The organism is Streptomyces sp. NPDC047130 (genome assembly GCF_040643475.1).
Classification (GTDB): Bacteria; Actinomycetota; Actinomycetes; order Streptomycetales; family Streptomycetaceae; genus Streptomyces.
Window position 1 is genome coordinate 55,596 of record NZ_JBEYUK010000010.1, and the last position, 57,671, is coordinate 113,266.

Annotated in this window: 44 protein-coding genes and 3 pseudogenes (2 of these 47 cut by a window edge); 21 read left to right on the top strand and 26 right to left on the bottom strand. The window is 74.0% G+C overall.

Annotated features, from left to right (window positions below):
- The 9 genes from ABZ836_RS14915 to pssA form a co-directional block, all read left to right on the top strand.
- Positions 1–410: the final stretch of a 3-hydroxybutyryl-CoA dehydrogenase gene (locus tag ABZ836_RS14915; protein WP_361142179.1), read on the top strand. The gene continues 1,405 nt to the left of window position 1, outside the view; only the last 410 of its 1,815 coding nucleotides appear in the window; its start codon lies off the left edge, out of view; it ends in the stop codon at positions 408–410.
- Positions 411–612: 202 nt separating this feature from the next.
- The gene (locus ABZ836_RS14920) at positions 613–1,431 is read left to right on the top strand and encodes a TetR family transcriptional regulator (RefSeq protein ID WP_356135148.1); all 819 of its coding nucleotides are present in this window, start codon (positions 613–615) and stop codon (positions 1,429–1,431) included.
- A 1,021-nt stretch (positions 1,432–2,452) separates the two neighbouring features.
- Positions 2,453–3,790, top strand: a complete 1,338-nt coding sequence (gene ccrA / locus ABZ836_RS14925; RefSeq protein ID WP_356135338.1) for a crotonyl-CoA carboxylase/reductase — start codon at positions 2,453–2,455, stop codon at positions 3,788–3,790.
- A gap of 8 nt (positions 3,791–3,798) precedes the next feature.
- Positions 3,799–5,826 (top strand): protein meaA, encoded by a 2,028-nt coding sequence (locus ABZ836_RS14930; protein WP_356135146.1) that lies wholly within the window; start codon positions 3,799–3,801, stop codon positions 5,824–5,826.
- A complete protein-coding gene (locus ABZ836_RS14935; RefSeq protein WP_356135144.1) occupies positions 5,823–6,794 on the top strand; it encodes a CoA ester lyase in 972 nt (323 codons plus the stop codon). Before ABZ836_RS14930 ends, ABZ836_RS14935 begins: the two co-directional genes overlap by 4 nt.
- A 4-nt stretch (positions 6,795–6,798) precedes the next feature.
- On the top strand, positions 6,799–7,317 hold the full coding sequence (locus ABZ836_RS14940; RefSeq protein ID WP_356135142.1) for a MaoC family dehydratase: 519 nt from the start codon (positions 6,799–6,801) through the stop codon (positions 7,315–7,317).
- Complete coding sequence (locus ABZ836_RS14945; RefSeq protein WP_361142184.1) at positions 7,314–8,519, top strand: acyl-CoA dehydrogenase family protein; 1,206 nt, start codon at positions 7,314–7,316, stop codon at positions 8,517–8,519. Before ABZ836_RS14940 ends, ABZ836_RS14945 begins: the two co-directional genes overlap by 4 nt.
- Positions 8,520–8,720: 201 nt before the next feature.
- A complete protein-coding gene (locus ABZ836_RS14950) occupies positions 8,721–9,377 on the top strand; it encodes a phosphatidylserine decarboxylase (RefSeq protein WP_356135138.1) in 657 nt (218 codons plus the stop codon).
- 73 nt (positions 9,378–9,450) lie between these two features.
- Positions 9,451–10,233, top strand: a complete 783-nt coding sequence (pssA, locus tag ABZ836_RS14955; protein WP_356135336.1) for a CDP-diacylglycerol--serine O-phosphatidyltransferase — start codon at positions 9,451–9,453, stop codon at positions 10,231–10,233.
- Positions 10,234–10,446: 213 nt separating this feature from the next.
- On the opposite strand, the gene ABZ836_RS14960 is transcribed toward pssA, so the two are convergent.
- Positions 10,447–11,598, bottom strand: coding sequence for a glycerate kinase (locus tag ABZ836_RS14960; protein WP_361142188.1), 1,152 nt, complete (start codon positions 11,596–11,598; stop codon positions 10,447–10,449).
- Positions 11,599–11,705: 107 nt separating this feature from the next.
- Here ABZ836_RS14960 and ABZ836_RS14965 point away from each other — a divergent pair, with 107 nt between their 5' ends.
- Together ABZ836_RS14965 and ABZ836_RS14970 are read left to right on the top strand one after the other, a co-directional pair.
- Positions 11,706–12,209, top strand: a complete 504-nt coding sequence (locus tag ABZ836_RS14965; protein ID WP_356137715.1) for an NUDIX hydrolase — start codon at positions 11,706–11,708, stop codon at positions 12,207–12,209.
- 60 nt (positions 12,210–12,269) lie between these two features.
- Complete coding sequence (locus ABZ836_RS14970; RefSeq protein WP_361142192.1) at positions 12,270–13,043, top strand: Sir2 family NAD-dependent protein deacetylase; 774 nt, start codon at positions 12,270–12,272, stop codon at positions 13,041–13,043.
- A 46-nt stretch (positions 13,044–13,089) separates the two neighbouring features.
- On the opposite strand, the gene ABZ836_RS14975 is transcribed toward ABZ836_RS14970, so the two are convergent.
- From ABZ836_RS14975 to ABZ836_RS14985, 3 genes are all read right to left on the bottom strand, one after another.
- Positions 13,090–13,587 (bottom strand): methylated-DNA--[protein]-cysteine S-methyltransferase, encoded by a 498-nt coding sequence (locus ABZ836_RS14975; protein ID WP_356137712.1) that lies wholly within the window; start codon positions 13,585–13,587, stop codon positions 13,090–13,092.
- A 22-nt stretch (positions 13,588–13,609) separates the two neighbouring features.
- Positions 13,610–15,088, bottom strand: a complete 1,479-nt coding sequence (locus ABZ836_RS14980) for an AlkA N-terminal domain-containing protein (protein ID WP_356137710.1) — start codon at positions 15,086–15,088, stop codon at positions 13,610–13,612.
- 75 nt (positions 15,089–15,163) lie between these two features.
- A complete protein-coding gene (locus ABZ836_RS14985) occupies positions 15,164–16,411 on the bottom strand; it encodes a geranylgeranyl reductase family protein (protein ID WP_361142196.1) in 1,248 nt (415 codons plus the stop codon).
- Positions 16,412–16,661: 250 nt separating this feature from the next.
- Here ABZ836_RS14985 and ABZ836_RS14990 point away from each other — a divergent pair, with 250 nt between their 5' ends.
- On the top strand, positions 16,662–18,083 hold the full coding sequence (locus ABZ836_RS14990; RefSeq protein WP_356137706.1) for an MFS transporter: 1,422 nt from the start codon (positions 16,662–16,664) through the stop codon (positions 18,081–18,083).
- A gap of 89 nt (positions 18,084–18,172) precedes the next feature.
- Here the strand turns inward: ABZ836_RS14990 and ABZ836_RS14995 are convergent, their stop codons facing one another.
- On the bottom strand, positions 18,173–18,550 hold the full coding sequence (locus ABZ836_RS14995) for a hypothetical protein (protein WP_356137705.1): 378 nt from the start codon (positions 18,548–18,550) through the stop codon (positions 18,173–18,175).
- 70 nt (positions 18,551–18,620) lie between these two features.
- On the bottom strand, positions 18,621–20,276 hold the full coding sequence (locus tag ABZ836_RS15000) for a phosphodiester glycosidase family protein (protein WP_361142200.1): 1,656 nt from the start codon (positions 20,274–20,276) through the stop codon (positions 18,621–18,623).
- A 224-nt stretch (positions 20,277–20,500) separates the two neighbouring features.
- Here ABZ836_RS15000 and ABZ836_RS15005 point away from each other — a divergent pair, with 224 nt between their 5' ends.
- Positions 20,501–21,589 carry a hypothetical protein gene (locus tag ABZ836_RS15005; protein WP_356137701.1) on the top strand — a complete coding sequence of 363 codons (1,089 nt, stop codon included), beginning with the start codon at positions 20,501–20,503 and terminating at the stop codon, positions 21,587–21,589.
- A 28-nt stretch (positions 21,590–21,617) separates the two neighbouring features.
- Positions 21,618–21,867, top strand: a pseudogene (locus tag ABZ836_RS15010) (helix-turn-helix transcriptional regulator); the annotation flags it as partial.
- Positions 21,868–22,026: 159 nt separating this feature from the next.
- On the opposite strand, the gene ABZ836_RS15015 reads toward ABZ836_RS15010, so the two are convergent.
- On the bottom strand, positions 22,027–22,752 hold the full coding sequence (locus ABZ836_RS15015; RefSeq protein WP_356137699.1) for a winged helix-turn-helix domain-containing protein: 726 nt from the start codon (positions 22,750–22,752) through the stop codon (positions 22,027–22,029).
- A gap of 554 nt (positions 22,753–23,306) precedes the next feature.
- Between ABZ836_RS15015 and ABZ836_RS15020 the strand changes: the two genes are divergently transcribed.
- The gene (locus ABZ836_RS15020) at positions 23,307–23,768 is read left to right on the top strand and encodes a hypothetical protein (protein WP_356137697.1); all 462 of its coding nucleotides are present in this window, start codon (positions 23,307–23,309) and stop codon (positions 23,766–23,768) included.
- A 211-nt stretch (positions 23,769–23,979) separates the two neighbouring features.
- Here the strand turns inward: ABZ836_RS15020 and ABZ836_RS15025 are convergent.
- The 7 genes and pseudogenes from ABZ836_RS15025 to ABZ836_RS15055 all read right to left on the bottom strand — a co-directional run.
- Positions 23,980–24,321: pseudogene (locus tag ABZ836_RS15025) on the bottom strand (DUF4240 domain-containing protein); the annotation flags it as partial.
- 190 nt (positions 24,322–24,511) lie between these two features.
- Positions 24,512–26,230, bottom strand: coding sequence for a DUF4157 domain-containing protein (locus tag ABZ836_RS15030; protein WP_361142204.1), 1,719 nt, complete (start codon positions 26,228–26,230; stop codon positions 24,512–24,514).
- A gap of 148 nt (positions 26,231–26,378) precedes the next feature.
- A complete protein-coding gene (locus ABZ836_RS15035) occupies positions 26,379–26,891 on the bottom strand; it encodes an O-acetyl-ADP-ribose deacetylase (RefSeq protein WP_356137693.1) in 513 nt (170 codons plus the stop codon).
- The gene (locus tag ABZ836_RS15040) at positions 26,888–28,303 is read right to left on the bottom strand and encodes an NAD(P)/FAD-dependent oxidoreductase (RefSeq protein ID WP_361142389.1); all 1,416 of its coding nucleotides are present in this window, start codon (positions 28,301–28,303) and stop codon (positions 26,888–26,890) included. Before ABZ836_RS15040 ends, ABZ836_RS15035 begins: the two co-directional genes overlap by 4 nt.
- Before the next feature lie 251 nt (positions 28,304–28,554).
- Positions 28,555–30,351 carry a gamma-glutamyltransferase family protein gene (locus tag ABZ836_RS15045; protein ID WP_356137691.1) on the bottom strand — a complete coding sequence of 599 codons (1,797 nt, stop codon included), beginning with the start codon at positions 30,349–30,351 and terminating at the stop codon, positions 28,555–28,557.
- 40 nt (positions 30,352–30,391) lie between these two features.
- Complete coding sequence (locus tag ABZ836_RS15050) at positions 30,392–31,690, bottom strand: MFS transporter (RefSeq protein ID WP_361142208.1); 1,299 nt, start codon at positions 31,688–31,690, stop codon at positions 30,392–30,394.
- 31 nt (positions 31,691–31,721) lie between these two features.
- A complete protein-coding gene (locus tag ABZ836_RS15055; protein ID WP_361142211.1) occupies positions 31,722–32,327 on the bottom strand; it encodes a helix-turn-helix domain-containing protein in 606 nt (201 codons plus the stop codon).
- Between the two features lie 189 nt (positions 32,328–32,516).
- Between ABZ836_RS15055 and ABZ836_RS15060 the strand changes: the two genes are divergently transcribed.
- From ABZ836_RS15060 to ABZ836_RS15080, 5 genes are all read left to right on the top strand, one after another.
- Complete coding sequence (locus tag ABZ836_RS15060) at positions 32,517–33,581, top strand: biotin/lipoate A/B protein ligase family protein (RefSeq protein ID WP_356137686.1); 1,065 nt, start codon at positions 32,517–32,519, stop codon at positions 33,579–33,581.
- 63 nt (positions 33,582–33,644) lie between these two features.
- Positions 33,645–33,890 (top strand): helix-turn-helix transcriptional regulator, encoded by a 246-nt coding sequence (locus ABZ836_RS15065; RefSeq protein ID WP_356137684.1) that lies wholly within the window; start codon positions 33,645–33,647, stop codon positions 33,888–33,890.
- Complete coding sequence (locus tag ABZ836_RS15070) at positions 33,890–34,426, top strand: hypothetical protein (protein ID WP_361142215.1); 537 nt, start codon at positions 33,890–33,892, stop codon at positions 34,424–34,426. The genes ABZ836_RS15065 and ABZ836_RS15070 overlap by 1 nt, the downstream gene beginning before the upstream one ends.
- A 364-nt stretch (positions 34,427–34,790) precedes the next feature.
- Complete coding sequence (locus ABZ836_RS15075; RefSeq protein ID WP_361142392.1) at positions 34,791–36,065, top strand: YeeE/YedE family protein; 1,275 nt, start codon at positions 34,791–34,793, stop codon at positions 36,063–36,065.
- A 186-nt stretch (positions 36,066–36,251) separates the two neighbouring features.
- Complete coding sequence (locus tag ABZ836_RS15080; RefSeq protein WP_361142218.1) at positions 36,252–36,971, top strand: hypothetical protein; 720 nt, start codon at positions 36,252–36,254, stop codon at positions 36,969–36,971.
- 367 nt (positions 36,972–37,338) lie between these two features.
- Here ABZ836_RS15080 and ABZ836_RS15085 read toward each other — a convergent pair whose 3' ends face one another.
- The gene (locus ABZ836_RS15085; protein WP_356137678.1) at positions 37,339–38,391 is read right to left on the bottom strand and encodes a TIGR03842 family LLM class F420-dependent oxidoreductase; all 1,053 of its coding nucleotides are present in this window, start codon (positions 38,389–38,391) and stop codon (positions 37,339–37,341) included.
- Between the two features lie 167 nt (positions 38,392–38,558).
- Here ABZ836_RS15085 and ABZ836_RS15090 point away from each other — a divergent pair, with 167 nt between their 5' ends.
- Complete coding sequence (locus ABZ836_RS15090; RefSeq protein WP_361142221.1) at positions 38,559–39,800, top strand: YncE family protein; 1,242 nt, start codon at positions 38,559–38,561, stop codon at positions 39,798–39,800.
- Positions 39,801–39,975: 175 nt separating this feature from the next.
- Here ABZ836_RS15090 and fxsT (ABZ836_RS15095) read toward each other — a convergent pair whose 3' ends face one another.
- The 11 genes and pseudogenes from fxsT (ABZ836_RS15095) to ABZ836_RS15145 all read right to left on the bottom strand — a co-directional run.
- Positions 39,976–43,266, bottom strand: a complete 3,291-nt coding sequence (gene fxsT, locus ABZ836_RS15095; protein WP_361142224.1) for an FxSxx-COOH system tetratricopeptide repeat protein — start codon at positions 43,264–43,266, stop codon at positions 39,976–39,978.
- Positions 43,263–44,519: a CHAT domain-containing protein gene (locus ABZ836_RS15100; protein ID WP_361142227.1), complete on the bottom strand. Its 1,257-nt coding sequence runs from the start codon at positions 44,517–44,519 to the stop codon at positions 43,263–43,265. Before ABZ836_RS15100 ends, fxsT (ABZ836_RS15095) begins: the two co-directional genes overlap by 4 nt.
- The gene (locus ABZ836_RS15105; protein ID WP_361142230.1) at positions 44,516–46,309 is read right to left on the bottom strand and encodes a hypothetical protein; all 1,794 of its coding nucleotides are present in this window, start codon (positions 46,307–46,309) and stop codon (positions 44,516–44,518) included. Before ABZ836_RS15105 ends, ABZ836_RS15100 begins: the two co-directional genes overlap by 4 nt.
- A 2-nt stretch (positions 46,310–46,311) precedes the next feature.
- Entirely contained in the window at positions 46,312–47,271 is a 960-nt protein-coding gene (locus ABZ836_RS15110; RefSeq protein ID WP_356137668.1) for an AAA family ATPase, read from the bottom strand.
- On the bottom strand, positions 47,268–47,756 hold the full coding sequence (locus ABZ836_RS15115) for a CU044_2847 family protein (protein WP_361142233.1): 489 nt from the start codon (positions 47,754–47,756) through the stop codon (positions 47,268–47,270). Before ABZ836_RS15115 ends, ABZ836_RS15110 begins: the two co-directional genes overlap by 4 nt.
- Positions 47,757–47,810: 54 nt before the next feature.
- On the bottom strand, positions 47,811–50,774 hold the full coding sequence (gene fxsT, locus ABZ836_RS15120) for an FxSxx-COOH system tetratricopeptide repeat protein (RefSeq protein WP_361142236.1): 2,964 nt from the start codon (positions 50,772–50,774) through the stop codon (positions 47,811–47,813).
- 74 nt (positions 50,775–50,848) lie between these two features.
- Entirely contained in the window at positions 50,849–52,222 is a 1,374-nt protein-coding gene (locus ABZ836_RS15125; RefSeq protein ID WP_361142239.1) for an HEXXH motif-containing putative peptide modification protein, read from the bottom strand.
- 368 nt (positions 52,223–52,590) lie between these two features.
- Positions 52,591–53,691 (bottom strand): annotated as a pseudogene (locus tag ABZ836_RS15130) (FxsB family cyclophane-forming radical SAM/SPASM peptide maturase); the annotation flags it as partial.
- Positions 53,692–53,747: 56 nt separating this feature from the next.
- A complete protein-coding gene (gene fxsA, locus ABZ836_RS15135) occupies positions 53,748–53,915 on the bottom strand; it encodes an FxSxx-COOH cyclophane-containing RiPP peptide (protein ID WP_356137661.1) in 168 nt (55 codons plus the stop codon).
- Positions 53,912–57,196 carry an SAV_2336 N-terminal domain-related protein gene (locus ABZ836_RS15140; protein WP_361142242.1) on the bottom strand — a complete coding sequence of 1,095 codons (3,285 nt, stop codon included), beginning with the start codon at positions 57,194–57,196 and terminating at the stop codon, positions 53,912–53,914. The genes fxsA and ABZ836_RS15140 overlap by 4 nt, the downstream gene beginning before the upstream one ends.
- 4 nt (positions 57,197–57,200) lie before the next feature.
- Positions 57,201–57,671, bottom strand: the 3' portion of a protein-coding gene (locus ABZ836_RS15145; RefSeq protein WP_356137658.1) for a MoxR family ATPase. 546 nt of this gene lie beyond the right edge of the window; the window shows 471 of its 1,017 coding nt (coding positions 547–1,017); its start codon lies off the right edge, out of view — the gene reads right to left on this strand; its stop codon occupies positions 57,201–57,203.

Genomic DNA, 57,671 nt, shown 5'->3' on the forward strand with positions numbered 1-57,671 from the left:
TGGTCGAGGTGGTCCGCACGGTCCTCACCGACGACGACGTGCACGCCACGGTCCTCGAGGTGTGCCGGAGGATCCGCAAGCATCCGGTGGACTGCGGCGACCGGGCCGGCTTCATCGTCAACGCGCTGCTGTTCCCGTACCTCAACAACGCCGTGAAGATGGTCCAGGAGCACTACGCCACGCTGGACGACGTCGACGCCGCGATGAAGCTGGGCGGCGGCTACCCGATGGGGCCGTTCGAGCTGCTGGACGTCGTCGGTCTGGACGTCTCGCTGGCGATCCAGAAGGTGCTGCACCGCGAGTTCCGCGACCCGGGCCTGGCCCCGGCGCCGCTCCTGGAGCACCTGGTGGCCGCGGGCTGCCTGGGCCGGAAGACGGGCCGCGGCTTCCGCGAATATGCCCGGCGCTGAGCCCCGCCCCGGCCCCGGCCGGGCCCCGGGGGACGAGGAGTCCCCCGGGGACTGGGGCGGTCTGCTGGACCGCCCCGGCTTCCCTCCCCCGGACCCGGCGGCGCCCCTCCCGGCCGCGCCTCCCGCGGCTCCCCCGCCCGCCCCCGGCCGGGGAGGTCCGGGGCGCGCACATGGGGGTGCGCGGATGGAGTACGTTCGGGGCATGTCCCACCCCGCCAAGTCGACACGATCCCCCGCCGCGGCCGACGCCCCGGAGAGCACCGCGGGCAGCCGGGCGGCCGCCCAGCGGCTCAAGATGCGCCGCGAACTGGCGGCGGCGGCCATGGAGCTGTTCTCCACCAAGGGGTACGAGGCGACCACCGTCGACGAGATCGCCGCCGCGGCCGGCGTGGCCCGGCGCACCTTCTTCCGCCACTTCCGCTCCAAGGAGGAGGCGATCTTCCCGGACCACGACGACACCCTGGTCCGGGCCGAGGCGGTGCTGAAGGCCGCCCCGGCGCACGAGCACCCGCTGGACACGGTGTGCCGCGGCATCAAGGAGGTCATGCGGATGTACGCGGCCCACCCGGAGGTGTCGGTGGCCCGCTACCGGCTGACCCGCGAGGTGCCGACGCTCCGCGAGGCCGAGATCGCCTCGGTGGCCCGCTACGAGCGGCTCTTCACCCGCTACCTGCTGGGGCACTTCGACGAGAAGGCGCACGCCGACGACGCCAACGACGACCCGCTGCTGGCCGAGGTGGCCGCCTCCGCGGTGGTGACGGCCCACAACCACGTGCTGCGGCGCTGGCTGCGGGCCGACGGCCAGGGCGACGTGGAGCGGCAGCTGGACCACGCCTTCGCGATCGTCCGGCGCACCTTCGGCCGCGGCATCGGCGCGGGCCGGGACGACTCCGGCCGCACCTCGCCGGACGCGGCCTCGGTCTCCGCCTCGGGCGAGGTGCTGGTCACCGTGGCCCGGGTGGACGCGCCGCTGGACGAGATCATGCACACCATCGAGAAGGCCCTGCGGGAACGCGCCTGAGCGCCCCCGGGGCCTTCCCCGCCACCGACCGCGCCGCGGAGCGCCCCGTGGAGCGCCCCGCAGACCGTGCCGCGGGCCGTGCCGCCGCTCGGTGGACGCCCGGCGCCACCAGCAGGTCGGCCGGCACCGGCAGGTGGTCCGAGGCCCCCGGGTCCAGGCCGACCACCGCGGCCCGGACCACGCGCACGTCCTCGGGGGCCGGCAGGTAGTCGATCCGGGTGTACGGGTCGAGCGAACCGTAGGTGAACCCGTCGAGTTCGGCCGCCAGGTCGGTCCGGTCGCCGCGCGCCCCCAGTGCCGGTCGACCTCCTGGCGCGCGACCACGTCCGGGCCGGTCCCCTCGATCACCCGCGCCACCCGCTCCGGGTCGAAGACCCCGCCGGCGTCCGCGCCGTGGTGGACGTTGAACGTCGGCACCCGGACCGGGGTCGGGGCGGACGGCGCGGCGACGGCGGGCGCGGCGCCCAGGGCACCGCCGAGCGCTCCCAGCGCGGCGGCCGGCACACTGCGTCGGCCGGGGATCAGATCGGTGGCACGGAGTGTCATCTACTCCTCGTTCCGGGGTCGCCGGGACAGGTCCCGCCGAGTCTGCGGGACGTCGGCCGACCGCCGAGGACGACCGCCCGAACGCCCTCCGAACCCCTCACCACCCTTGGCAATACTGATCGATCATCGATCGGGAGGGCTGTCCGGACGGCACCTGATCGATCATCGCTCGTTTGTTGCGTAAAGATTTCACCTGAGCACAACTCATGGCACTCAGTGCCTTGTCAACCGTCACGCCGTGCCATACGTTGTGGGTGTCCGGGCGGCCGTCGCACCGCTAAACCCCAGGTGCGACGGGTGTCCCCCGGGGCGATGCCCCGTGCGTCCGGGCGCCTGCGTCACAGGCATCCACCGCGCCACAACGCGCCGCCGCACCACCCGCCGAACCGACGGCACCCCACCGAACAGCACCAGCACCGACGTACCCCCTGCGCCCCGCGAGCGGGCGCCCGTCGCCGGAGGCAACACCGTGACCGTGAAGGACATCCTGGACGCGATCCAGTCGCAGAACGCCTCGTCCGAGGACTTCGCCGCCCTCGAGCTCCCCGAGTCGTACCGCGCGATCACCGTGCACAAGGACGAGACCGAGATGTTCGCGGGTCTCGCCACCCGCGACAAGGACCCGCGCAAGTCGCTGCACCTGGACGAGGTCCCGCTGCCCGAGCTCGGCCCGGGCGAGGCCCTGGTGGCCGTCATGGCGTCCTCGGTCAACTACAACTCGGTGTGGACGTCCATCTTCGAGCCGCTGTCGACCTTCGGCTTCCTGGAGCGCTACGGCCGGACCAGCGACCTGGCCAAGCGCCACGACCTGCCGTACCACATCATCGGCTCCGACCTGGCGGGCGTCGTCCTGCGCACCGGTCCGGGCGTCAACGCCTGGAACCCCGGCGACGAGGTCGTCGCGCACTGCCTGAGCGTCGAGCTCGAGTCCTCCGACGGGCACAACGACACCATGCTCGACCCGGAGCAGCGGATCTGGGGCTTCGAGACCAACTTCGGCGGCCTGGCGGAGATCGCCCTGGTCAAGTCCAACCAGCTGATGCCGAAGCCGGCCCACCTGACCTGGGAGGAGGCCGCCTCCCCGGGCCTGGTCAACTCCACCGCCTACCGGCAGCTGGTCTCCGCCAACGGCGCCAACATGAAGCAGGGCGACAACGTCCTGATCTGGGGCGCCAGCGGCGGCCTCGGCTCTTACGCCACCCAGTTCGCGCTGGCCGGCGGCGCCACCCCGATCTGCGTGGTCTCCTCGCCGGAGAAGGCGGAGATCTGCCGGAAGATGGGCGCCGAGCTGATCATCGACCGCGCGGCCGAGGACTACCGGTTCTGGAAGGACGAGCACACCCAGGACCCGAAGGAGTGGAAGCGCTTCGGCAAGCGCATCCGCGAGCTCACCGGCGGCGAGGACATCGACATCGTCTTCGAGCACCCCGGCAAGGAGACCTTCGGCGCCTCGGTGTTCGTCACCCGCAAGGGCGGCACCATCACCACCTGCGCCTCCACCTCGGGCTACATGCACCAGTATGACAACCGCTACCTGTGGATGTCGCTCAAGCGCATCATCGGCTCGCACTTCGCCAACTACCGCGAGGCGTGGGAGGCCAACCGCCTGATCGCCAAGGGCAGGATCCACCCGACGCTCTCCCGGACGTACAGCCTGGAGGAGACCGGCCAGGCCACCTACGACGTGCACCGCAACCTGCACCAGGGCAAGGTCGGCGTGCTCTGCATGGCGCCCGAGGAGGGCCTGGGCGTCCGCGACCCCGAGATGCGCGCCCAGCACGTCGACGCCATCAACCGCTTCCGGAACGTCTGAGGACCGTCATGGCAGAGCGTCAGAAGGACCGTCCGTGGCTGATGCGGACGTACGCCGGCCACTCCACGGCCGAGGCGTCCAACGAGCTGTACCGGCGCAACCTCGCCAAGGGGCAGACCGGCCTGTCGGTGGCGTTCGACCTGCCCACCCAGACCGGCTACGACTCCGACCACGTCCTCGCCCGAGGCGAGGTCGGCCGGGTCGGCGTCCCGGTGGCCCACGTCGGTGACATGCGCCGGCTCTTCGAGGGCATCCCGCTCGAGAAGATGAACACCTCGATGACCATCAACGCCACCGCCATGTGGCTTCTGGCGCTCTACCAGGTGGTCGCCGAGGAGCAGGGCGCGGACGTCTCCGCCCTGCAGGGCACCACCCAGAACGACATCGTCAAGGAGTACCTCTCCCGGGGGACCCACGTCTTCCCGCCCGGGCCCTCCCTGCGGCTGACCACGGACCTGATCACCTACACGGTCACCCACATGCCGAAGTGGAACCCGATCAACATCTGCAGCTACCACCTGCAGGAGGCGGGGGCCACCCCGGTCCAGGAGATCGCCTACGCGATGTCCACGGCGATCTCCGTGCTGGACGCCGTCCGCGACAGCGGTCAGGTGCCCGCGGAGAAGTTCGGCGACGTGGTCGCCCGGATCTCGTTCTTCGTGAACGCCGGCGTCCGCTTCGTCGAGGAGATGTGCAAGATGCGGGCCTTCACCCGCGTCTGGGACCGGGTCACCCGCGAGCGGTACGGCATCGAGAACCCCAAGCAGCGCCGCTTCCGCTACGGCGTCCAGGTCAACTCCCTGGGCCTGACCGAGGCGCAGCCGGAGAACAACGTCCAGCGGATCGTGCTGGAGATGCTGGCCGTCACCCTCTCCAAGGACGCCCGCGCCCGCGCGGTGCAGCTGCCGGCCTGGAACGAGGCGCTGGGCCTGCCCCGGCCCTGGGACCAGCAGTGGTCGCTGCGCATCCAGCAGGTGCTGGCCTACGAGAGCGACCTGCTGGAGTACGACGACATCTTCGAGGGCTCGACCGTGATCGAGGCCAAGGTCGCGGAGCTGGTCGAGGAGTCCTGGGCCGAGATCGAGCGGATCCAGGAGATGGGCGGCGCGCTGGCCGCGGTGGAGTCCGGCTACCTCAAGTCGCAGCTCGTCGCCTCGCACGCCGAGCGCCGGGCGCGGATCGAGTCCGGCCAGGACAGGATCGTCGGCGTCAACGTCTTCGAGTCGACCGAGCCCAGCCCGCTCACCGCGGACCTGGACACCGCGATCCAGACCGTCGACCCGGCCGTCGAGGCCCGGGTGATCGCCGGGCTGCGGCACTGGCGCGACACCCGCTACCAGCCGCCGTTCAACCACCCTCGCCCGTGCAAGGCGCTGGAGCGGCTGAAGCAGGCGGCGCGCGGCGGCGACAACCTGATGGAGGCCACCCTCGAATGCGCCCGTGCGGGGGCGACCACCGGGGAGTGGGCGGGGGCGCTGCGCGAGGTGTTCGGTGAGTACCGCGCGCCCACCGGCGTCTCCTCCGCCCCGGTGGCGGTGGCTCCGGAGGAGGGCACCGCGCTCGCCGAGGTGCGCCGCCGCGTCGACGCCACCGCCCGCGACCTGGGGGTGGGCAAGCTCCGCTTCCTGGTCGGCAAGCCGGGCCTGGACGGGCACTCCAACGGCGCCGAGCAGATCGCCGTGCGGGCCCGCGACGCCGGCTTCGAGGTGGTCTACCAGGGCATCCGGCTGACGCCGGAGCAGATCGTGGACGCGGCCCTCGCCGAGGACGTGCACGCGGTCGGCCTGTCCATCCTGTCCGGCTCGCACGCCCAGCTGGTGCCCGACGTCCTGACCCGGCTGCGCACCGCCGGGGCGGACGACATCCCGGTGATCGCGGGAGGCATCATTCCCGGCGCGGACGCCGAACAGCTCCGGTCCGCCGGGGTGGCCGCGGTGTTCACCCCGAAGGACTTCGACATCACGGGGATCATCGGCCGTATCGTCGACGAGATCCGCAAAGCCAACAAGCTCGACCCCCTGGAGGTCACCGCATGACCGCGCCCCAGCCCGTGAACCGCCTGCGTCCCCGGCGTTCCTGCCTGGCCGTTCCCGGCTCCAACCCGCGCTTCCTGGAGAAGGCCCAGGGGCTGCCCGCGGACCAGGTGTTCCTGGACCTGGAGGACGCCTGCGCGCCGCTGGCCAAGCCGGAGGCCCGCCACACCATCGTCAAGTTCCTCAACGAGGGCGACTGGACGGGCAAGACCCGGGTGGTGCGGGTCAACGACTGGACCACCGAGTGGACCTACCGGGACGTGGTGACGGTCGTCGAGGGCGCCGGCCCGAACCTGGACTGCATCATGCTGCCCAAGGTGCAGAACGCCGAGCAGGTCGTGGCGCTGGACCTGCTGCTGACCCAGATCGAGAAGACCATGGGCTTCGAGGTCGGCCGGATCGGCATCGAGGCGCAGATCGAGAACGCCCAGGGCCTCAACAACGTCAACGCGATCGCCGAGGCCTCGCCGCGCCTGGAGACCATCATCTTCGGCCCGGCCGACTTCATGGCCTCCATCAACATGAAGTCCCTGGTGGTGGGCGAGCAGCCGCCGGGTTACGGCGCCGACGCCTACCACTACATCCTGATGAAGATCCTGATGGCGGCCCGCGCCAACGACCTGCAGGCGATCGACGGTCCCTACCTGCAGATCCGCAACGTGGACGGCTTCCGCGAGGTGGCCGGCCGCGCCGCGGCCCTCGGCTTCGACGGCAAGTGGGTGCTGCACCCGGGCCAGGTGGACGCCGCCAACGAGGTCTTCTCCCCCACCCAGGAGGACTACGACCACGCCGAGCTGATCCTGGACGCGTACGACTGGTGCACGTCCGAGGCCGGCGGCAAGAAGGGCTCGGCGATGCTCGGCGACGAGATGATCGACGAGGCCAGCCGGAAGATGGCGCTGGTCATCGCGGGCAAGGGCCGCGCGGCCGGCATGAAGCGCACCAGCAAGTTCGAGATCCCGGAGGGCTGAGCCGATGCAGTTCGGGCGCACCTACGAGGAGTTCGAGGTCGGGGCGACGTACAAGCACTGGCCGGGCAAGACGGTCACCGAGTACGACGACCACCTGTTCTGTCTCCTCACCATGAACCACCACCCGCTCCACATGGACGTCAACTACGCCGAGAGGACGACCGACTTCGGCAGGAACGTCGTGGTGGGCAACTACGTCTACTCGCTGCTGCTCGGCATGTCGGTGCCGGACGTCTCGGGCAAGGCGATCGCCAACCTGGAGATCGAGTCGCTCAAGCACGTGGCGCCGACCTTCCACGGCGACACCGTCTACGGCGAGACCACCGTGCTCGACAAGTGGCCGTCGAAGTCGAAGAGCGACCGCGGCATCGTGCACGTGGAGACCAAGGGCTACAAGCAGGACGGCACCCTGGTCTGCGTCTTCCGCCGCAAGGTGATGGTGCCGACCGAGACGTACATCGAGGAGCGCGGCGGCGAGCAGCCCGGCCGTCCCGAGCTGAAGGAGAAGGAGTCCAAGGGATGAGCCGACTCGCCCGGACCCACGGTCTCACCGACGTCCAGCAGGAGATCCTCTCCACCGTCCGCGAGTTCGTGGACAAGGAGATCATCCCGGTCGCCACGCAGCTGGAGCACCGCGACGAATACCCGCAGGCGATCGTCGACGGGCTGAAGGAACTCGGTCTGTTCGGCCTGATGATCCCCGAGGAGTACGGGGGTCTGGGCGAGTCCCTCCTGACCTACGCGCTGTGCGTGGAGGAGCTCTCGCGGGGGTGGATGTCGGTCTCCGGCATCATCAACACCCATTTCATCGTGGCCTACATGCTCAAGCAGCACGGCACCGACGAGCAGAAGGAGTACTTCCTGCCGCGGATGGCGGCGGGCGAGATCCGCGGCGCCTTCTCGATGTCCGAGCCGGAGCTCGGCTCCGACGTGTCGGCCATCTCGTCGAAGGCCGTCCGGGACGGCGACGAGTTCGTCCTCACCGGCCAGAAGATGTGGCTGACCAACGGCGGAACCTCCACGCTGGTGGCCGTCCTGGTCAGGAGTGACGAAGGACACCCCGAGGGCACCGCGCCGCACCGGTCGATGACCACCTTCCTCGTGGAGAAGCCGGCCGGCTTCGGCGAGGTCCTTCCCGGTCTGACCATTCCCGGCAAGATCGAGAAAATGGGCTACAAGGGGGTCGACACCACCGAGCTCATCATGGACGGCCTGCGAATTCCGGCCAATCGGGTGCTGGGCGGCACGACCGGCCGCGGCTTCTACCAGATGATGGACGGCGTCGAGGTGGGCCGGGTGAATGTGGCGGCCCGTGGCTGCGGCGTCGCGCAGCGTGCGTTCGAGCTGGGTGTTCAGTACGCGCAGCAGCGCCACACCTTCGGCAAGCCGATCGCGCAGCACCAGGCGATCCAGTTCAAATTGGCCGAAATGGCCACCAAGGTTGAGGCTGCTCATGCGATGATGGTTAATGCAGCCCGCAAAAAGGACTCCGGGGAACGAAACGACCTCGAGGCAGGCATGGCGAAATACCTCGCCAGCGAGTACTGCAAAGAGGTCGTGGAGGACTCCTTCCGGATCCACGGCGGCTACGGCTTCTCCAAGGAGTACGAGATCGAGCGCCTCTACCGAGAGGCCCCGATGCTGCTCATCGGTGAAGGCACCGCAGAAATCCAGAAAATGATCATCGGACGCAGGCTCCTCGAGGAGTACCGGTTCCAGGGCTGATTCCGGAACGTTCCGGGCGCGGCCCGGCCGATTGTCCTGCTACGGGGTGTTTTCTTCGAGAAGAAGATCACACCCCGTCAGCGCTCTCGGTCGCCGACTCGGCTTCTGGCTTGCCCAGTTGTAGTGCCTGCCCGGTACGATTCCGGAAAGCCGCCGTCCCCAGAACTGCAGCGCGGCACCATCCCGCTACGAAGGTCTTCCATGCCCCACAGCCAATCCTCTGCACACCGCGACAGCCTCGTCGGCGCACGGATCGCGCGCGGAGCGTCGCCGTGGCTCGCCCCGACGGTCGCCACCGCCGCTCTCAGCCTTCTCCGGGCGCGCCGCTCCGGCGCGGCCAAGGCCGTGGCGGTTCCCGCCACCGCCCTCGCGGCGGGCATGCTGTGGTTCTTCCGGGACCCGGAGCGTGAGATCGCGCAGGGTCGCGTGATCTCGCCCGCCGACGGTGTGGTGCAGAGCATCATGCCCTGGAAGGACGGCCGCACCCGCGTCGCCATCTTCATGAGCCCGCTCAACGTCCACGTCAACCGCGCGCCGCTGGCCGGCACCGTGACGTCGGTCGAGCACGTGCCGGGTGGGTTCGTCCCCGCTTTCAACAAGGAGAGCGAGAACAACGAGCGCGTCGTCTGGCACTTCGACACCGAGCTCGGCGACATCGAGATGATCCAGATCGCCGGCGCGGTGGCCCGCCGCATCGTGCCCTACATCCCCCAGGGGACCAAGGTCGAGCAGGGCGAGCGGATCGGTCTGATCCGGTTCGGCTCGCGCGTCGACCTGTACCTCCCGGCCGGGGTGGAGGTGGCGGTCGAGGTCGGCCAGAAGACCGTGGCTGGGGTGACTCGAATTGACCGTGACTGACCAAGATCCCAGTACCGGCTGGGCGCCGTCGGCGTCCGGCCGGGCCGGCGTCGAGGAGGCCGAGGAAGAGGAGATGCCGCTGTCGCTGCGTCTGTCGATAGCGGACACGCTGACCCTCGGCAACGCGACCTGCGGCTTCATGGCGGTGTACTTCACCACCACCGGCATCCTGATCCCGCACCTCACCGGCAGCCAGGAGACGGGCATGGCCCGTCACAGCGCGGCCACCGCGGTGATCCTGATGCTGTGCGCGGCGGTCTTCGACCTGTTCGACGGCCTGGTCGCCCGCAAGCTGCGCTCCTCCCCGATGGGCGCGGAGCTGGACAACCTCTCCGACCTGATCAGCTTCGGTCTGGCACCGGCGTACTTCGTCCTGGTGTACGGCATGGTCGCCGACGACGCGCATCAGCGGGTCGCGGCGCTGGCCGCGATCGTGGTGCTGCTGGCGGTGGTGCTGCGGCTTGCGCGGTTCTCCTGCGTGACGGTGCCGAACGGCACGTTCCAGGGCATGCCATCACCCTTCGGGGCGTTGACGGTGGTCTCGATCGTGCTGCTGGAGCTGCCGTTCGTCGCCACGCTGCTGGCGGTGCTGGGCACGGCGTGGCTGATGGTGAGCCGCGTCGAGTACCCGAAGCCGCGCGGGAAGTCGGCGGCGGCGATGCTGATCTGGATCGTCGCGTCGATGGGCATGCTGGTGGCCTGGGCCGCCGGTGCGCCGAGCGGTGAGCTGCTGCTGCAGACCGGCTGCGCGCTGCAGCTGGTGCTGGGCGCGGTGATCCCGCTCTTCGCGACCGCCCGCCGGGTGAACAACTTCCGCGACAACCGGCGCGAGGCCAGGGCGGCCCAGCTCCAGTAGCCCCGCCGCCTCCCGCACCGCTCCACGGCCCCCCGAGCCCACCGGCCCGGGGGGCCGTCGGCGTTCCCGGGCCTGGTGCGGTGGGGTGCGGGCGGGTGCGCCCAGGGCCCCGTGCCCGCCCGCGGGCGGGCACGGGGCCGCGCACGCGATGGGCGGGTACGGGGCCGCGCGCGCACGCGGTGGGCGGGTACGGGGCCGGGCACGCGGTGGGCGTCAGGCGAGCCAGTCGTGGGCGAGGGCGGTCGCCGCGCGTTCCAGCAGGGGGCCGGCGTTCGCGATGCTGCGGGGGACGTCCGGCTCCAGCGCGGAGAGGGGGTAGGCGCGGGCGATGCCGGCGCCCGACAGCTCCTCGGGGGAGAGCGCGAGCCGCCCGCAGACGGCGACCACCGGCACCCCCGCCGCGACGGCGGCCGCGGCGACCCCCGCCGGCGCCTTGCCGCGCAGGGTCTGCCCGTCCAGCGACCCCTCCCCCGTGACCACCAGGCCGGCCCGCCGCAGCTCGGCGTCGAACCCCACGACCTCCAGCAGTACCTCGATGCCCGCCCGGAACCGCGCCCCCAGCAGCAGCGCGGCGAAGCCGATGCCTCCGGCCGCTCCCGCCCCCGGCGCCTGCGCCAGTCCGGCCGCACGCGGTCCCACGGCCCGCTCCAGGACCTCCGCGTACCGGGCGAGCCCCGCGTCCAGCACGGTCACGTCCTCCGGCGAGGCGCCCTTCTGCGGCCCGTACACCGCCGCCGCCCCCGAGGGGCCGGTCAGCGGGTTGTCCACGTCGCTGGCGAGGACCAGCTCCACCGTGCCGTCCGACAGCCTGGGGTCCAGCCCGGAGAGGTCCACGGAGGCCAGCTCCCCGAGCGCCCCGCCGCCGGGGCCCAGCTCCCGCCCCCGCGCGTCGAGGAACCGCGCGCCGAGGGCCGTGAGCATGCCCGCCCCGCCGTCCGTGGTGGCGCTGCCGCCGACGCCGAACACCAGCGTCCGCGCCCCCGCGTCCAGCGCGGCCCGCAGCAGCTCGCCGGAGCCGTGGGTGGAGGCCGTGAGCGGCGCGAGTTCACCGGCCGGCAGCCGCTGCAGCCCGCTGGCCTCGGCCATCTCCACCACCGCGGTCTCCCCGCGCACCGCGAACGCCGCCGTGACGGGTGCGCCGAGGGGGCCCGCGACCCGGACCTCGTGCCGCTCGAAACCGGAGGCCACCGCCGCGGCCACCGTGCCGTCCCCGCCGTCCGCGACCGGCAGGGACACCGTCTCCACCTCCGGCACCGCCGTCCGCAGCCCGGCCGCGACGCGTTCGGCGACCTCCACGGCCGTCAGCGACCCCTTGAACTTGTCCGCCGCGATCAGCACCCGCACCCGCCGGCCCGTCTCCGCCACAACGCCTCCGCTCGTGTCCTGCGTGTCCGCTGCGACCCTAGGGGTCCGGCCGCCCTGTCCGCCACGGTCGTGTGTCCACCGCGTGCCCGTCCCGCTACGCTGGGCGCGTGACCTCGCCCGCCGATGCCTACGCCACGTACATCGCCGGCCTCCCCCGCGTCCTGTGCGGCGCGGCCACCCTGTTCCGTGACGGCGAGGGCCGGGTGCTGCTGGTGGAGCCGAACTACCGCGAGGGATGGGCGCTGCCCGGCGGCACCGTGGAGTCCGAGGACGGCGAGACGCCCCGCGAGGGCGCCCGCCGGGAGACCTTCGAGGAGATCGGCCTGGACGTCGCCCCGGGCCGGCTGCTCGCGGTGGACTGGGCGCGCGGTCCCTCCCGCCCGCCGATCGTCGCCCACCTCTACGACGGCGGCGTCCTGGACCGGGAGACCGCCGGCTCCCTCCGCCTGCAGGAGGAGGAGCTGCTCTCGTACCGCTTCGTCGCCCGCGAGGAGCTGCCGGCGTATCTGCGGGGCGGCCTGCTGGGCCGGGTACGGGCCGCCCTGGACGTCCTGGCCGACGGTTCCGGCCCCGCGGAGCTGGTGGACGGCCGGCGGGTCGACCAGGGCTGAGCGGCGCCGCCCCCCGAATCCGCTCGCGGACGTCCGGGACCCCGCCCTACCCTCGGGCGCATGACCACGCCCGGCTCCTCCCCGCGCGCCTCCGCCGGGCCGCTGGTGGCGATCCTCAGCGGCGCCGGGATCTCCACCGACTCCGGCATCCCCGACTACCGGGGCCCGGGCGGTGTGTGGACCAGGGACCCGGACGCCGAGAAGCTGGTCACCTACGACCACTACGTGAACGACCCGGAGATCCGGCGCCGTTCCTGGGCGATGCGCCGCGACACCGGGGTGCTCACGGCCGAGCCGAACGCCGCGCACCTGGCCGTGGCGGAGCTGGAGCGGTCCGGCGTCCCGGTCCGGGTGATCACGCAGAACGTCGACGGGCTGCACCAGAAGGCCGGCATGCCGGACCGGAAGGTCCTGGAGCTCCACGGTTCCCTGCGTTCCGTGGTCTGCACCCGCTGTCACGCGCGGCGCCCCATGCCGGAGGTGCTGGCCCGGCTGGACGCCGGTGAGGCGGACCCGGCGTGCGCGGGCTGCGGCGGCGTCCTGAAGCCGGCGACGGTGATGTTCGGCGAGCGCCTCGACCCGGAGGTCCTCGGGCAGGCCCTGGCGGTCGCCAAGGCCTGCGAGGTCTTCGTCGCCGTGGGCACCAGCCTCCAGGTGCACCCCGCGGCGGGGCTGGCCGGGGTCGCCGCGGACCACGGGGCGCGCCTGGTCGTCGTGAACGCCGAGGAGACCCCGTACGACGAGCTCGCCGACGAGGTCGTCCGCGAGCCGATCGGCACCGCCCTGCCCCGTCTCCTGCGCGAGCTTCGGGAACGGCGCGAACAGCGCGGCTGACGCCCTGCGCCCGGGCCCCGGGCCGGGCGTCCCCCGGACCCGGGTGTCAGCCCGGCAGGGGGACCGCCCCGCGCTCGAACTCCAGCAGCCGCTGCTTGCGCTCCAGCCCGCCGCCGTAGCCGGTGAGCGAGCCGCCCGCCCCGATGACCCGGTGGCAGGGCACGATGATGCTCACCGGGTTCCGTCCGTTGGCGAGCCCCACGGCCCGCGAGGAGCCGGGGCTGCCCAGCTCGACGGCGAGCTGCCCGTAGGAACGGGTCTGCCCGTACGGGATGGCCCGCAGCCGCTCCCAGACGGCCCGCTGGAAGGGGGTGCCGTTCAGCCGGAGCGGCACGTCGAACTCCGTGAGCCCGCCCGCGAAGTAGGCCGCGAGCTGTTCCGTCACCGCCGGGAACGGTCCCTCGTCGGCGGCCACCCGCTCGCCGAAGGTCTCCTCGGCCGGGCGGTGCCGCTGCTGCGTCATGTAGAGCCCGCACAGGACGCCGTCCTCGGCGACCAGCGTCAGGACGCCGTAGGGACTGTCCACCACCGTGTGCTGCTTCATCTCTCTCATTCCTCGAAGGCCTTCACACCGGAAGGAAGTTGATGGGGTGACTCTCGGTCGCCCACAGGTACTGCACCGCGTACGCCCGCCACGGCCGCCACGCCTCGGCCCGGGCGGTGAGCGCGGCGGGGGTGGACGGCAGCCCCAACTCCCGTGCCGCGCGCCGGATGCCGAGGTCCGTGGGGAGGAAGGCGTCGGGGTCGCCGAGGGCCCGCATGGCGATGACGTCCACCGTCCACGGCCCGAACCCGGGGAGTTCCAGCAGCCGGGCCCGCGTCTCGGGCCAGTCGCTGTCCACGCCCAGCCGCACCGTGCCGTCGGCGAGCCGGGCGACCAGTGTGGTCAGGGTGCCGCGGCGGCTGCGCGGCATGGCGAGCGCCTCGGGGTCCAGGGCGGCCAGCGCCTCCGGCGACGGGAAGAGGTGGGTGAGCCCGCCCTCCGGGTCGTCGACCGGCTCCCCGTGCGCGGCGACCAGCCGGGCGGCGTGCGTGCGGGCCGCCGCCGTGGACACCTGCTGGCCGAGCACCGCCCGCACGGCGAACTCCGCCTCGTCCACGGTGCGCGGGACGCGCCGTCCGGGCGCCTTGTCGACGTACGGCTGCAGCACGGGGTCCGCGCGCAGTTGCTCGTCCACGGCGACGGGGTCGGCGTCCAGGTCCAGCAGGCGGCGGCAGCGGCTGATGGCGACGGTGAGGTCGCGCAGGTCCTTGAGGGTGAGGCGGCAGGCCACGTGGTCGGGGCGGGGCGCCAGGGAGACCACGCCGTGGCCGTGCGGCAGCCGCAGGGTGCGGCGGTAGGCGCCGTCCCGCCACTCCTCGACGCCCGGCACGGCGGTGGCCGCGAGGTGGCCGAACAGGTTGTCCGGGTTGAGCGGCGCGCGGAACGGCAGCCGCAGCGACAGGGTCCCGCCCGCCGTCCGCTCGGCGGGGGTCGCCCTGGCCCGGAGCTCCCCGGGGGTGAGCGCGTAGACCTCGCGGACCGTCTCGTTGAAGCTGCGCACGGAGGAGAAGCCGGCCGCGAAGGCCACGTCGGCCATGTTCAGCGCGGTGGTCTCGATCAGCATCCGGGCCGTCTGGGCCCGCTGGGCGCGGGCCAGGGCGAGCGGCCCCGCGCCGAGCGCGGCGAGGAGCTGCCGCTCGATCTGCCGGGTGCTGTACCCGAGCCGCCCGGCCAGCCCGGGCACGCCCTCGCGGTCCACCACGCCGTCGGCGATCAGCCGCATCGCCCGCGCCACGGCGTCGTCCCGCTCGTTCCACTCCGGCGAGCCGGGGGTGGTGTCGGGCCGGCACCGCTTGCAGGCCCGGAACCCAGCCTGCTGGCAGGCGGCAGCGCTCGGGTGGAACACCATGTTCTCGGGCTTCGGCGTCATCGCCGGGCAGCTCGGCCGGCAGTAGATCCCGGTGCTGAGCACGGCGGTGTAGAACCACCCGTCGAACCGCGCGTCCCTCGACCGCACGGCCCGCACACAGCGTTCCGCGTCGAGATGCATTCCCATCCGCATGCCTCCAGCATCCGCCATCGGGCGGGCCGGGGCTGGCAGGAATCCGACATGGCCTTCCTGGCCGCGGCGAGGCCCCTAGGCGAACGGCGCCCGGTGGTCGAGGTTCAGGGAGCGGCGGCCGGCCCAGCGCCAGACGCGGGCTGCGGCGTCCCGGTCCTCGTCGGTGACCAGGTTGCCCATCCACCGCAGCGCCAGCCGCATCAGCAGCTGGGACCGCATGCCGACCGGGCCGAGGGCGGGCAGCAGCCGCGGCACGGTGACCAGACCGGCCAGGCGGCGGGCCACGGAGAACGCCTCGCCGTAGTGCCGGCGCAGCACCTGGGGCCACACCGCGGACAGGTCGTCGTGCTCCGCGAGGACGTCGGCGATCAGCCGGCCCGTCTCCAGGCCGTAGTCGATGCCCTCGCCGTTGAGCGGGTTGACGCAGCCCGCCGCGTCGCCGATCAGCGCCCAGTTGGGGCCCGCGACGCCCGACACGGCGCCGCCCATCGGCAGCAGCGCGGAGGTCTGGGCGCGCAGTTCGCCGTGCAGGCCGAAGCCCTCCCGGCACTGCTCCGCGTAGTGCCGCATCAGCGGCTTGATCGCGACGTCCGCGGGCCGCCTGGCGGTGGCGAGGGTGCCCGCGCCGAGGTTCACCTCGCCGTTGCCGAGGGGGAAGATCCAGCCGTAGCCGGCGAGGGCCGCGCCCTTCTCGTCCCGCAGCTCGAGGTGACTGCTGATCCACGGGTCGTCGGAGCGGTCCGAGGCCACGTACGAGCGGCCGGCCACGCCGTACACCGTGTCGCGGTGCCACTCCCGGCCGAGCGCCTTGCCGAGCGGCGAGCGCACCCCGTCCGCGATCACCAGGCGGCGGCAGAGCACCGTCTCGACCGGCGCGTCGTCGCCCCTGCCGACGCGGAACCGGACGCCGCGCACGCGTCCGCCCTCCATGACGGCGTCCAGCGCCCGCACGCCGTCCTGGGCGGCGGCGCCGCTCTTCACGGCGACGGTGCGCAGGTGGTCGTCGAGCTCGGTGCGCGGGACGGCGGAGCCCCAGTCGGGGAGCGAGCCGCCGGGCCAGCGCAGGTGCAGGGTCTGCCCGAAGCCGTGCGCCCGCAGGCCCTGGTTGACGGTGTGGGTGCGCAGCCAGTCCTCCAGACCGAGGCGGACCAGCTCGGCGACGGCCCGCGGGGTGAGGCCGTCGCCGCAGGTCTTGTCACGGGGGAACGTCGCTGCGTCGGTGAGCAGGACGTCCTTGCCGGCGCGGGCCAGCCAGGCGGCGGCGGAGGAGCCGGCCGGGCCGGCGCCCACGACGAGGACGTCCACGGAGGTCGGGAGAGTCACGGGGTCATCCTCCCATCCCGCCCCGTGGCGGCCGAAGGACCCCGTCGGCCACCGGCCGGAGGGCTCCCCCGCACCCGGCGGCGTTCTCACGATGCGAGACATCCTTGCCGGTCAGTGAGACGATCATGAGATCGTGCCGGTAGCCGTACGGCGCACGTCCTCCTGTCGGAACGACGCGTTCCGTCGTGCGGGGCCGCCGACGACGGCGCCGGCGGCCTTCCCCCTCGTGCGAAAGAACCCGAGCAAAGACATGACCGCAGCAACACCCGCAGCCTCAGCCCCGGCACCCGTCAATTCGCGGTCGCGCGTCCTCATCGCCAGCCTCATCGGCACCACGATCGAGTTCTACGACTTCTACATCTACGCGACCGCCGCCGTCCTGGTCTTCCCGACGCTCTTCTTCCCGAGCGACGACCCGACGACGGCACTGCTCTCCTCCTTCGCCGTGTTCGGCGCGGCCATGGTGGCCCGCCCGATCGGCGCGGTGGTGTTCGGTCACCTCGGCGACCGGATCGGCCGCAAGGGGACGCTGGTCGCGTCGCTGCTCACCATGGGCATCGCGACCTTCCTGATCGGTGTGCTGCCGACCTACGCGCAGGCCGGCTGGGTCGCCACCGCGCTGCTGGTCGTGATGCGCCTCGCCCAGGGCTTCGCACTGGGCGGTGAGTGGAGCGGCGCGGCGCTGATCGCCACGGAGAACGCGCCGAAGGGCAAGCGGGCCCTGTTCGGGACGTTCCCGCAGCTCGGCGCCCCGCTGGGCTTCATCATCGGCAACGGCCTGTTCCTGGTGATCGGCGCGCTGCTGCCGTCCGCCGCGGGCGCCGACCCGTCGCAGCCGTCCGAGGCGTTCCTCAGCTGGGGCTGGCGGATTCCGTTCCTGTTCTCCGCGGTGATGGTCGCGATCGGCCTGTGGGTGCGGATGCGGCTGGTCGAGTCGCACGTCTTCTCCAAGACCCGCGAGGCGGGCCTGGTCCGCAAGCTGCCGCTGGCCACCGTCTTCCGCGGCCACTGGAAGCAGCTGGTCCTGGGCACGTTCTTCATGCTGGCCACGTACGTCCTCTTCTACCTGATGACGACGTTCTCGCTCAGCTTCGGCCGCACCCCGACCGACGCCGCCGTGCCGGGTCTGGGCTACAGCTACACGACGTTCGTGCTGATGCTGATCTTCGGCGTGCTGTTCTTCGCCGCCTTCACCCTGATCTCCGGCCCGCTGGCCGACAAGTACGGCCGCCGCCGCACGCTGATCGCCGTCACCGTCGGCATCGTGGCCTTCGGCCTGGTGTGGGTGCCGCTGATCGACCTGGGCACGCTGGGCGTGGTGCTGTGGCTGGTGCTGGGCTTCTCGCTGATGGGCATGACCTTCGGCCCGATGGGCGCGCTGCTCCCGGAGCTGTTCCCGACGAGCGTCCGCTACACCGGCTCCGGCGTCTCGTACAACGTGAGCTCGATCCTCGGCGCGGCGGTGGCCCCGTTCATAGCGGTCGCCCTGTGGGAGACCGGCGACGGCTCGCCGTGGCTGGTCGGCGTCTACCTGTCGGTGATGGGCGTGCTGACGCTGATCGCCCTGCTGCTCGGCAAGGAGACCAAGGACATCGCCCTCGACGAGGGCGAGATCCCGGCCGGGGACCGGCCGGGCGACTCCGCCCCGGCCCCCGCCGCCACCACCGTCTGACCCGGCGGCACGACGCACCCGGCGCCCGTCCCCTCACCGTGGAGGGGGCGGGCGCCGTCCCGTGCGCGGTGCGGGGGCGCGGGCGGGGCTCACCAGATGACGATGCCGCCGCCCATCGCCCTGGCCCGCAGGACGACCTCGTCGATGATCCTCAGGCGGTCGGCGATCGCCCACCGGTGCTCCTCGACGGAACGCACGGGTTCGGTGCCGGCCACGATCTCCTCCAGCCTCTCCCGGAGCAGCAGGCACTCGCGGTGGAAGGCCGGCAGCTGGTCGGGCCGCACGACCAGGTCGTCCTCCGCGAGGAGCGGGAAGAAGACCGCCCCGAGCGACCGCACCGCCTGCGACCCCCACACCCGGGTGCGCCAGCTCTCGAAGCCGGCCGACTCGTAGGGGTCGTCCGGCGGGTCGACGATCCGCCAGGTTCCGTCCGCGTCGACGACCATGGCGTGCACGGTGAGACTCATGCGCCGAGTCCAGCACACGGGTGGCCGGTGATCCACGGGATATCGGCAGGGGCCCCGACGGCGGATCCCGTCACCGCTCGGGGAGCACCAGGATCGCGTCGCCGACCGGGCGTTCGCCGGCGGCGTCCGACGGGGCGTTGATCACGCGGTCGCCCGCCACCATCGTGGTGGAACCTCCGCCGTCGAGGTTGACGGCGTCCCGCATGCCCAGCGCCTGGGCCACCGCGGCCGCTTCGGCGATGGACAGGCCGAGGCTGGCGGTCGCCCGGCCGTCGGCGGTGGCGAGCAGGATCCGGCCCCGGGCGTCCACGCCGGCGAGGGTGCGCGGGTTCCGCCTGGTCACCCAGCCGTAGGTGAAGCTCGGGTCGCCGGGGCGGATCATGCCGTCGGCGGCGGGGGTGGCGTGCCGGCGGCCGTCGCGCACCAGTTCCGGTCCGCCGTTGACGACGAAGTCGGCCCTCGGGCCCCGCACCCGGCTCCTGATCGTCAACTTCTGGCTCTCCTCGGCCAGTTCGGCGAGCTCCGCCGCCCGCGCGCCGGTGCCCTGGACCGACCTGCCACCCGGCGGCAGCGTCCCGCCCCGCGGGCTGCGGACCTCCACCACGCGGTCACGCGCGTCGAGGACCACCTCGGCGCCCTCGCCGGACGGGGTGGCGGCGCCGAACTCCGGCGTGAACGCCACCAGTTCGCCCTGGTCGGTGCAGGTCGTGTCGTGGCGCGGGAGGTCGGTGGGCGCGTCGCCGGTGCCGCCGCAGTTGCGGATCAGGCCGGGCACGCGGTTCACGCCGTCGAGCGGCAGCACCGTGCCGCCGCCCGCGACGGAGCCGGACCAGGTGGGTCGGGCCACGGCCGCGCGGCGGGCGTCGGCGGAGAACAGCAGCGAGGGGCGGCCGCCCACCGACTCGCTCAGCACCCGCCCGTCGTACACGCCGAGCCCGGCCGGGTCGCCGGGGGCGCCCGCCGCCGGGTCCAGGACGAAGAAACCGCCGTTGACCGCGGCGGTCGCGCCCCGGGCCGCGGCCAGCGCCCCGGTCCTCTCCCTCCGTTCCAGGTCCGGGCCGAAGTCGCCGGCCAGTTCACCGCGGAAGGTCCGCGGGTCGACGGTCAGCACGCGGACCACCCACGGGCCGCGGTCCGTCGCCGCCCCGTCCCAGCCGGTGAAGACGGTGGACGCCGTGTGTCCCGCCGCCCGGACCCGCGCCCGTTCCGCCTCGGCCGCGGACCGGTCGTCGTGCCGGCCCACGCGGACCCGGAACCCCAGCGGGCCGCCCGGATGGTCGGCCGCGGGCGGGGTCGTGACCTCCTCCACGCGGGGCGTGAACCCGCCGGTGCGGAGCGCGGCCGCCAGCCGGTCGGCCCGGGCGCGGCCGGCGACGGCGGTGGGCGGCGCGTCGGGGTCGGGCGAACCACTGCCCCCGGGGACGGCGACCTCCACCGTCCACGCCTGCGCCGGGTCCTCGGCGCCGCGCACGATGGTGGTGAGGGTGACACCGGGCTGCAGCGTCTCGGTGGTCCGGGTCTCCGGGAGGTCCCGCGGGCCGAGCGGCAGCACGGCGGGGACCGCGCGTGCGGGGGTCGCGCCCGCGAGGCCCGTGTCCGCGGGGGCATGGCCCGCGGGGGCCTGGTCGGTGGCGGCCGCGCCCTCGGGGGCCGCGTCCACCGGGGCCGTGAGGGTGGCCGCCACCAGCAGGACGCCCGCGAGCACGGTCGGTCTCCTGATCAGCATGGGCGGGACTCAACCACATGCCACGGCGACCGGGCAGGCCCCGTGACACGAGTTCATCGCGCCTTCAACGCCCGTTCCCGGTCGGTCGTTCGAGGCGGCGGACCGGTCCGGCGGGCCGAGGCGATCTGTCGCGGCGGCCCCGGGCCCGCCACACTGGTGCCGCTCGGCACGGCTCGTGTCCGTGACCGGGCGGGAGCGGCTCGACGGGGGGAGTGGGCGTCACCGTGGCAGTGAACGATCCGTCCGACGACGAGGTCCGCGCGGCGCTCCGCGCCCATGTGGCCCGGTCCGGTCCGGGGAGGCGGCGCCCCGCCCCCGCGCCGGAGGACTTCGTCCTCACCCGCCTGCCTCTCCTCGAGGCCACCGTCACCCGCCGCGTCGAGCACCGCACCGAACGGCTGGAGGCCCGGCCGGGCGCCGTCGACCTCGCCCACCTGCCGACCTACGACGTCCTCGCGAAGCACAAGCTGGGCCCGCACGAGACGCCGCTGGAGGAACCGCTCGACCTGGTCCGGCGCGGTTCCCTGCACCTGCGGGCCTGCGACTGCGGCAACGGCCGTCGTTCGTGCGCCGACTGCGGGGGCAAGCGGTACCGGCCGTGCGAACCCGCCGTGGTGTGCAGCGTCTGCGAGGGCATCTCGGCGTGCGCCCAGCCCCTGAAGCACGGCGGGATGCCGGATGCTCCCCGGGGAGCCCTGAAGCCGGACAGGACGGGCGCCGCCGACCGGCGGGTCACCTGCGAGGCGTGCCGCACGCCCGACAGCGCGTGCCCCGGCTGCCGGGGCTGGGGAAAGGTCCGGTGCGCCGACTGCAAGGGGAGCGGACGCGTCCCGTGCGGGCCGTGCGGCCGGAAGGGCACCGTCACGTGCGCCACCTGCGAGGGGTGGGCGAGCCTGACCTCCTGGACGGCGGGGCGGATCGCGTGGACACGGGAACCCGAGGTCGTCGCCCCGCCCGTCCCCCGGCCCCGCCGCGTGGCCTCGGTGCTGGACACGGCCGGCTGGCGGGAGGACCGCCTCGACGGCTACGTCCCACTTCCGGACAACCTCTCCCCCGTTCACCGGAACGCCGTGCAGCGGCATCTCGGCAGGCGGGACGACGAGAAGGCCCGGGAGGTCGTCGTCCGGCGCCTGGACGTAGTGCGGGCGGAGCTTCCGGTCCTCAGGCATCGCGAGTTCTACGTGTTCCGCGGCGCGGACGGACGGGTCAGGGTCGAGGACCGGCTGTCCGAGGCGGGCCGCTTCCGGTTCACGGCGGTCACCGTGGCGGCCCTCGCGCTCGTCGGGCTCGTCCTGTTCCTGGTGGCCCGCTGACCCCGGCCGCACCGGCGGCGACCGGGAGGTGCACGGGTTCGCGCGGCGGTTGTGCGGGGCGGCGGTGTTCCGCGAGCTGGGCGGGCTCGCCCAGCAGGGGCTCGCGGAGGCGATCGGGTACTCGCCGGAACAGGTCGCCTCGGTCGAGCAGGGGCGGCGCCCGGCAGGTCCGCGTTCACGGAGGCGGCGGAACGGGTCCTCCACGCGGAGGGCGCGCTGCGGGTCCTCAGGAGGACGTGGACCGGACGAAGCTGCCGCTGTTTTTCCGGGACTTCGCGCAGAAAGCCCGCGCACGGCTGGAGGCGCACTTTCCGCCGCTCGACGACGAGGTCATTGAGCAGCCTCACGGCACGGCCGGCCGGGCAGTCCCTGCCGCAGCGGAGGAAGCCGTCGGTGGTCTTCGCGTCGGAGTGCCTACGACCGCTTGAGTTCGAGCTCTATTCGGGGTTCGCTGCTAGCAGATTTGCACCCAAGGGGGTCAGGACGTGCACCGTCTTGTTTGCCCATCGGTGAGAGGTGATCAGGTCCGCTTCGCGGAGAGCAGTGGCGTGCCGGCTGGCTGCGGGCGGGGCCAGGCCGACGCGTCGAGCCAGCTCTCCTGTTGTGCAGCCGTTCTCGATATTACGCAAAGCGGCGGCTCGGCTCGCTCCGAGGAGGCGTTCAAGGGCCTGAGACCTGCGGGAATCGGTCTGGCCTGCTGCTGTCCACCATTGCGGACCTCGCGCAACGGGATAGACCAGCACAGGTGACAGGGTCGGGTCGATGAGGGTGACCGGAGCGCGCCAGCAGAATACTGACGGGATCAGCAGCAAGCCTCGCCCATTGAGATGGATGTCGCGATTGGCGGGGTAGTCGACCTCGAGTACCGGCCGCCTCCATTGCATGGTCGGCCGGAGACTGCCGAGCAGCGCCTCGACACCGTCCCCCAGGACGGCCCGGGCCCGCACCGCCCGGTCTGCATCGACAAGCGCCTGGATGCGTTGCCAGGCGGGAGCAACAGCGCACGCGTAGTAGCCGTGGAGCGCTTGGCCGAGCATGCGGAGTGCCGTTGGTTCGCCATCGGCCAGTGGGCGTACCCATGTAGGCGTGCCCGGCAGGACAGCCAGCTCGTTGCGTAGTCGGTGAACAGGCGTGGAGAGCACCGCGTCTATGCCTGCTGCCAAGCCGTGAGTTGCCTGAGCGGGGGTTAGGAAATCGGGGAAGTCGCCTCTGGGAGGAGCGAGGTACCGGACAAGACGAATTTGTTCCGGCGGGAGCTGGCGGAGCCGAAGACGGGCCTGTGTACGCCAAACGTTGAAAACGGCTTGTCCGTCGCGGTTGCCCAGCAGGTTCGCACTGAGTACCGCTTCCCACAGCGGGTCCGGGCCTGGTGCGAGCCTGGTGCGGAGTAGGTCCTCGCCGGTGAAGTGCACTCTGAGCATCGCTGTCCCTCGAACGCATCGATGCTGATCTTGCATGCCCTGTATGCCACTTGAGCAGTGTCTTTTCGCCCAGATGCAATCACCTCCCACAGGTGGACTTCTCCCTAGCATCCTGGCCTTCGCAACACCTCGGGAGGAAGCCGAAAGGACGATGTGACCAAAAATGGTAGGCGCATCACCTGATACCGCCGGTCTCTTGCCGAGCCTCGGATCTGCACCACGGCCTGCCGCACTCGGCGGAGGTCGATCCTGTTGCGGTCGCACTCACGTGTGACACCAACCGAAAGGATTGAGATATGCGTTTGATGCGTACCAGGGCGTGGGCTACTGCTGTGCTGCTGTTCGGGGCGGGCCTGGGAGGAGTGGTGGGGACGGCGAGCACTGCGCAGGCCTCGGTGGCCGAGTGCAGCAACGGCGCCAACGGGTTCGTCAGCATTCCCTACAACAAGAGCGGAAGCGTGAAGACCAGCGTGTCCCTCGGCCGCACCACCGTCCAGCTGCACGTCGGCCCGATCAGCGGCAAGGACTACGGCTGGGCGAAGATCACCGGATCGACGGTGAAGGGCGACCAGGTGTGGCTGGACTGGACGACAACCGGGGGCAACGGGTGGCTGCAGTGCGGCCCCTGGTCCGTCCAGAGCGATGGGGCGCCCAACACCAGTGCCGCCCAGGTGGTCAAGTACACCGACTCCCAGTGGCTGTTCCGGGCCTGCGGTAAGCAGGTGGGTGGCAGCAGCAAGTGCACCGCTTGGTGGTAGAGGGCATCGGCGGGCTGCAACGGCGGTGTGCCTCGGGCTCCATGGCACACCGCCGTCCCTCTTCGTCACACCAGCACCGCAGGCTGGGTAGGTGTTGTTGCGCCGCACTTGAGGGCCGTGTCTTCGCCGGTCAGGCACAGGGTCGGCGATGCCCTGGAGGGTTGCGCCGGGCCGCCAGGGTCTCGCGGTCCACACGGGCACGGCGCGGCGCGGCGGCCTCCCTCGCCTGGGGACTGCGAGCTTCGGCCAGGGCATCGGGGTCAGCGACTACACGCTCGAAGGCCTCGCGCCCCTGCGCGATCAGCCAGCCGCGGAAGTAGTCGAAGCCGTCGTCGGAGCAGCCGCCGTTGATCACATAGGCGGCGGCCCACAGAGGGTTCGTGCAGGAGTCGGCCATGAGGTCCCACAGCACCTGTTGCGCAGCGACGATCTCCTCGGCCGGGTGAGTGGCCAGTTGCGAGGCTGCCCGGCGGGCGGCGTCTTCTCCGTCGTTCGGATCGGACGCCTGATGGCGGGCTGCCCCGACGAACTGCCAGAACTCCTGTCTGTCCATGGCGCAGAGCATGCCACCGGGTACTGACGTCGCGCCGGTCACGGGAGCTTGGATCATCGGCGCGGCCATGCCGCTCCCGTCAGCGCGCCCGCCCGGCGCACATCGGCTCCAGGGCACCTCCGCCCTCGCGAGGACGGGTGCCGGGGCTCGGGACCGTGAAGCTGGACGTGCCGGGGCGAGCACGGGCCCCTCAGGTGTCCGCGTCGACCTCCATGGCGTCGTCGTCCGCGCCGACCTTCGTGCCCTCGCGGTCCGTGTCGGAGTCGCTGTTCTGGTCCCAGGTGAGGTCGCCGTCCTGGGTGAAGGTGATGAAGGTGCCGCCGGCCGCGTCGACCAGTTCGTGCAGGTACTCGGCGTAGTCCTCGACGCTCTCCTCCTCGTAGGCCGTCATGCCCTTGTTGGCCGCCTTGCTCGGCCAGAGAGGACCCGGGTAGACCTCGACGTCGCCGTTGCGGACGGGGGTGGCGTAGATCTGGGTGTAGCAGACGACGCAGGGGCGCTTGACGCCGACCGTCTTCGCGGGGTCGAAGCCGGCGAGTTTCTGCAGTCGCCGTTCGGCGTGGAGGCCGTCGTCGTCGGCGGAGACGTCGGCGGGCACCTTGACCGTCATGCCCGCGATCTCGGCGTAGTCCCCGCTTTCGGTCTCGCCCTCGACCACCCGGTCGGACAGCTTGCCGGTGTGGCGGGCGAAGCGGTCCTTGGCCTCCGCGTCGGGCTCTCCGAAGTGCTCGACGAGGGCCTTGGCGAAGGCCTTGCCGGTGCTGTGCTGCCCCGCGAGTTCCCGCAACTTCGCGTTGTGGATGTTGCGGTTGGCGGAGATGTACAGGTCGGTGCCGATCGCGCTGACCTGAACCTCCTCGGCGGGCGAGGAGGTGGCGCTCCCCAGGTACTCCTTGGCGAGGGTCGAGATCCAGCGCATGCTCTGGGTGGTCCGGGCGGGGGCGAAGTCCTTCGGCGAACGGGTGTTGCGCGAGCCCTTGTAGATCTTCTCCGTGGCGTTCAGGGCCCCGGTCTCGTTCTCCTCGGGCACCCGCCGCGCCAGGTGCAGGGTGCGGTTCTGGGCACCGCCGTGCGACGTCCAGCCCCAGTTCTCGACCAGCTCCCTGATCAGCTCGTCCTTCGCGTTGGCCGTACCGCCCTTCCTGCCCTTCTTCCTGGCGCCGGTCTTCACCCTGGCCGCCTTCGGCATCCGCTGGACGGACGCCGTACGGGCCGTCTGCCGCGCCGGGGCCCGCTGCACCGCCCCGCCCGCTCCGTCCGCTCCGCCTCCTCCGTCCGCTCCGGCACGCGTGGCCGGCCGGGGCGCGCTCATGACGCGCCGCGCGTTGGCCTCCGCCTCCTGTTCGAAGCGGTCCGAGGGGTCCGACACCCGCAGCCCCGAGCCGTTGTCTGTGCCGGAGACCGGCCCCTGCCGCTGCTGGATCACATGGGTCAATTCGTGCGCCAGCGTCTCCTTGTCCCGGCCGCCCTCCCCGAGGACGACGTGACTGCCCGACGTGTACGCGCGGGCGCCGATCTCCGACGCGGAGTCCTTGGCCGGACGGTCGTCGTGGACACGGACGTCGGAGAAGTCGGCGTCGAGCCGGGCCTCCATGTCCGCACGGGTGGAACGGTCCAGCGGACGGCCCGCGCCACGCAGGACGTCGTGCACCGAGGACCGCTGCGCCGAGGACCGCTGCACCGGTGCCTGCGCGCTCCTGTCGTGGCCGCACCCGGCTTCGTGCCGATGTTCCTGCTCCTCCTGGCCCACGCCCGCGCGCCGCATCCGCTGGACCACCGCCGCGTTGCCGATGCTTCCCTGCAGGCCTGCGAGGCCCGGGGCCGGGCCGGCGCCCGGAGCCTTCGGCCTGCCCGCCGGGAGCCGCTCGTCGTGGAGGTCGTCCTTCCGGCTCCTGCCGTGCGCGTGCATGAACTCTCCTGTCGGCCGGGAGTGATGTCCTGTCCCTTGGTAGACGATCACCACCGCCCCGTACAGGGGCCTCAGGGCAGACTCGGTTGACCGGAGAGGCAACGGTCGAACGAGCGAGCACGGAGACCCTGGCCGGGTGGACGCCTTCTCACGGCCCGATCCGCGCCGCGAACGCCGCGTACGCCTGGTCGTCGAAGAGGACGAACCTGACGTCCTCTACGGCGGTGTCCGCGGCCCGCACCGTGGCGACGGCGATGCGGGCCGCGTCGTCCATGGGCCAGCCGTACACCCCGGTGGAGATCGCGGGGAACGCGACGGTGCGGGCGCCGAGTTCGTCCGCGACGCGCAGGCACTCCCGGTGGCAGGAGGCCAGCAGCTCCGAGCGGTCCTCTTCCCGCGAGAAGACGGGGCCCACGGTGTGGACGACCCACCGGGCGTCCAGCCGCCCCGCGGTGGTCGCGACGGCCTGGCCGGTGGGGAGGCCGCGGCCGTAGTGGGAGGCGCGCAGGGCGCGGCACTCGGCGAGGATCTCGGGGCCGCCCCGGCGGTGGATGGCGCCGTCGACGCCTCCGCCGCCGAGGAGGGAGGAGTTGGCGGCGTTGACGACGGCGTCCACGGACTGCCGGGTGATGTCTCCCCGCACGAGGGTGATGCGGGTCATCGCCGGTTCGCCCTCAGGTGGCGCCAGACGGCCTTGGCCGCGTTGTGCCCGGACATGCCGTGGACGCCCGGTCCTGGCGGGGTGGCGGAGGAGCACAGGAAGACCGCCGGGTGGCGGGTCCGGTAGGGGTGCAGGGTGACCTCGGGCCGCATCAGCAGCCGCAGCCCGGAGGCGGCACCGCAGGCGATGTCGCCGCCGACGTAGTTGGCGTTGCGCGCGGCGAGTTCGGCGGGGCCGCTGACGGCGCGGGCCAGCACGCGGTCGCGGAAGCCGGGGGCGAAGCGCTCCAGTTGGCGCTCGACGGCGTCGGTGAGGTCGCCGGTCCAGCCGTTGGGGACGTGGCCGTAGGCCCAGAAGACGTGCTTGCCCTCGGGGGCACGGCCGGGGTCGGCGAGGCCGGGCTGGGTGGTGATCAGGAACGGGCGTTCCGGTGCGCGTCCCTCGCGGGAGGCGGCGTTCAGCGCCGTGCCGATCTCGGCGGCGCTCGCGCCGACCTGCACCGTGCCGGCCCGGCGGGCCTCGGGCGCGGTCCAGGGGACGGGGCCGTCCAGCGCGTAGTCGATCTTGAAGGCGGCGGCGCCGTACCGGTAGTCCTGGTAGGTGTTGCCGAGGCCCGCGATGCGGGCCAGCGCGGTCGGCGAGGTGTCGAAGACGTAGGCGCGGGCGGGCGGCAGGTCGTCGAGGCGCTTGACCTCGTAGCCGGTGTGCACGACGCCGCCGAGGTCCCGGAGGTAGCCGGCGAGGGCGTCGGAGACGGCCTGGGAGCCGCCGCGGGCGAACGGCCAGCCGCGGGCGTGGGCGGCCAGGGCGAAGACCAGGCCGACCGCCCCGGTGGCGAGGCCGCCGAGCGGGGCCATCACGTGGGCCACCAGCCCGGCGAACAGGGCCTTGAACCGCTCGTCGTGGAAGCGCCGCATCAGCCAGGTGGACGGCGGCAGTCCGGTGAGGCCGAAGCGGGCCAGGGAGACGGGGTCCCGGGGCAGGGCGGTGAGCGGCAGCGACATGAAGTCGCGCACCAGCGTGTCCCAGTTCCGCAGGAACGGCTCGGCCAGCCGCCGGTAGGCGCCCGCGTCACGCGGCCCGAAGGAGGCCGCCGTCTCGGCGACGGAGCGGGCGAGCACGGCGGCGGTGCCGTCGGTGAACGGATGCGCCATCGGCAGCGGGGCGTGCACCCACTCCAGCCCGTACCGCTCCAGCGGCATCCCGCGGAAGGCGGGCGAGTTGATGCCCAGCGGGTGGGCGGCGGCACACGGGTCGTGCCGGAACCCGGGCAGCGTGAGCTCCTCGGTGCGCGCGCCGCCGCCCACCGTGTCCTTGGCCTCGAACACGGCGACCGAGAACCCGCGCCGGGCGAGCTCCACGGCGGCCGTCAGCCCGTTCGGGCCCGCGCCCACCACGACCGCGTCGAGTATCGATGTCGCCGGCACCTCGGACTCCTTCGTCGGCGGTGACCCCCTGGGTGATCAGGATAGGCCGCCGCGCCGACACCGGTACGGAGCGGGGCCTGAGCGCGGCCTGAGCGTTTCCGCGACGGTGCCGCGGCAGCGTTTCCGCGACGGGCCGCGGTCGGGCGGACACGGCGGGGCCCGGGCGGCCGGGGGCGGGCACGCCCCCGGTGGTCTCCCCACGCCGCTCAGGCCGCCTCGGTCCCCGGAGGGCGAGGTCAGCGCCCGACCGCGTAGCCCTGCATGCCGCGGGGGTTGGCGGCCGCCGACAGCACGCCCGTCTCCGGGTCGCGGGCGACGGCGCACAGCCGGCCCTCCGACCACGCCTCGCCCACCCGCACGTCGTGGCCGCGGCGGCGCAGCTCCTCGACGACGGCCGGGTCGGTGCGGGACTCGACGACGACCCGGCCGGGGTGCATGCCGCGGGGGTAGAAGGAGCCGGGGAAGGACTCGTTGTGCCAGTTCGGGGCGTCGATGGCGCCCTGGAGGTCGAGGCCGCCGCGGACCTCGGCGCGTTCGGCGACGGCGAGGAAGAAGTGGAGCTGCCACTGGTCCTGCTGGTCACCGCCGGGGGTGCCGAAGGCCATGACCGGCACGCCGTCGCGCAGGGCGAGGGAGGGGGTGAGGGTGGTGCGGGGGCGGCGGCCCGGGGTGAGGGTGTTGGGCAGGCCCTCCTCCAGCCAGGTCATCTGCAGCCGGGTGCCGAGCGGGAAGCCGAGTTCGGGCACGACCGGGTTGGACTGCAGCCAGCCGCCGCTCGGGGTGGCGGCGACCATGTTGCCCCAGCGGTCGACCACGTCGAGGTGGCAGGTGTCGCCGCGGCTGCCGCCGTCCGGGGCGACGGTGGGTTCGCCGACGCCGAGGGCGCTGAACCCGGGCTCGTCGTCGGCCGTCAGGTGGGCCTGGGCGGCGAGGCGGGGGGTGCGGCCGCCGGGGCTGCCGGGCCGCAGCTCGTACGAGGCCTTTGCGGGGTCGATCAGGCGGCGGCGCTCGGCGTTGTACGCGGCGGACAGCAGGTCGGCGAGGGGGACCTCGCCGGGGGCGGCGTCGCCGTACCAGGCCTCGCGGTCGGCCATGGCCAGCTTGCAGCCCTCGATCAGCAGGTGGAGGTGGTCGGCGGTACCCGAGGGCGGCAACCGGTCCGGCAGCAGGGCGAGTTGCTGGAGGAAGACGGGGCCCTGGCTCCACGGACCGGCCTTGCAGAGGGTCCAGTCGCGCCACCGGAAGGTCGCGGGGGCCTCGTACGTCGCCGACCAGGAGGCGAGGTCCTCCGCGGTGAGGGTGCCGGTGTGGCGTTCGCCGCTGGTGTCCAGGGTGGGGCGGGCCGACCGGTCGAGCAGGGCACGGGCGACGAACCCGGAGCGCCAGATCTCGCGGGCGCGGTCGATGCGGGCCGCGCGGTCGCCGCCGGGCGCCCCGGCCTCGGCTATCAGGCGCCGCCAGGTGGCGGCCAGCGCCGGGTTGCGGAACAGCGTCCCGGGGCGCGGGAGTTCACCGCCGGGCAGGTACACCTCGGCGGAGGTCGTCCACTCGGTCTCGAACAGCTCCCGCACCGTCGCCACGGTCTGCGCCATCCGCTCCACGGGCGGGTGGCCGTCCTCGGCGTACCCGATCGCGTACTGGAGGACGTCGGCGAGCTCCTTGGTGCCGTGGTCGCGCAGCAGCACCATCCAGGCGTCGAACGCCCCGGGCACGGCGGCGGCCAACGGGCCAGTGCCGGGGACGAGTTCGAGGCCGAGGCCGCGGTAGTGGGCGACCGTCGCACCGGCGGGCGCGACGCCCTGCCCGCACAGCACCCGCACGTCTCCCCCGGCGGGCGCCAGCAGGATCGGGACCTCGCCCGCGGGGCCGTTGAGGTGCGGTTCGACGACGTGCAGCACGAACCCGGCCGCCACCGCCGCGTCGTAGGCGTTGCCGCCGTCCTCCAGCACCGCCATCGCCGACTGCGAGGCGAGCCAGTGCGTGGACGACACCATGCCGAAGGTGCCCTGCAGCGTGGGCCGGGTGGTGAACATGCCGGTGATTCCTCTCGGTTCGAGATCTCCGCGCGGGTGCCTACCCCGCCTGCTCCGGGCTCAGACGCCCCGCCGGCGCGCGAGGCCCCCCGGGCCGGTCCATCTCCCGCCAGTACGGGCGGAGTCCGGCGAGGGTGGTGGCCAGGAAGTACAGCACCGCGCTCACCAGGAGCACCGGGGCGGCTCCCGCCAGCCCCACCGCCGCTCCGGCGAGCAGCCCGCCGAACGGGATCCCGGCGAACGCGACCGAGTCGGCGAGGGCGTTGACGCGGCCGAGCATCTCACGGGGGACCCGCTCGACCATGACCGCTCCCAGCACGGGGTTGATGAACCCGCCGCCGAGGCCCGCGACCACGAACACGGCCAGCACCAGGGGGACCGGCAGGTCGCCGAGCAGGACCAGCCGCACCGGCGCGCCGAGGAGCGCGAACCCGCCGAGGACCACCAGCCGCCGGTCGAGCCGGTGGGCGAGGACGGCGGCGAGCACGCTGCCGACCACGGCGGCCCCGCTGAACACCGCCATCACCAGGCCCAGGAGGGCGGGGCCGTGGCCCGATTCCCTGGCCCACACGGGCAGCAGGACGGACATGAACGCGGCGTCCAGCAGGTTGGTGACGGCGACCGTCAGGACGACGGTGAGGAGCAGGGCGTCGCGCCGGACGAAGGTGAGGCCCTCGCGCAGGCTGCGCCAGTAGCCCTGGGTCCCGGCGGTGCGGGCGGCGGGCCGCCCCACCGTGCGGGGCAGGGCCAGCGCGACGACGACCGAACCCGTCGCCATGCAGGCGGCGTTGACCAGCAGGACGGTCATCGGGCCGAACAGCGAGACCAGCACGCCGCCGACCGCCGGGCCGACGGTGGAGGCGAGCCGTTCGGTGGTGGCGGAGACGGCCATGGCCCGTTCCATCGGGATGCGGCCGCGGTCGGCCGCCTCGGGGACCATGACCTCCTTGGCCAGGTCGCCCGGCCCGCGGGCGGCGCCGATCAGCGCCACCAGCACCAGCAGGACGGGCAGGGTGAGCAGGTCCTTGGCGTGCAGGACCGGCACCGCGAGCGCGGCCACGGAGCTCACCAGGTCGGTGGTCCAGGAGACGACGCGCGGGCCGACCCGGTCCACCACCGGTCCGCCGAGCGCCTTGACCACCACGAGCGGCGCCATCTGGCAGAACGCCACCAGACCGGTGTGCGCGGCGCTGCCGGTGGTGACCAGCACGAACCAGGGGATCGCCACGGCGGCCACCCGGGTGCCGGTGAACGACACCGCCATCGCGGCCAACACGCCGATCAGCGGCTTCAGTTCACGTCCTGCGGTACCGCTCCCCGCGCTTCCCGTGCCCTCCATGCCTGGTCTCCCCCCTGTGGCGTGCGGACCGTCAGCCGCCGTCCCGGGTCCCGGGCGGCTCCTCCTCGCCCGGGTCGGGCAGGATCTGGAGGATCACCGAGACGGTGCCCGCCGCGGCGGGCGCGGAGTCCGCGGCCCCGGTGCCCTCCTCCCGGTGCCGCCGCACCACGGCGACCAGTTCCTCGCGCAGCGCGACGGCCTCCTCGGGAGTGAGCCGCAGCGCCCAGTCGTTCATGTCGAAGACCTCCCGCCACCGGGCGGGGAGGGTGTCCACCTCGGACACCGCCTGCTGGACCCGCAGGGCGTAGGTGTCGGCGACGGACTGGAGGTAGGCGCGGGTGGCGTCCGGTTCGCGGTCGGCCAGATCACGGTCGGCGAAGCAGGTCACCCGGTGGGCCGCCCGCCACCACCGCTCGCGGGCGTTGCCCCGGTCGGTGAGTTCCTCGACGAACCCGGCCTCGGCCAGCTGCCGCAGGTGGTAGCTGGCGCTTCCGGAGTGCACCCCGAGCCGCTCGGCGAGCCGGGTCGCCGTCGACGGCCCGTGCCGGCGCAGCAGTCCGACGATCCGCACGCGCAGGGGGTGGGCCATCGCCCGCAGGCCTTTCGCGTCCAGCCGGACCTCGTCGCTCTTCCACATGACGGCCACCGTAGACCGCCAAGAACTCTTTGCAAAGACTTCTTCGCGAAGAATCTTTGGCGATCGCCGTGAGAGAGGCCAGGGGCGACTCCAGGGGACGGGGCCGCCGCTGCGGGCCGGGCCGCCACGGGCGACCATGGTGTTACCTGGGCAATCGCCCACGGAACCGTCCGGAAGGGAACGAAGGCCGTGCATGGCGAGTACAAGGTGCCCGGCGGGAAGCTGGTCGTGGTGGACCTGGAGGTCCGGGACGACCAGCTGCGCGATGTGCGCGTCGCCGGGGACTTCTTCCTGGAACCCGACGAGGCGATCCTCGCGATCAACGGCGCCCTGGAGGGCGCGCCCGCCTCGACGGACGCCGCCGGGCTGGCGGCCCGGATCACGGCGGCGCTGCCGGAGTCGACCGTGATGCTGGGCATCACCGCGGAGGGCGTCGGGACCGCCGTGCGGCGCGCGCTGGCCCACGCGACCGAGTGGGGCGACTACGACTGGCAGCTCGTGCACATGGAGCCGCAGGCCCCGGCCCTGCACATGGCGCTGGACGAGGTGATCACCGCGGAGGTGGCGGCCGGCCGGCGACCGCCGACGCTGCGGGTGTGGGAGTGGGCCGCTCCGGCCGTGGTCATCGGCAGCTTCCAGTCCCTGCGCAACGAGGTCGACCCCCGGGGCGCGGCCCGGCACGGCATCACCGTGGTGCGGCGGATCTCCGGGGGCGGCGCGATGTTCGTCGAGCCGATGAGCACCATCACGTACTCCCTCTCGGTGCCGGACTCGCTGGTCTCCGGGCTCTCCTTCGCCGACAGCTACGCCTATCTCGACGACTGGGTGCTGGGCGCGCTCGGCGACATGGGCATCAAGGCCTGGTACCAGCCGCTCAACGACATCGCGACGGAGGCCGGGAAGATCGCCGGCGCGGCGCAGAAGCGGGTGGTCGGCCCGGACGGCGGACCGGGTGCGGTGCTGCACCACGTGACCATGTCCTACGACATCGACGCCGACAAGATGCTCGAGGTGCTCCGGATCGGCAAGGAGAAGATGTCCGACAAGGGGACCAGGAGCGCCAGGAAGCGGGTCGACCCGCTGCGGCGCCAGACCGGTCTCGCACGGGAGCAGGTCATCGAGAACATGATCGCCTCGTTCCGGGGCCGCTACGGGCTGACGGCCGGCGCGGTCACCCCGGAGGAGATGGCCCGCGCGGAGGAGCTGGTGCGGACGAAGTTCGCGACGGAGGAGTGGACCGCGCGGGTGCCGTGACCGAAAACCGCCGGCCGGAAATCGCTGTAGCAGTCACCCCACTGAATGCAGTACTTCTTATACATGAGCGAGCAGGTGCACAACAGGCTGTCGATGGTGCGTGCCGAGCGGAAGGTGTCGCGGCAGGTGCTGGCCGAGGCCGTGGGGGCGCACTACCAGACCATCGGTTACATCGAGCGGGGGCAGTACAACCCCAGCCTCGATCTGGCGTTGCGCATCGCCCGGTACTTCGGCCTGCCGGTGGAGGCGCTGTTCTCCCTGGAGCCGTTCGCGCCGCTCACCGAAGAGGTCTACGGAGGGAAGCAGTGATGACGACGACGTCCACGAGCCGGCTCACGCGCTACGACCGGGCGATGCTCCGCCTGATGAACCGGGGGGAGGGCCGCGCCCTGTACGCGACGGCGGCCCGCCGCCGGGGGGTCGTCGCGGTGCACGTGGCCCTCACGCTGGCGCTGGGCGGGCTGCTGCTGTACGTCTACCTGGCGGAGGAGGGCCAGTGGTGGGCCGTCGCGCCGATGGCCGTGCTGCTGCTCGGCTGGTGCGTGTGCACCGGCGTCATCAACAGCGCCACCCGAGGCCTGCTGGAGCTGCGGGAGCGGGCGCTGGACGAACGGCAGCTCGCCGAACGGACGAGGGTGCAGGCGCGGGCGCACTGGACGATGACCCTGCTGCTGCTGACGGTGTCGGTGGTGCTGCTGGTCGCCGGGGCCGTGAGGGGGCACGCCCCGACCGCCTACGCGGCGCCCGTGCTGATCGCCGTGCTGGTGACGCACTGGCTGATGCCGTTGTGGGTGGCGGGCCTCATGGCCGGGGACGAGCCGGACGACGAGCCGCTGGGGGTCTGACCCGCGGGGCGGCGTCGGCGCCGCCCCGCCCCACCGCCCAGCCCCGCCACGCCCCACCGCCCCACCGCCCAGTCCCAGCGCCCCGTCCCAGCGTTCCGTCTCACCGTCTCGCCCACATGGCGAGACGCGTGGTCCCTACAGGCATCGCGTCCGTATCCTCGTTCGCATGTCCGCACCCGCCTCGCTGCTGTGTCTCGCGCTCTTCGCGACCTCGGCCTGGTGCGTCGACGACGCTCTCTGTCGCAGCTGACCGCGCCCGTGCGTCGCCGGCGCCCCACGCTCCGGCGACGGTTCCCGAACGCCTTCGGCTCCGTCCCCCACGCGACCCTGGAGACACTCCTTGACCACCGCGCCTCCCACCGAGGTGACGGCCGCGCCGCCGCACGCGCAGGCCACCGTCCGCCTCTCCCCCGCCCGGACCTCCCGCCCCGCTCCCCCGGCGCCGCCGCTGCGTCCGGTCCGCAAGGGGCCGCTTGCCGTCTCCGCCCTCGCGTCGGTGGCGCTCACCGCCTACGTGTGGACCACGCACGGGGCCCGGCCGGGCGTGCTGCTCCTGCTCGGCCTCGGGCTCGGGGTCGGCCTGTTCCACTCCCGGTTCGGATTCACCTCCGCCTGGCGGCAACTGGTCGCCGTCGGCAACGGCACCGGGCTGCGCGCCCACACCCTGCTGCTGGGCACCACGGCCACCCTCTTCGCCCTCGTCATCGGCACGGGGACAGGTCTGTTCGGGTCGACGCCGGCCCCGTCGTCCGGGCCGCTGGGCATCGGTCTGCTGCTCGGGGCCGTGCTCTTCGCCGTCGGGATGCAGCTCGGCGGCGCCTGCGCCTCCGGCACCCTCTACGTGGTCGGTTCCGGCCAGTCCACGCTGCTGCTCACGCTCGGCGGCTTCATCGGCGGCGCGACCCTCGCCGCCTGGCAGTTCGACCTCTGGAAGGACCTGCCCGCGCTGGAACCGGTCGTGCTGGCCGATCACATCGGCTGGTTCGGCTCCTGGGCCGTCACGATCGCCGCGCTGGCGCTGATCGTCCTGGTGACCCGGCGGATCCAGGCGCGCCGCAACCCGCCGCCGGTGGACACCGTGCCGTCCGCCCGGGGCGCCCTGGCCCGCGTGGTGCGCGGCTCCTGGCCGCCGGCGGCCGGCGCCCTGGTCCTCGCCGTCCTCGGCGGCGCGGTGCTGCTGGTCTCCGGCGGCGCCTGGGGCGTCACCAGCGCCTTCAGTCTCTGGGGCTCCGAGCTGATCGGCGCCCTGGGCGGCCACCCGGAGAACTGGACGTGGTGGCAGCGCCCCGGCAACGCGGAGATGCTCGCCGGTCCGGTGCTGGCCGACAGGACCAGCCTGACCGACATCGGGATCATGCTCGGCGCCGCGGTCGCCGCCTCGCTCGGCGGCACCTGGGCCCTGCACCGGAACATCCCCTGGCGGACGGCCGTGGCCGCGGTGCTCGGCGGCGTCCTGATGGGCATCGGCGCCCGCCTGGCCGGCGGCTGCAACATCGGCGCGTACCTGGCGGGCATCGCCTCCGGCAGCCTGCACGGCTGGCTGTGGGGGGCGTTCGCCCTCGGCGGGACGTGGATCGGCCTCAAGCTGCGTCCGCTGTTCGGTCTCGGCAACCCCAAGCCGGGCGACGGCGTCTGCTGACCCCCGGGCCCCCGCGCGGGGGCCCGGGCGGCCCGCCCGCCGCCGGAGCGACCGGCTCCGCCGTCACGTCGGCGTGACCGGTCGGCCACGGAGCGAGTTCGGACTTCCGTACCGGCGGAAACACATGTTTGACTGGCGTCCGCCCGCTCCGGCGGGCTCCGCCGTCGTCTCCCAGAGAAGTGCGCCGTGCCCTTTCCCCTGCCGCTTGCTCTCACCGTGCGCCTGATGCCGGTCGTCGTGCTCGCCTCCGTGGGCTGGGCGATGTCCGCGGGCCCGCTCGCCGACGCGCCTCAGGCCGCCGCGAGCGACCGGGGGAGCGGCACGTCCGGTGCGGCCTCGGACTCCGGCGAGGACGGGGGCGACGACGACGGCGACGGGGCTGCCGAGAAGGACCAGGGTGCGTCGGAGAAGTCCGGCGGGCAGGAGGAGAAGCGGTACGAGAAGGCCCCGGACCCGTGCGAGGCGTTGGCGAAGAAGACCGTCTCCTCCCTGGTGCCGGGCAAGCTGACGAGCGGGGAGCTGCCGTCCACCGACAAGGACGTGCGGCGGATGTGCCAGTGGAACGCCCTCAAGGGCTACTCCTACCACTGGCTCGACGTCTCCTACGAGATCCGGCGGTCCACCGAGGACGCGGAGAAGGCCTTCGACCGCGTCGCCGCCGGCAAGGGCGGACCGTTCAAGGGCCTGGGCGACGAGGCGTACTCCCTCAGCGCGGTGACCAGCGACAAGGGCAACAAGGTCCAGGAGACCGAGCTCACCGTCCGCTCGGGCAACGCGCTGATCGTGGTCACCTACAACGGCGGCGACTTCGTGGAGAAGACGACGCCGAGCGCCGACAAGATCCGTGACGGCGCGGCGAAGGCGGCGGGCGAGGCACTGGCCGCGCTGGAGAAGCCGGCCGGCTGACCACGCCGCGGCGCAGGCGTCACCGCCCCCGCCCGCGCCCGCGCGGCGGTGGATCCCCAGCGGCAGCACCAGCAGGACGTAGAGGACCAGTGACGTGCCGAGGCCGACCGCCCAGCCGTGGTCGGCCAGGCCGGGCCAGTTCCGGCCACGCGGTACAAAAGTGGGGTCCGTCCGCGCGGCAGAGCCCCGGCAGGCCGGCCACCAGGCCGAGCCAGGTGAAGACGCACAGCCCAGCGGGTCCTGGCACAGCTTCCACGGCATGATCAGCACCGCGATGACCGCGGTGGCCCGCGCCCCGGTGCGGAACCCGATCCGCCGCGGCGGGGGAAGCGTCCCGCATCCGGGGTGGCCCTGCCGGGGCGGGGCGTCAAGCGCCGTCGCGGGCCGGCGCCCCGGCGGAGGCGCCGAGTACCGGGACGATCCCGGCCCCGTACGCGTCGACGACCTTCTCCCGCGCGTCGTGCATCGCGTACACGGCGAACTGGTCGACGCCCAGGTCGCGCAGGGCGGACAGCTTCTCCAGGTGCCGCTCGACGGGCCCGAGGACGCAGAACCGGTCGACGATCTCGTCGGGCACGAAGGCGGTGTCCGGGTTCCCGCTGCGCCCGTGGTGGGAGTAGTCGTAGCCCTGGCGGGCCCTGATGTAGTCGGTGAGCTCGGGCGGCACCACACCGGTGTCCGCGCCGTAGCGGGCGACCAGATCGGCCACGTGGTTGCCGACCATGCCGCCGAACCACCGGCACTGTTCGCGGGCGTGGGCGAGCGCCTCGGGCGAGTCGTCGTCCGTGACGTAGGCGGGGGCGGCGACGCAGACGGTCACCGCGTCCGGGTCCCGTCCGGCGGCCGCGGCGGCCTCCCGGACCGCCTTGACCATGTACTCGGTGAGGTACAGGTCGGCGAGCTGCAGGATGAACCCGTCCGCCTGCTCGCCCGCCAGACGCAGCGCCTTCGGCCCGTAGGCGGCCATCCACACCGGGAGCCGCGACCCGGGCCGCACCCACGGGATGCGGACGACCGTGCCGTCGCCCAGGTCGGCCTCCTCGCCGGAGGCCAGGGCGCGGATCGCCCGGATCGCGGCGCCCACGGTGGCGAGGGAGTTGGGGCGGCGCCCGGCCACCCGCATGGCCGAGTCGCCGCGCCCGATACCGCAGACGGTGCGGTCGCCGAACATGTCGTTGAGGGTGGCGAAGGTGGAGGCGGTGACCTCCCAGGCGCGGGTGCCGGGGTTGGTGACCATCGGGCCGACGACCAGGCGTTCGGTCCGCGACAGGATCTGGCTGTGGATCACGAACGGCTCCTGCCAGAGCACGGCGGAGTCGAAGGTCCAGCCGTGGGTGAAGCCGTTGTCCTCGGCGCGGCGCATCAGTTCGATCACGCGGGAGGCGGGCGGGTCGGTCTGCAGGACGAGTCCGAGATCCATGGGCGGGCTCCTGGAGGACGAGGGGTGGCCGAAAGAGGAGTGGTGTGGCGTGCTCACGTCGACCAGGTCGTGCGCGGAGTCTGGTTACCGTCCCGTAGGGCCGTTACCTTACCCCCGGTAACAGCAACCCTGGCGTCACACCCGGTCACGGGAGACAGGAGCACAGCGTGAGACTCAAGGTCGGACGCGGACGGATGTTCCCCGCGCTCGCGGTCGCGACGGTGCTGGCCGTCACGGGTACGGGGCAGGCCAACGCCGAGGAGGCCGGGCAGCAACGCGAGGTTCTGTACGTCGCCAACAACTGGGAGGGCACCGCCAGCGTGCTCTCCTCGGACTCCCGGCTGACGCCCGTCGGGAAGCTGAACCTGATCCCCGACAAGGAGCAGCGCCTGCGGGAGATCTACCTCAATCCGGTGCGGCTGGCTGGCTTCCTCGTCATCCGGGAGACCGCGGGCGAGGGCCACGACCAGTTCGCCGACGACATGTACTCCACCCCGGACGGCTCCTCGGTGGTCGTCTCCCGGCCCAGCTTCGCCGACGTGGTCTCCATCTCGCTGACCACGGGCCGGATCAACTGGCGCTTCCAGGTGGACGGCTTCCGCTCGGACCACATGGCGGTCTCCCCGGACGGCAACCGGGTCGCGGTCTCCGCCTCCACCGGCAACAAGGTGCACGTCCTCGACATCACCACCGGCCGGGAGATCGGCAACTTCCCCACCGGGGACAAGCCGCACGAGAACGTCTTCACCTCCGACGGCAAGATCTGGAACATGTCCATCGGCGAGGTCAACAACGACCTCGACGCGCCCTGGCTGGACTTCCTCAAGGGCGACCGGAAGATCACCGTGGCCGACGCGGAGACGCTCGAGGTGGAGCGCACCATCGACATGCGCCGGCGCCTGGACGCGGCGGGCCACGACGAGTACTCGGACGCGGTCCGACCGGCGGCGTTCAGCCCGGACGAGTCGAAGCTCTACTTCCAGGTGTCGTTCTTCAACGGCTTCTTCGAGTACGACGTGGCCTCCGACCGGATCACCCGCGTCAAGACCCTGCCGAAGAACCCGGCCACCTCCGACGAGCGGACCAGCTTCGTCAACGACTCCCGCCACCACGGCCTGACCATGCAGCCGAACGGCGACAACCTGTGCGTCGCCGGGACCATGGACGACTACGCGACGATCGTGAACCGCTCGACGCTCCAGGAGGGCCCGCTGGTCCCGGTCTCCAAGCCGTACTGGTCGACGGTCACCGGCGATGGCACGGCGTGCGTCGTCTCGGAGTCCGGCGCGGACCAGGTCACCTCGATCTCCTTCGCCACCGGCCGGAAGGTCGCCTCCACGCCGGTGGGCGACCACCCGCAGCGGGTCCGCCTCGGCACGGTGCCCGCGGGCTGGAGCGGCGTCGGCTGACCGCCGGGCCGCCGGGCCGGCGTGGGCGTGCCGTTCCGGTCGCCGCGTCCGCATACCGCCTCCCGTGGGTGCTCGACGGGCCGTGCCGTGCGGACCATGGTGACCCCCGCCCCCTGCCGCGGGAAGGGCGCCTCGCTCGTGGTGTCGCCCGTCAGGGGGAAGGTCGGGGGCGAGGTCAGAGCACGAGGGCCTCGAACTCCCACTCCGGCTCCCCGCCGAGCGGCAGGGCCTCGCGGAGCCTGCCGCACCCCGTGGTCCAGGGGTGGCGGCCGCCCAGTGCCGCGGCCAGCCCCGTGTGGGCCTCGGCGGCCGCCCGGGACGCCTCCCGCGGGTCCCGGGCGGCCAGTGCCGCGGCCAGGTTGGCGCGGGCGCCCAGGGTGAAGGGATGACGTCCGCCCAGGAAGGCGGCGTACCCGCGCCAGGTCTCCGAGGCGAGGTCCAGGCCGCGTTCCGGGTCTCCGTGCCGGCGTTCGAACATGGCCGCCGAGGCGGCGATCTGGAGGTGGAGCAGGTTCCGGTCCCCCAGTGTCCGGGCAGCGTCGTCGAGCGTCCGCCGGATCTCGTCGCCCGCCGCGGCGGTCTCGCCCACCGCCCGGAGGCACTGGGCCCAGTTGTGCCGCACCGAGAGCGTCTGGGCGCGGTCGGGGCCCAGCAGGTCGACGGTGAGCGCCAGGTTCGTCTCCTGGAGGGCGAGGGCGTGCCGGACCTCGCCCAGCAGCCTCAGGTCGAGGGCGACCTGGTACGCGCTCCACAGGGTCCAGGGGTGGCCGCCGCCCAGCGCGCCCTGGCGCAGTTCCAGCGCCTGCTCGTCCAGGGCGAGGGCCTCCGGGCAGCGGCCCAGCAGCCGCAGGGTCACCGCCAGGTTGTTCAGCGACGTGGCCAGGTGGCCGTCGCCGCCCTCGCCGGTGCGTGCCCGGCAGATGGCGTGCACCTGTCCGCAGAAGCGCAGCGCCTCCTGGAACCGGCCGAGCCCCCGCAGGTCGGCCGCGTAGCCTCCGGCCGCGCGGATGTACCCGGTGTCCGTGGTCTCCTGGCGCACCAGGGCGTCGCCGACCGTCATGCTGCGCGCGAAGTCCCCGACCGCCCGCAGGAAGTTGGCGTACTGGTGGTCGAGTTCGCGCAGGACGTCGTCCGACGCCCGCCCGACCCAGGCCTCGCGGGCCGTCTCGGCGAGCTCGAGTCCGTAGTCGTACTCGGCGGCGAGGTACATCTGCCGCAGGCATCGGAGCACCGACGGCGCGGCGTCGACCTCGGTGAGGGCGCCGCAGTGGGGCAGGTGGCGGGCCATCTCCTCGTACACGGGCCAGACGCGCACGTCCGCCGGGTCGCCCGGGTCGCAGGCGGCCAGAGCCCGGCGGACCAGGCGGGCGCAGTCCTCGCGGGCGCCGTGCGGGGTCCCGGCGCGGACCTGGGCGTGGACCAGGCCGTGCACCCCCAGGCAGGGCTCGAGGCCCGTGCCGCGGTCGGGCGCCCGGCTCACCAGGGAGTACCGCAGCAGCGGTTCGACCGCCTGCCTCACGGCGTCCGGCGAGGCGAACAGGGCGCGCAGCCTGGGCGGGACGTCCTCGCCGACGAGCGCGTCGAGCATGCCGACGGGAACCGGTCCCGGGGCGAAGTGGGCGCACAGGCGCAGGAGTTCGAGCGACAGGGGCGCCTCCCGCTCGAGCTCCCGCAGGGTGACCGTCCAGGTGGCGGCGAAACCGGCCGGGCCGCCGGGGTCCCCCTCCTCCAGCCACGCATCGACGAGGTCGAGGTAACGCCGCACCGGCTGCCCGGAGTTGACCAGCCAGGCGGTGGCCTGGGCGAGCGCCAGGGGCAGGTCGCCGACCGCCTCCGCGAGCGCCTCGGCCTCGGTGGGGCTGAGTCCCGGGGCGTGGGCGCGGGCCCACTCCACCGCTTCCGCCCGGTCGTAGACGGGCACCTCGAGCACCTGGGCCTCGTGGCTCTCCCAGAGCCCGGAGCGGGAGGTGGTCAGCACGTGCCCGGGGCCGGACGGCAGGTGGTCGCGGAGGTCGGCCGGGGCGTCCGCCCCGTCCACGACGACCAGCCAGGGCGAACGGACGCCGCGCCGCAGGGCGTCCAGGACGGTACGGAACCCCTGGGCGCGCCCCGGTTCCGCGGACGGGTCGGGGGCGAGGGGCAGGGACGCGAGCTGGGAGCGGTAGGTCGCCGGGTTCTCGCCGCTCACCCACCAGACGACCTCGTACTGCGACGCGAACCGGTGCGCGTACTCCGCCGCCAGCTGGGTCTTCCCCACGCCTCCCATGCCGACCAGCGCCAGCGGCGTCCCCCGCCCCAGCCGCCGCCGGATCCGCTCCAGCAGGACGTCGCGCCCGGTGAAGTCGTGGTTGCGCGGCGGGAGGGAGCCCAGTCCCGCCGGTGCGCGGCCGGGGTGCCGGACGAGCGGCCCCGTGTCCGCGGGCCGGGGCGGGAGTCCGAGCCGCCGTGCCAGGTCCTCCTCGGCCCGTTCCCCGTCGACGGCGGTGAGCCGGAGCGGCCGGGTCCCGTCGGGGAGGCGCGGCAGCGGTCCGTCGTCCACGGCGGCGAGGTGAAGGCCTTCGGGGAACGCTCCGCCGCGCGCCGCGAGCGCCGCCTCCCATGCTCCGGGGGCGTGACCGCCCCGGGCGAGGAACGCGGGGCCGAGGAGCAGGAGGACCGGGCCGGCGGCCGGCTCCCGCAGGCGGTCCAGCAGGTGGGCGGGTCCCCGGTCGCCCCGCGCGGTCTCGGTGCGGAGCCGGGCGGCGCGTCCGCGGCGCCGGATCGCGTCCGCAGCCCAGTGCGCCCAGGCGCTGTCGGCACCGGCGTGGACGACGGTGACCGGGGGTTCCTGCGCGCCCGCCCCGGCCCCGGTTCCGGCCCCGGCCCCGGCCCCGGCCCGGGCCTCGGCACCCGCCCCCGCCCCGGTCCCGGTGTGCGGGCCGGGGGTGTCCTCCGGGGTGCTCCGCCACGCCGGCCCGCCGTCCGCCCCGTCGTCCCAGGGCGCCTCCTCCTCGCCGCCCGCGACGATCTCCACCGGGAGGTCGACGCTGTGCACCGGCATGCCGTGCTCGTTGTTCAGGGTGAGCCACAGCCCGGCGGGCCCGACGGTGTCCGCGGCGACCACCAGGAACTCCACCGGCTCGTAGGTGCCCCCGAACCGGTGCAGGAGCAGCAGGGGTTCGCCGAGCGCCTTGCAGGCGAAGGCGGATCCGCCGTCGAGTCCGACGGTGAACCCGAGTTCCTCCTCGGGCCAGGGCCAGGGCCCGAGCCCGCCGCCGTCCTCTCCGCCCCCGTCGGCCCCGCCGGTTTCGCCGACCGCGCCGAGTGCGCCGGTTTCACCGGTCTCGTCGTCGGCGTGGCGCCACGCGTCGTCGCCGGTGAGCGGGCCGCGGAGGTCGACGGTGACGATGTGGCGGCTGCCGGGCGTCGCCCGCGCCGGCCAGGCCACGACGGGCACGGTGAGCAGGGTGTCGTCGTCGCCGGTCATGCGGTGGCCTCCCGGCCGGTCGCGGTCAGGGCGAGGGCGCGGTCGGGGTGGCCGTAGTAGTGGAACATGAAGGCGTACAGCACGGAGCGGACGCGGCTCTGCCCCTCGATGTCGCTGTCGTCGTCCTCGTCCGCCAGGAACGGCAGGTCGTCCAGGTCGATCCGTTCGGCCGCCCGGGCGCGGAAGTCCTGGAGGAAGCCGCCGAGCGGCCGGCCCGGTCCGCGGGCGGTGTCGGCCATCAGGGCGTGGACGAGGACGCGGGCCTCGCGGTCCCCGACCGCTCCGGCGGCCACGATGCAGCCGTCCGCGCCCTTGCGCAGGAAGAGTTCCGCGAAGCCCCGCAGCCGGCGTTCGCCCTGTCCCCGGTTGTCGAGGAAGCGGCCGGTCTCGCAGACGTTGAGGAAGACGACCGGGCGGTGCTTCTCCACGGCGGCCAGGGGACGCCGGTCGAGCTCCTGCCAGGTGAGGGTGCCGAGGCGCAGGCCGCTGAGGCGGTCGCCGTGGTGCCCGTGGCAGGCCATGTACACCAGGTCGGTGTGGGCGGCGGCGTCCTCCAGGTCGGTCAGAAAGTCCCGCATCCGGCGGTGCAGCCGCGGGGCGAACGCCTCGAACGCGCCGACGTCGTCGGCCATCGCGTCGTGCACGTAGCCCACCACCCGGCCGGGGACGGGGTCGCGCCGCACCGGCAGCGTCTCCGGTCCCCGGACGATCCAGCGGCTCACCGGCATCAGGGCGCCGAGCAGGGCCGGGGTCTCCCGCGACGGCGGGGTGACCCACAGCAGCTCCCAGGGCATGTCCCCGCCGGTCTCGTCCCGGACCAGCAGGGCGGGCACGGGGTGCCGGCCGTCGTGGAGGCCGCGGAGCCAGGCGAGCAGTTCCGGGTGGCGCTCCGACCAGCCGCCGATGGCGCGCAGCAGTTCCGACGGCGGCTCGCCGCCCGCCCGTGCCTTCGCCAGTGTCACCTCGGGGGCGGCGAGGCGGTCGGCGGACGGACCGAGGTTCAGCGGCCGGTGCGCGGCGCACCAGCAGTGTCCGAGGATCCGGTACGACTCGCCGTCCTCGAACCGCTCCGCCGCGACCCGCAGGACGGCCAGTCCCTCGGGCAGCCGGCGGCCCAGCGGGATGCGTGCCAGGGGCAGGGCGACGCGGGGATGGGCCGCGGCGCGGGCGGCGGTCCTGCGCGCCGTCCGCCGCACCCGGTCGAACGGCCCCGGACCGCCGGGAGGTTCGGGGAATCCGGGCCGCGGGGTCACGGGGCGGCCTCCCCGGCCCGGGTGCCGGGCAGCACCACCGCGCCCATCCGGTCCGCCAGGTCCTGGACCAGCGCGCGCCCTCCGTGTCCGGGCGGGGCCAGTACGAAGAGGCGGAAGCGTGTGGGGTCCTGGCGTCCGAGCAGCGCGGCCTGCGCGTGGGCGTCCCGGACGGCCTCCGAGCCCACGGGGCGGTCGGGCGGGCGGTCCTGCAGGCCGGCCGCGAGCGGCACGTTGGCCCGCCCGTCGGTCGCCGCCACGGCGAGGACCTCGGTGACGGCCGCCGCGTGGCGGCGCAGGTGCCGGACGAGGAGCGCCACGCCGTGCGCCAGCGGTGTGGCGCGGCCGGGCGGGCGCCGCAGGACGGCGGCCAGGGACGGGTGCAGCACGCTGCGCAGGCCGAGGGCCTCGGCCCGCAGTTCGGTCGCGGCAGTCGCCGCCCCCACCTCGACCACCAGCAGCTCGGCCCGGCGGGTGTACGCCCAGCGCAGGAACGGGTCGAGGTGCGGCGTCCAGTCGGCCCCCTCCCGTGCGGTGTGGTCCAGCAGGAGGGCCAGCAGCCGGTCCGGCAGCGGTGGGCGGAGGTGTTCGCGCAGGTCCTGCGGCCGGACGAGCAGGGGCCCGCCCCCCGGGGAGCGCAGCGGCCGGAACTTGGCGGCCTGCAGCACCGTCCCGACGACGGAGACGTCCCGCAGCGAGCGGGCCTGGAGCAGTCCGGTCGACGGCCCCCGGCCGGGCTGCCGGCCGGCGCCGGTGGAACGGCCGTGCGGGAGGCGCAGGCGGGACAGGCCGCCGTCGGGGGTCTCGGCGTCCCCGCCCGGGGCCGTGTCGGGGTAGGGCTCCCAGGGCGGCAGCGGCGCCGACGGCAGGGTGCGCAGCTCCGACGGCGGGTGGACCCGCGCGGTGGCCGTCGCTGTGCGGTCGCCGTCCGGTCCGGGCTGCCGTGGCCGGCGGGTGCGGCGCGGCAGGGCGGGCGGCCGGTACGTGCGGGGCCCGGGCGCGTCCTGCCGTTCGGGCGTGGGCAGTTCGGCCAGTCCCATGGCGTCCGCGGCGCGTCGGGCGTGCGGAGGTCCGGCGCGGTCGGCGGCGTCGAACCGCGCCAGGACCCGCGCGAGGCGGGCGGCGGTGAGCAGCCTGCGGGGGGTGACGGCGGCGCCGAGCCGGCCGGTCAGATGGCGCACCGCCTCGTCGGTGACGGCCGGACAGGGCCGGGCGGTGGCGTCGTCGCGCGGCGGCCTGCGGTTCAGGGCCGCCACCTGCTCCGGGGTGATGCCGACGGCCGAGGCGCGCAGCGCGAAACGTTCCCGCACGTGCCGCGGCACGGCGGACAGCGCCGGGGTCTCGCAGAAGACGAGCCAGCGGGAGCGCGGCCGGAAGCGGCGGCTGACCCCGGCGTGTTCCACGACGGTCTCCTCGGCGCCGACGATCTGCAGCGCGGCCCGTAACCCGGCCACGCCGAGCCGCGCGAGGTCGGGCACCACGACCACCGGCGCGGGCCCCGGAGCCAGTTCCGCCGCGACCAGGGGGCCCGGGCCGAGCCGCCAGTGGTGCGGTGGCCGGAGGGCGGGGCGGGGCGCGGCCCAGATGTCCTCGTCGCGCGCGCCGGCGCCGAGGAGCAGCCTCGGCGCGGGGCCGTCCCGGCCTCCCACCTCGCGCGCGAACCACGCGGTGAGGGGTTCGACCAGCGCGGGGTCGGCGTCGAGCACCAGGGTCCCGCCGAGCGCCGGTTCGGCGGCGAGGGCGGTCAGCAGCAGTGCCAGCCGCTCGGCGGCGACGGTCGTCGTGGCGGGCACCGTCACGCCCCCAGCAGTTCGTCCAGGACCGCCTCGTCCTGCTCGGACCAGACCCGGACCCCGGTCTGGTCGTCGTCGGGCCTCCGGTGGGTCAGCGCCATCGGCAGGACCTCGCGGACGTGGCGGGCGGTGACCTCGTCGACGCCGTCGCGGGCGGCGTGGGCCTTGGCGGCGGTGAGGGCGGCGATCTCGCCCCGGTGCCCCAGGGCGCCCAGTCGCATCGCCGCGTCGGTGGTGGCGCGGACCAGGTCCTCGGGGAGCCGTACCGCGGGCAGGGCCTCGCGGGCGGCGGCGAGGGCCGCGGCGTGCTCCCGGTCCTCGGCCCGCGCCTCCTCCAGCCAGGCGGACGGCTCCCCCGCCTGCTGCCGTGCGCGTTCCTCCTCGAAGCGGAGGACGGTCGTCACCATGCGGTGCCGCTGCTCGGCGTCCAGCGGGGCGACGGGCGCCAGCAGGCCGAAGCGGTCCAGGAGTTGGGGCCGTAACCAGCCCTCCTCCGGGTTCATGGTGCCCAGCAGGACGAACGACAGGCGGGCCAGCACGTCCTGGCTCTCCCGCTGCACCGAGAGGATGCCGGTGGAGGCGACGTCGAGCAGGATGTTGACGATGTGGTCGTCCAGCAGGTTGACCTCGTCGATGTAGAGCATCCCGGCCCGGCCCGCCTCCTCCAGCAGGCCCGCGCGCTTGCCGGCCCGGCTGTTCATCAGCGCGTCGATGTCCCAGCCGCCCAGCACCCGGTCGTCGGTGGCGTTGATGGGGAGGGTGACGGGGAGCGTCCCGTACGCCATCGTGGCGAAGGCGCGCACCAGGGTGGACTTGGCGGTGCCGCGCTGTCCGCTGACCAGGACCCCGCCCACCGCCGGTGCCACGTAGGCCAGTTCGAGCGCCAGTTTGAGGGGTTCCTGGCCGACGACCCGGCCGTACGGGAGGATGCCCGCCGCGAGTTCCTCGTGGGTCCGGCTCAAGACTGCGGCTCCGGCTGCCCGTCGGACGCCGCCGCCTCGCCGCTCTCCGTCCCGTCCTGGGTGACCTGCTCGTCGACGCGCGGGGACGGGATGACCGGCACGGCGGCGGTGTGCCAGCGGAACGTGAAGCGGATCTGGGACTCGGCGCCGGCCTTGGCGATGCCGACCGTGCCCTCGCCCTTGACCGTGATGCCGAACTGCATCTCGATCTCGTCGGGCCGCACCGCGTTCCCGAGGGCGCGGAACCGCGCGGCGGCCTCCCGCACGGCCTGCTCGGCGACCTCCAGCGCGGGGCCGTAGCTGTCCCGCGCCACCGCGCCGACCCTGCGGGCCGCGCCGCCTGGTCGGCCGCCGGGTCGGCCGCTGGGTCGGCCGCGGGTGCCGACGTCGGAGAAGAAGACGTCGTCGCCGGGCGGGACGGCGCCGCGGACGCCGTCCTCGTCGTCCACGAAGATCGGGATGCGTATCTGGTCGTCGTCGGGCATCGGATCCCCCCGTGTCCTGGTGCCGTGTCCTGGTGCCGTGTCCTGGTGCCGGTGTCAGGTGATCTGCGGTTCGAAGTCCCAGTAGGGCCGGTTCTGGTTGCGGGCGGACAGGGTGTGCGGGTGGCTGCGGCCGAGCGTCTCGGCGAGGTCGGTGACGGCGGCCTCCTCCTCCTTGGCCGCGTGGGTCCACTTGCGCATTCCGCGGAGGTCGTCGGCGTAGGCGACGCGGGCGGACAGCGCCATGGGGTGCGTCCGCCCCAGAACCTCGGTGGCCCGCGTGACGGTGGCCTCGGACAGCTCCACGGCCTGCTCGTACTCGCCGATGAAGTTGCGCAGGGCGCTGGCGTTGATGGCACAGCCCAGCGTCCAGGGGTGCAGTTCCCCGACGGCCGACGTCATGGCGGCCAGGGCCTCCTCCGCCATGTCGTAGGCCTGACGGCGCTCGCCCAGGTTCCGCAGCACGATGGCGAGGTTGCTGCGCGTGCCCGCGCTGTAGGGGTGACCGGGACCGAGCTGCGTCTCGTAGGCGTGGACCACGCGCTCCGAGAGGTTGCGGGCCTCGTCGATGTCGCCGTGCTCGCGGGTGTAGACCGCCAGCGAGTTGAGGAACCGGCTGGTGTCCGGGTGGCGTTCACCGAGTTTCCGCTCGGCGCGTTCGACGACGGAGGCGATCTCCTGGCCGGCCTCACGGATGCGGCCGTTGCGGTAGCGGACGAGGGCGAGATTCAGCTCCGCGGACAGCCGCCAGGGGTTGTCCTCCTCCACCCGTGCCCGCACGAACTGACGGAGGTTGTCCCTCTGCAGCGACTCGGCCTCGTCGTAACGCCCGAGGAAGCGCTGTACCTCGGCCGTGAGCGTGTCGGAGAAGAGGACGTTGAGGTCCTGGCCGTCGAGGATCCGGCGGTACGCCTCGGTGGCGGCCCGGTGAGTGGTCAGTGCGTCGTCGTAGCGTCCGAGCAGGCGCTGGCTGATGGCCACGTTGTGCAGCGCCCGGACGGTGAGGAACTCGTCCTCCCCCAGCACCCTGCGGTAGGCCTCCATCACCCAGACGGACACGTCGAGGGCTTCCCTGTAGCGCCCCAGCCCGCGCAGGTCGGCCGCCAGGCCTCCGGCTGCTCGCAGGTGGTCGAGGTCCTCGTTGCCCCGCTGGGTGCGCAGGCGTTCCACGATGCGCCGGTTCAGCGTCTCGGTGCGCGCGTAGTCGCCCGCTCCGCGGAGCAGGTTGGTGTAGTGGTGGTTGAGGTCCCAGATCCGCTCGTGTTCGGGGCCGAGCAGGTCGCGCCACGCCTTGAGGGTGCGCTCCGCGAGCTGGATGCCCTCGGTGTACTCACCCGACCGGTACAGGTAGCGGAGGCAGTTGAGCACGAGTTCCTGCACTTCGGGAGCCGTGCTGCGCAGCGCGTCCGACTGCACCAGGTGGGGGGTGATCGTGGCGTACTGGGCCCAGGAGGACGACTCGTCGGGGCGCCGGGGGTCGGCGGCGGCCAGGGCCTTGCGGGCGACCTGGCAGAACGCCTCGTGGTCCGCGTCGGACATGTTGAGGTGCACGATGCCGTGCACCATCCGGTGCAGGTACACCGACTCGCGGGCGCCGTCGTCCCGGTCCGGCGCCTCCAGGCTGACCACCGAGTACTGGCGCAGCTGGGCCAGCGCCCGGTTCCAGAGCACCCGGTCGGTGAGCAGCCCGCGGACCTGTTCGGGGACGTCCTGGCGGCGGAGCCCTTGGAGCAGGCCGACGGGGATGTGTCCGGGCGCGAAGCAGGTGCACAGGCGCAGCAGCGCGACGGACTCCGGGAGTTTCTCGCGGAGGTTGTTGATGAGCAGGGACCAGGCCGTGGGGAAGGCGACCGGTGAGTCGTCGGAGACCCGCAGGACGTCGTCGTCGATGCCTTCCCGGAGAAGCTCTATGTACTCGGGGACGGACATCTCCGAGTCGCTGAGCCAGGCCGCCGTCTGGTCGAGGATGAGCGGCAGGTCGCCGAGCGCGTCGGCCAGCAGGTCCGCGTCGTGGTCGGTCAGGCGGGGGGCCCGTCGGCGGATGAAGGAGACGGACTCCACCCGGTCGTAGACCGGGACCTCCATGAGTTCGCTGTTGTAGTGCGACCACTCGGTGTTGCGCGAGGTGATGAGCACGTGCCCGGGCCCGGAGGGCAGCAGGTTCCTGAGCCCTTCCGGCTCGTCCGCGCCGTCCAGGATGATCAGCCAGCGGTCGTAGGGGTCGCCCTTCCGCAGGGACTCCATGACCGCGCGGAGCCGCTCGCCGTAGCCCTGGCCGGTGGAGAGCCCCAACGCCCCGGCCAGGCGGGCCACTTGCTGCCGGTAGGTGGGCACGGAACCGGCGTCGACCCACCACACCACGTCGTACTCGGAACCGAAGCGGTAGACGTACTCCGCCGCGAGCTGCGTCTTGCCCACCCCCGGCATGCCATGGAGGGTGAGGACGCCGGCGCCGGGAGCCGCCTGGCCGAAGAACTGGTACGCGTCGTGGAGGAAGCGCTCGCGGCCGGTGAAGCGGATGTTGCGGCGGCGGATGCCGCCCCAGACGTCGGGCACGCTGCGGGGGAAGCGGGGCGAGCGGGGGCCGGCGGGCTGCGGCTCCACGTGCGTCAGGGAGAGGCTGGCCAGGAGCCTCCGTTCGGCCTCCGGCTCGCCGTGCCCGATCAGTTCGACCGGCGCCAGGGCGGCGGTGGCCGCCGGGAGCGGATTGGCGGCGACCGTCACGGCGTGGAAGCGTCCCGGGTGGCTCCGGAGCACGGTGCGCAGCGCCTGGTTCCACTCGCCGACGGTGCGCGGTCCCATCTGGAAGTACCAGTCGCTGCACACCAGGAGCACGCGTCCCGGCGCCATCGCCAGGTCGGTCAGCAGGACGTCGAGCGGTTCCTCGGGCGCCGGGTCCCAGCGCTGGTAGACGACGCGCAGCCCGCGCCGCTCGAGGCGGTCGCCGATCCAGGCCGCCCAGGGGCGGTTGAAGCCCGCGAAGCTGATGGTGACGACTTCGTCCCTCGCCGCTGCCGGCATCTGATCCCCCATCGTTCAGCCTCGACTCTCCACTCTAGAGCGGACCTCACCCGACCACACGCGTAACATCTCACTTATACCGTTTTGGCACGACTCCACAGCGCACGCGCGGTCTGGATGTACGACCGTGCCCTGGCGAGATGGCCGGAGGGCGGGTCGAGCTCCTGGAGCCGCTGGTGCGCGGCCACCATACCGTCGGCCAACCTCCTTCCCTCATAGGTGAGTTGCTCGGACCCGACGAGGTCGGGGAGGACCGCTCCGGTCTGTTCGCGGCAGCGGGCGTACTCGGCCCAGGCGTGTTCCCGGGCAGGGCCGTCCGGCGTAACGAGGGCGCAGTGCCGCCACCAGAAGGCGAGCGCCAGATGGCTGTAGATCCCCTGCCAGAGGCCGTCGAAGGGACGCGGATCCGGCCTCCAGGGGGCGAAGTGGAGTGGCTCGGGCCCGGCGTGGTGCAGCGGCACGAGGTCCGCGAGCGCGCTCAGCTTGGCGTGCTGCAGTTCGTGCACCAGCATCGAGGCCAGTCCGGCCGTGGTCGGCGGGACGCTGCTGTACACGGCGCCGAAGGCTCCCCGGCGGGTTCCGCTGCAGTAGCCGGCGGGGCCCGCGTCCCGGGGCGGCAGGAGGGGAACGACCGAGCGCAGCAGACGGGCCGTCTCGCGCAGCCGCATCGGGTGACCGAGGTCCAGCAGTTCGGCCGTCTCCGCGGTCCACACCTCGTACCAGCGTTTACGTCCGGTGTCGTCCGGGGGCGTGGGCGGAGCCGGGTGGGGGGCCGCGTCCTGCTTCCCGGCGTGCCGGTACGGCCCCTGGTCGTCCAGCGGTACGGACGGGTGGCCGGGTGCGAGCGGTGGCAGGGCCACGACGGAGCGCCAGTGGGAGTGGGCCGCCCACGCTCCGTGCGCGGGCTGCGGGCACACCGTCACCTCGGCGGCGGAGCCTTCCGGACGCAGTCGGAGCACGGTGCCGTCCGACCGGGCCTCCACCGCGCCGCGCTCGCAGGTCAGCGCGCCCAGGGTCGGCAGGTGCAGCCCCTCGCCGCCCGCGTGAAGGCGGGTGGTGAACGTGAGGCCCGCCCGTAAGCCGGCGGCCACCGCCATCGCTCCCAGCCGGTCCACGTCCGCCGGGCGACCCGCGCGGAGGTCGGCGAGGGCCTGGCGGATCCAGGGGCCGGTGAGGGGGTGCTGGACCGTGGAGCGGACGGTCTCGCGGCCGGCGGGGCCCTGGCCTTCGGCCGCCTCCAGGAGCGACCAGTGGTCGAGGAACCGGGACCGGTCGCCGGGCGGTGCGTCGGCGGTGACGGTGTCGTGGAGGAGGCGCAGCAGCAGGAGCCGGCGGGTGTGCTGGCCGTGGACGAGGAGGTCGAGGGTCTCCTCGTCGCTCTCCGTGCGGGCGAGCCGGTCGATGACGTGACCGGGGACGGCGGGCCGCGCGGCGGGGGCGGGCGTCATCGGGGGTCTCCTCCCGGGGGCTCGACGGCCGCGGGCGGGACGGCCGGGGACAAGGCGGACGCGGTCGGCGCGGGCGCGGTCGGAGCCGTCGCGGGCGGCGCCGTCGCGGGCGGCGCGGGCGTGGGCAGCGCGGGCGTGGGCAGCGCGGGCGCAGGCATCGCGGGCGCAGGCATCGCGGGCGCGGGCATCGCGGGCGCAGGCGCCGCGGGCACGGACGGCCGGGCCACAGGCGCTGCGGGCGCGGGTGCCGCAGGCGCCGCGGGCACGGACGGCCCGGCCGCAGGCATCGCGGGCGCGGGTGCCGCAGGCGCAGGCGGCGTGGAAGCGGGCGCCGCGGTTCCGGGGGTGAGGGCGGCGGTCCGGGTGGTGAGAGCGGTGGCGACGTGGCGGATGAGGCGCTGCAGGTCGGCGCAGTAGACGGACGGGTGGTCGAAGCCCGCGCCCGCCCGGTACCGGTGGGCGTAGTGGCCGCCGCCGCACACCCGGACCACGGGGCAGGCCCGGCAGGCGGGGGCGAGGGCCTCGGTCCCGGCCTGGCGGGCGGCGATGCCGGGGTGGTCGAGGGCGTCGTCGAAGGTGTGCCGGAAGACGTCCAGGCCGGTGGCGGCGGCGCCGTGGTAGGCGGACTTGAGGCTGTCGACCTGTTCGAGTGAGCCGTCGGTCTCGACGACGACGGCGGTGAACGGGGCGGTGCCGAGGGACTCGCCGGCGGCGGGACGTCCGAGCAGCAGGGCGAGGCACTGCTCGAAGAGGCGGACGCGGGTGCGGTGGCGGGGGGCGTGCCACCACAGGTCGAAGACGGCGCAGAGCCAGTCGCCGTAGGGGGTGGCGGTCCCGTCGGCGGGCAGGCCGGGCGGCGGTGAGGTCCAGTTCCCGTGGGGCAGCAGGAGGTCCAGGGCGGGCGGGTCGAGGTCCAGCAGGGAGCCGTACACCTCGGCCGGGTCCAGGGTGGGGTCCACGACGACCAGGACGCCCGCGTAGGCGTCGCGGTGACGGGTGGCCAGCAGACGCGCGGCGCGGACCACGTCGGGGTGGGAGGGGCGGCCGGCGTGGTCCACGCGGTGGCGGTTGTGGTGCGGGCGGCCGCCGTCGAGGCTGAGCCCCACCGTGATGCGGTGCTCCGAAAGGAGAGCGGCGCTCTCGTCGGTGAGCAGTGTTCCGTTGGTCTGCACGGTGGCGTGGACGGTGCTCCCGGCGGGCACGGCCCGGCGGACGGCCTCGGTGTACGCGACGAGCGGCCCGGCGCCGTGCAGCAACGGTTCTCCGCCGTGCAGCACCAGGGAGACGTGGCGCAGCCCGTGCCGGGCGGCGTGCTCGCCGATCCGCCGCGCGGTCCGGTCCCGCACCGCCGCGGAGGCGGTCGGGGGGCGGGTGCGCCACCCCTGGTCGGGTCCGGAGTACAGGTAGCAGTACCGGCAGGCCAGGTTGCACCGGGAGTGCGTCTTGACGACGAACTGGTTGAACGGCACGCGCGCCCCGCCGCCCGGCCGGGCCGACGTGCCCGGCGCGGGGGTCGCCGCGGGCGTCACTGCGGGGCTGAGTTGTTGAAGCCCCAGAGCGTCTCGGTGCCGTCGTCCTGCCGGGCCTGCAGGCGCTCGAGGACGTCGCGCAGGACCGGGTGGTCGAGGCGGCGCAGGGACTCGAGGTCGAGCGCGGTGAGGTCCGGAAGTGCGCGGGCGTCGCGGTCGGTCATGGGTCCCCCGTGGTCGTCGGCCGGCCTGGTGTCCCGGTGAGCTCCTCGAGGCGGCGTGCGGTGTCCTCGGGCGTCGGCTCCCCTAGCACCTGCATGCCCGCGGGCAGCCGACTCCACTCCTCCGCGGCCTCCCGGTAGGCGGCCTGCGCGGCCCTGGGGCGCTGGGCGGCCTCCTGGGCGGCGGCGTGCAGGTGGAGGGCGCGGGCGGCGAGGGTGACGGTGCGGGCGGCACGCCGCGGCGTGAGCACCTCCTCGCCGGTGTCGATGACCTGACGGGCCGTCCGGGCGGCGGTGCGGAAGGTGCGGGCGGCGTCGTCGTGGCGGGCCGGGCGGTCCAGGCCGGTGGCGGCGGCCGTCTGGGCGCGGCCGAGGTCGACGAGGCGGGCGGCCCGGGTGAGCGGGTCGGTGGTGGCGCGGGCGGCGAGGCCGAGGTGGTGTTCGGCCTCGCGCAGGTCGACGCGGTCGCGGGCCAGGTCGTAGCGGGCCAGCAGGGCGCGGCCCAGCAGGGCCCGGCGTTCGGGGCCGGCGGGGTCGTCGGCGGCCGTGCCGGCCAGGCAGGCGCGCAGCGCGGAGACGGCGCGGCCGACGCGGTCCGGGTCGGGCGCGGCGTTCGGGGTGGCGGGGGTGAGGAGGGCGCCGCCCAGGAGTACCTGTGCGGCGGCGTGTTCGCCCTCGTGGCGTGGCAGTGTGTCGAGCGCCCCGGTGAGGTCGGTCTCGGCCGCCGCCAGGTGTGCCGGGTCCTCGGTCTCGTGGTGCCGGGCGAGGTGCAGGCGGCCGGAGCGGACCAGGAGGCGGGCCCGGTGGACGCCGTCGGCGCCGGGGAGGTGTTCGGCGAGGAGGGCGCGCAGGTCGGCGTGGGCGTCGGGGCCAGCGTCGAGGAGGGCGTCGGCGAGTTCCAGGACCAGGGCCCGGTCGGCGTCGTCGCCGTGGGCGGTCAGGGCGGTGTGCAGGGAGCGGGCGGCGCGGGCCGCGTGGGCGCGGGCCTCGGCCTCGTCGGCGGCGGTGGTGGCCAGGCGGCGCAGCAGGCGGCCGTGGACGAGGGCGACCTCGGGCGGCAGGTCGCCGGGGGTGCGGGAGTCGGCGAGGGCTTCGAGCATGCCGATGCCGCTCTGCAGCGGCGCGGAGCGGCCGCCGACGCTCCACCGGGTCTCCAGGGCGCGGGCGCGGTCGAGGGTGTGCCGGAGCAGGGTGTCGGCGTCGGGCGCGGTGCGGCAGGCGTCGGCGTAGGCCTCGTCCGCGCGGGCGAGGAGGGCGAGGGCGGCGGAGCGGTCCTCGGCGCGGACGGCCTCGTCGGCCTGGGCGCACAGCACGGCGGCGACGGCCGCGTGGCCGGGTCCGGCCGGGTCGCGGTGGACGGAGGTCTCGGCGTGGTGGAGGGCTTCGTCGAGGAGGCCGGCGCCTCCGTGGACGTTCCAGAGGCGGAGCAGGGTGGTGGCGCACTCGGCGGCGAGGGCGGGATCGGCGTCGTGGTTCTCGGCGGCCTGACGGAGCAGGCGCACCGCCTGGAGGAGGGAGGGGACCATGCCGTTCACCTCGAAGTCGGCGACGAGCCGGCGGACGTCGGCCAGGGTGGCGTCGGGCGGTGCGGGGACCAGCGTGGGCAGGAAGCGGCGCAGGACCTCGGCGGCCACCTGGGCGAACGGCCGGGTGGCGGGGTCGGCGCCGTGGGCGGCGCCCTCCCAGACCCCGGGCGGCACTGCGGTGCGGCCGGGGTCGGCGTTCTCGAGCTGGGCGTGGGCGAGGGCGGGGAAGTTGGGGCCGCCGCGGCCGAGGTTGCGGGTGACGTAGGCGGAGCAGTGCTTGAGGACGAGGAGGGCCTCGTCGCGTCCGAGGGGGCCGAGGAGGGCCTGGCGGACCTCGGGGTCCATGGTGAAGCGGGGGCCGTCGTCGGGGACGGGGCCGGGTTCGCGGGCGACCAGGCCGCCGAGCAGGACCTCGGCGAGTTCGGTGGGGCCGGAGGAGGGCAGCATCGCGCGCTGGACGAGCTGCATGACGGGCAGGTGGAGCGGGGCGGCGGCGAGGTGGGTGGCGAGGCGGGAGGCGGTGGGCGAGGCGGAGGCGCGGAAGCGGCTGACCCGCTCCAGGGGTCCCGGCGGGCGGGCGGCGGGCCGTGCCGGCGCGGGCGGCTGGTCGGCGCGGACCCAGCCGGCGGCGCCCGGGACGGTTCCGGTGCCGGCGCTGGTCAGCAGCCGCGCCCAGGCTTCCAGGGCCTCCGGCTGCGGGGGCAGGACGGGCACCGGGACGGCGCCGGGGGCGGGCGGCGGGTGCGGCGTGGCGAGCCGGACGCGGCCGTCGGGGCCGCAGCGCAGCGGTCCGGGGGTGGCGGGCAGCGCGGTGCGGCGCCACATCCGCTGGGGCAGCGGCTGCACCACGACGACGGGTCCGGCGGAGGCCAGCCGGTGCAGCAGGCGGTGGGCCTGGCCGCCGCGCCACAGCGGTCCGGCGCAGTCGCTGACCAGGCAGGTGACGCGCCGTCCGGTCGGGTCGATCAGGCGCTGCGGGAAGTAGGGGACGCCGGTGCCGGGGTTCGGCGAGCGGCTGAGGCGGGGGCGGCCTCCGGGTCCCTCGTGGAGGTGGTGGGTGCGCACGTCCCGGAAGGCGCCGATGCGGGCGAAGATCTGCTCGAGCTCGGCGGCGAGCCGGTCCCAGACCCGCATGGACGGCGAGGCGTCCACGACGATCTGGAGGTCGGCGTCGCGCCGGGTGTCCTCGCGGAACGCGGGCAGCAGCAGGCCGCCGGCGCGTGCGCTGAGCTCGGCGGTCGCGGCCTCGTCGAGCACCGGCCGGGGGCGGCTGCCGGGGGTGCGGTAGCGCTGGAGCGGGCGCAGGGCGCGCTGGAGGCGGAGGGCGGAGGGGAAGGCGGGGGCGGCGGGCACCGCGATGGCGGGGGTGCCGGCGGCGGCGCCGGCGTCCCTGCCCGCCTCGGGGGGCGGGGCCGGGGTGATCACGTAGTTGTCGGGAGGCACGCCGCCGCGCCCGGGGTCCGGGTCGGACGCGGGCTCGTCGGTGCCGTCGGCCCCGTCCGTCTCCGGGCCGCCGCCGGGAGGCGTCCCGGTCCCCGGCCCGGTCCCGCCGTCGCCCGAGGTGGCGCCCGTGCCGGGGCGGCCGTCCCCGGCGGCCGTGTCGCGTCCTCCGCGCTCCCCGTCGGCGGCCGGGGCGGGGACCGGGCCGAGGTGGCCCGCCAGCCACAGGGCGTCGACGAGTTGCGCGGCGTCGGGTTCCATCCCGGACTCGCGCAGCGCGCCGACCAGTTCGGCGATCGGGTCCCGTGGTCCCCCCATCACGTCACCTCGGCCGGTCGAGTCGCTGGACGAGCAGGTCGGCGAGGCGTTCGCGGTCCATTCCGGGTGCCTGTCCGGTGAGGTGGATGGCGTTGAGGAGCTGGTCGGCGGCGAGCATCTCGGTGCGCGAGCGTTCCATGAACCGCTGGACGAGGTCGGCGGCGGCCTCCGCCCGGTCCTCGCCGAGGTGCGCGCGGACGAACGCGGCGAGGCGTTCCCGGTCGGGGCGTCCGAGCTCCAGGTGGAGGCAGCGGCGCATCAGGGCGGCGGGGAAGTCGCGTTCCTGGTTGCTGGTGAGCACCACGAACGGGAACTCGGTGCACCGCACCTTGCCGTCGCGGACCTCGACCGTGGTGCCGTCGGCGGCCCGCACCCTGGCCACCCCGTCGGGCAGGCGGTGCGCCACGCGTTCCAGCTCGGGGATGGCGAACTCGCCCTCCTCCAGGACGTTCAGCAGGTCGTTGGGGAGGTCGAT

Coding starts and splice junctions, on each gene's coding strand:
- ABZ836_RS15030 (WP_361142204.1), bottom strand. CDS start 26,230: ATGCACGCGCACGGCAGGAGCCGGAAGGACGACCTCCACGACGAGCGG.
- ABZ836_RS14940 (WP_356135142.1), top strand. CDS start 6,799: ATGCAGTTCGGGCGCACCTACGAGGAGTTCGAGGTCGGGGCGACGTAC.
- ABZ836_RS15055 (WP_361142211.1), bottom strand. CDS start 32,327: ATGTGGAAGAGCGACGAGGTCCGGCTGGACGCGAAAGGCCTGCGGGCG.
- ABZ836_RS15140 (WP_361142242.1), bottom strand. CDS start 57,196: ATGGGGGGACCACGGGACCCGATCGCCGAACTGGTCGGCGCGCTGCGC.
- ABZ836_RS14990 (WP_356137706.1), top strand. CDS start 16,662: ATGACCGCAGCAACACCCGCAGCCTCAGCCCCGGCACCCGTCAATTCG.
- ABZ836_RS15035 (WP_356137693.1), bottom strand. CDS start 26,891: ATGACCCGCATCACCCTCGTGCGGGGAGACATCACCCGGCAGTCCGTG.
- ABZ836_RS14970 (WP_361142192.1), top strand. CDS start 12,270: ATGACCACGCCCGGCTCCTCCCCGCGCGCCTCCGCCGGGCCGCTGGTG.
- ABZ836_RS15115 (WP_361142233.1), bottom strand. CDS start 47,756: ATGCCCGACGACGACCAGATACGCATCCCGATCTTCGTGGACGACGAG.
- ABZ836_RS15125 (WP_361142239.1), bottom strand. CDS start 52,222: ATGACGCCCGCCCCCGCCGCGCGGCCCGCCGTCCCCGGTCACGTCATC.
- pssA (WP_356135336.1), top strand. CDS start 9,451: ATGCCGCTGTCGCTGCGTCTGTCGATAGCGGACACGCTGACCCTCGGC.
- ABZ836_RS15085 (WP_356137678.1), bottom strand. CDS start 38,391: ATGGATCTCGGACTCGTCCTGCAGACCGACCCGCCCGCCTCCCGCGTG.
- fxsT (WP_361142224.1), bottom strand. CDS start 43,266: ATGACCGGCGACGACGACACCCTGCTCACCGTGCCCGTCGTGGCCTGG.
- fxsT (WP_361142236.1), bottom strand. CDS start 50,774: ATGCCGGCAGCGGCGAGGGACGAAGTCGTCACCATCAGCTTCGCGGGC.
- ABZ836_RS14945 (WP_361142184.1), top strand. CDS start 7,314: ATGAGCCGACTCGCCCGGACCCACGGTCTCACCGACGTCCAGCAGGAG.
- ABZ836_RS15020 (WP_356137697.1), top strand. CDS start 23,307: ATGCGTTTGATGCGTACCAGGGCGTGGGCTACTGCTGTGCTGCTGTTC.
- ABZ836_RS14930 (WP_356135146.1), top strand. CDS start 3,799: ATGGCAGAGCGTCAGAAGGACCGTCCGTGGCTGATGCGGACGTACGCC.
- ABZ836_RS15000 (WP_361142200.1), bottom strand. CDS start 20,276: ATGCTGATCAGGAGACCGACCGTGCTCGCGGGCGTCCTGCTGGTGGCG.
- ABZ836_RS14995 (WP_356137705.1), bottom strand. CDS start 18,550: ATGAGTCTCACCGTGCACGCCATGGTCGTCGACGCGGACGGAACCTGG.
- ABZ836_RS14975 (WP_356137712.1), bottom strand. CDS start 13,587: ATGAAGCAGCACACGGTGGTGGACAGTCCCTACGGCGTCCTGACGCTG.
- ABZ836_RS14950 (WP_356135138.1), top strand. CDS start 8,721: ATGCCCCACAGCCAATCCTCTGCACACCGCGACAGCCTCGTCGGCGCA.
- fxsA (WP_356137661.1), bottom strand. CDS start 53,915: ATGACCGACCGCGACGCCCGCGCACTTCCGGACCTCACCGCGCTCGAC.
- ABZ836_RS15070 (WP_361142215.1), top strand. CDS start 33,890: ATGACGACGACGTCCACGAGCCGGCTCACGCGCTACGACCGGGCGATG.
- ABZ836_RS14980 (WP_356137710.1), bottom strand. CDS start 15,088: ATGCGGATGGGAATGCATCTCGACGCGGAACGCTGTGTGCGGGCCGTG.
- ABZ836_RS15050 (WP_361142208.1), bottom strand. CDS start 31,690: ATGGAGGGCACGGGAAGCGCGGGGAGCGGTACCGCAGGACGTGAACTG.
- ABZ836_RS15065 (WP_356137684.1), top strand. CDS start 33,645: ATGAGCGAGCAGGTGCACAACAGGCTGTCGATGGTGCGTGCCGAGCGG.
- ABZ836_RS14935 (WP_356135144.1), top strand. CDS start 5,823: ATGACCGCGCCCCAGCCCGTGAACCGCCTGCGTCCCCGGCGTTCCTGC.
- ABZ836_RS14920 (WP_356135148.1), top strand. CDS start 613: ATGTCCCACCCCGCCAAGTCGACACGATCCCCCGCCGCGGCCGACGCC.
- ABZ836_RS15045 (WP_356137691.1), bottom strand. CDS start 30,351: ATGTTCACCACCCGGCCCACGCTGCAGGGCACCTTCGGCATGGTGTCG.